Here is a 57,671-nt window from a genome sequence, read left to right as displayed (position 1 = left end):
ACTTTGCCCGTACCGCCGTCAATGGTGCTTTCATCTTCCTGATAAAGATCACCCGCCGTGGCGGTGATGGTTACATCACCCGAACCGGTCGAGGTGACATCCGCTTCAGCATTAAACAGCGCCACATTCTGTGCTGCCGTAATGCCGATATTGGCATTGCTGGTGGTGATGAAGTCTTTCGCCGTGACCGAACCGTTCTGCGCCGTGATGACGATATCTGCACCAGCGGTTTTAACCTGATCCAGCGTCTGGCTATCACCTGCTGTCAGTGTGACCTTGTCGCTGCCACCGTCGATGGTCGAGCCATCGGCCTGCGTGATATCACCCTTGGTGGCAATGATCGTTACCGCACCGGTGCCCGACGACGTGACGTCAGACAGGCCATTGGTGAAGGACACATCATTGTCGCCGGTAATCTCAATCGTAGCGTCGGAGGTTTTGAGGAAGTCATTGGCAACAACGTCGCCGCCCTGTGCTGTAACCTTGATCACTGAAGTCGTCGTCTGGACCTGATCAAGCGTAACCTTTTTGCCTGCCGTCAGGGTGACTTTACCCGTGCCACCATCAATGGTGCTGTCGTTCTCTTGATAGAGATCACCCGCCGTGGCAGTGATGGTTACATCACCCGAACCAGTCGAGGTCACATCCGCTTCATCATTAAACAGCGTCACATTCTGTGCTGCCGTAATGCCGATATTGGCATTGCTGGTCGTGATGAAGTCTTTCGCGGTGACAGAGCCGTTCTGCGCCGTGATGACGATATCTGCACCAGCGGTTTTAACCTGATCCAGCGTCTGGCTATCACCCGCCGTCAACGTGACCTTGTCGCTACCACCGTCGATGGTGGAGCCATTGGCCTGCGTGATGTTACCCGCCGTGGCGATGATTTCGACTTCACCACTTCCCGTCGAGACAACATCGGCTTCCTCATTATCAAAACCGACATTTTGGGCCGCAGTGATACCAATTTTGGCCGCACTGGTGGTGATGAAGTCTTTCGCCGTGACCGAACCAGTCTGTGCGGTAATTGCGATATCCGCTCCAGCGGTTTGAACCTGATCGAGTGTCAGGCTATCACCAGCTGTCAGCGTGACCTTATCGCTACCTCCGTCGATGGTTGAACCGTCGGCCTGGGTGATATTGCCCTTGGTGGCAATGATTTCGACTTCACCGCTTCCCGTCGAGACAACATCGGCTTCCTCATTGTCAAAACCAACACTTTGGGCCGCAGTAACACTAATCTTGGCGCCGCTGGTGGTGATAAAGTCTTTCGCTGTGACAGAACCAGTCTGTGCGGTAATCGCAATATCGGCACCAGTGGTTTTGACCTGATCCAGCGTCTGGCTAGCACCCGCCGTCAACATGACCTTGTCGCTACCACCGTCGATGGTCGAACCGTCGGCCTGCGTGATATCACCCTTGGTGGCAATGATCGTTACCGCACCGGTTCCCGACGACGTGACGTCAGAAAGGCCATTGGTGAAGGACACATCATTATCGCCGGTAATCTCAATCGCGGCGTCAGTGGTTTTGATGAAATCATTGGCAACAACGTCGCCACCTTGCGCCGTAATGGCAATGGCTGAAGTCGTCGTCAGAACCTGATCAAGCGTGACTTTGTTGCCTGCTGTCAGGGTAACCTTGCCCGTACCGCCATCAATGGTGCTGTCATTCTCTTGGAAGAGATCACCCGCTGTTGCCGTGATGCTCACATCACCCGAACCAGTCGAGGTCACATCTGCTTCGCCATTAAACAGCGTCACATTCTGTGCGCCCGTAATGTCGATATTGGCATTGCTGGTGGTGATGAAGTCTTTCGCGGTGACCGAGCCAGTTTGTGCGGTAATTGCGATATCCGCACCAGTGGATTGAACTTGATCGAGTGTCAGGCTATCACCCGCCGTCGACGTGACCTTGTCGCTACCACCGTCGATGGTCGAACCGTCGGCCTGGGTGATATTGCCCTTGGTCGCAATGATCGTTACCGCACCGGTGCCCGATGACGTGACGTCAGACAGCAGGTTGGTAAAGGAAACATCATTATCGCCGGTAATCTCAATCGCGGCATCGGAGGTTTTGATGAAATCATTGGCAACAACGTCGCCACCTTGCGCCGTAATGGCAATGGCTGAAGTCGTCGTCTGGACCTGATCAAGCGTAACCTTTTTGCCTGCCGTCAGGGTAACTTTGCCGGTGCCACCATCAATGGTGCTGGCATTCTCCTGATAGAGATCACCCGCCGTGGCGGTGATGCTCACATCACCCGAACCGGTCGATGCGACATCCGCTTCATCATTAAACAGCGTCACATTCTGTGCAGCCGTAATGCCGATATTGGCATTGCTGGTGGTGATGAAGTCTTTCGCGGTGACAGAGCCGTTCTGCGCCGTGATGACGATATCTGCACCAGCTGTTTGAACCTGATCGAGTGTCAGGCTATCTCCTGCCGTCAGTGTGACCTTGTCGCTGCCACCGTCGATGGTTGATCCATCGGCCTGAGTAATATCACCCTTGGTAGCAATAATGGTAACTACACCGGTGCCCGACGACGTAACGTCAGACAGGCCATTGGTAAAGGAAACATCATTGTCGCCGGTAATCTCAATCGCGGCATCCGACGTTTTAATGAAGTCATTGGCGACAACTTCGCTGCCTTGCGCCGTAACCTTGATCGCCGAGGTCGTCGTCTGGACCTGGTCAAGCGTGACCTTGTTGCCTGCCGTCAGGGTGACTTTGCCAGTGCCACCATCAATGGTGCTTTCATCTTCCTGATAAAGATCACCCGCCGTGGCGGTGATCGTTACATCACCCGAACCGGTCGAAGTTACATTCGCTTCACCATTAAACAGCGTCACGTTCTGTGCTGCCGTAATGCCGATATTGGCATTGCTGGTGGTGATGAAGTCTTTCGCCGTAACCGAGCCAGTCTGTGCGGTAATCGCAATATCGGCACCAGTGGTTTTGACCTGATCCAGCGTCTGGCTATCACCCGCCGTCAACGTAACCTTGTCGCTACCACCGTCGATGGTTGAACCATCGGCCTGCGTGATATCGCCCTTGGTCGCAATGATCGTTACCGCACCGGTGCCCGACGACGTAACGTCAGAGAGGCCATTGGTGAAGGACACATCATTGTCGCCGGTAATATCAATCGTGGCATCGGAGGTTTTGATGAAGTCATTGGCAACAACGTCACCGTCCTGTGCCGTAATGGCAATGGCCGAGGTCGTCGTCTGGACCTGATCGAGCGTAACCTTTTTGCCTGCGGTCAGGGTAACTTTGCCAGTGCCACCATCAATCGTGCTTTCATCTTCCTGATATAGATCACCCGCCGTTGCCGTGATGCTCACATCACCCGAACCAGTCGAGGTCACATCCGCTTCATCATTAAACAGCGTCACATTCTGTGCTGCTGTAATGCCGATATTAGCATTGCTGGTGGTGATGAAATCCTTCGCCGTGACAGAACCAGTCTGCGCGGTAATTACGATATCCGCACCAACGGTTTTGACCTGATCCAGCGTCTGGCTAGCACCCGCCGTCAACGTGACCTTGTCGCTACCACCATCGATGGTCGAGCCATCGGCCTGGGTAATATTGCCAGCCGTGGCGATGATTTCAATTTCACCGCTTCCCGTCGAGACAACATCGGCTTCCTCATTATCAAAACCGACATTTTGGGCCGCAGTGATACCAATCTTGGCAGCACTGGTGGTGATGAAATCCTTCGCCGTGACAGAGCCAGTCTGCGCGGTAATTGCGATATCCGCACCAGTGGTTTTGACCTGATCAAGCGTCTGGCTATCACCCGCCGTCAGTGTGACTTTGTCGCTGCCACCGTCGATGGTTGAACCATCGGCCTGGGTGATATTGCCAGCCGTGGCGATGATTTCGACTTCACCGCTGCCTGTCGAGACAACATCGGCTTCCTCATTATCAAAACCAATATTTTGGGCCGCCGTGATACCAATTTTGGCAGCACTGGTGGAGATGAAATCCTTCGCCGTGACCGAGCCAGTCTGTGCAGTGATCGCAATTTCCGCACCAGTGGTTTGAACCTGATCGAGTGTCAGGCTGTCACCCGCCGTCAATATGACATTGTCACTGCCACCGTCGATGGTTGAACCGTCGGCCTGCGTGATATTGCCCTTGGTGGCAATGATTTCGACTTCACCGCTACCCGTCGAGACAACATCGGCTTCCTCATTGTCAAAACCAACATTCTGTTCAGCCGAGATACCAACCCTGGCGTTGCTGGTGGTGATGAAATCCTTCGCGGTGACAGAACCGGTTTGGGCGACAAGCGTGATTGCAGCGCCGCTGGTTTTCACCTGATCAAGGATCAGGCTGGCTTGTGCGGTTAGACCGACCGTCCCCGAACCGCCATCGATGGTGGAACCATTTATCTGCGTGATATTGCCCGCAAGGGCCGAGAGCACCACACCGCCATTACCTGTCGCTGAAATATCAGCAGCGGCAGCAGCAAAATCGATGCTGGTCGCAGATGTGATGGAAATGGCAGCACCGCCGGAAATGGTATTATTGATAACAACTTTGCCATTTTCAGCCTTGGCAGTGATGTTACCTGCCGTACTGCTGAGCTGATCAATGGTCAGGTCCTGCCTGGCGGTAAGGTCCACCTTGCCCGCACCACCATCAACCAGGGTTTGCGACGCCATGAGGATGTCGCCATTCTGGGCGGTCAGCATGACATTACCGGCATTTTGCGAGGTCACACTGGTCAGCGCGCCATCAAGACGCAGATCATTGCTGGCGAGCAGATCGATATTACTGCCATCAGTTGAGATGCTGGCGGCAATTTTGATGTCGTGAGCGTTCTTGGCGTTCAGATAGATCGTGCCCGATGTCGCCGTAATCCCACCCTTGCCACTGGCAAGGGAAATATCGCCGTCATTGATGATGGAAATACCGGAATCTGCCACAAGCGCGGTGTTTTGGGCAATGCGATTAATGGTCAGATTGCCATTATTTTCGAGCTGTAATTTACCATTGCTGATTTTGACGTCATCAAGCGTCCCAACATTGGTATGCAACAGAACATTGCCACCGGCATCAAGATTAAGAGCCGCCGACATGATGCTATCAGCTGCCTGATCGGTAATGGTGCCACCGGTGGTTTTAAGCGTGACAGCGTCAAGACCGGTGATTCTGCCAATAGCAAGCGAATTCGCGGCTGCGACCTCGACCGCACCATTGGCCGCCTGTTGGCTGATGGTGCCAACCTTAAGCGATGCCGCATCCGAAAGCCGGATCGCCCCGGCCGTGGTGTTGGTGGCATCAACCGTATCAATACTGGTTTCAAGCGCATTTGCCGCACCGATACCATTCGCCGCAGACAAGGTAACAATCGCACCGTCAGCATTGGCTTCGATATCGATACCGCTGTCACCGCTATCGGTGATGGCACCATTGGCGCTGGTGATTTTGATCGCATCCGACGTGGCGTTTGTTGTGACAACACGGGCAATACCAATGTCGCCATCTGCCTGCAGGCTGATGGTACCATCAACAGCATCAATCACGGCGCCGTCAGCCTGGCTAATGAAACCGCCATTCTGCCCGGCCTTGGCTGCAAGCAGGGTGATCGCGCCTTCCGGGGCACCCAATGCCAGGCTGCCCGTTCCCGTCATGCTGATATTTTTATCAGCAATAAGCGAGATCAGGGTGCTTTCGCTGGTAACAGCGCCCTGTATCGCAATCGACCCGCCAGATTGTGCGGTAAGCGCGATGGTACCTTTCGAGGTGAAGGCACCTGAAACAGTCAGATCTCCCTGGCTGGTGATTTCGCTTGCCGTCGCACTTTCGATATTCCCGCCCGACAGAACAAGGGTGCCCTTGTCCTCGATCAGGATTTTGCCGCTTTCGCTGTTGGCAAGAGAGAGGCGACGGACATTGGTATCAAGTGCGTTGGCACGGCCAATGCCTTCATCCGAAATCAGGGTGACAAGGCCAGTACCGCTGGTGCTGGTGATATCATCGTCGGTGTCACCGCCATCAATGATATGGCCGTCAGCATCAATCGAAATTGCGTTGTCCGTGGCGTTGCTGGTGATCAATGACGCCAGGGTAACATCGCTGCCCGCCGTGATCGTGATGGTCCCTGCCCCGGCATTGATGGATGCACCATCCGTCTGGGTAAATTTGCTGCCGGTTGCGGTAACGGAAACATTGCCGCCGCCCGACGTAACGGAAGCATCAGCGAGCATGACGATATCGCCAGCCGAGCTGTAGCTTTGATTATTGCCGTTGCTGTTAACGGTGTCACGAAGCGTGATGCCGTTGTCAGCACTGACATCGAACACGCCTTTGACATTGACGATACCAAGCGCGATCGAGCGGCCTGGCCCGGAAATATAGGCCCCGCCATCATTTGTGGTCAGCGTCAAGCTGCCCGAAACGCTGCTGATACCCACATCAAGCGCACCGCCGGTCCCACTGCTGCCAATACCCTTGGAGGCCGAAAGCGTGACTGACTGGGCAACGATATCGGCGATATTGTCGCTGGCACCATCAAGGATGCTGCCATCATCGGCGGTCAGATTGACGTTGTGGCTGGAGAAAATGCCATCGACATAAATATTGCCGCTGCGTTCGTGAATGTAAATGTCATCTGCTGCGCGCGCGGTCAGCAGGCTGGTGCCGGTCTGGTCAATGACGATGGGCGCATCGGCGGTCCCGATATGGCCGTCACTGGCCTCAAAGATCATCCGGTCGCCTTCAAAGTTGGCGGCATCGCCAGCCCGGCCATCGGTGATGGAACCGGCAATTTTGACGCGGATTTCCTTGCCCGAAGCATTAAAGACGTTGATGTCACTTTCCGAGCCAAGGAAGATATCGCCACCGGCTTTGATGGTGGTGGTTCCCTTGGCGTCGATGTCGAAATCTTCGCGCTGAACGATTGTCAGGGTGTGGTTGGTATCATCACGGATGATATCGTCACGTTCAGCCGCGGCCATCGCCACCTTGACGTCATCGGTCAGTTCGTTGGACTTGGTCAGGTCAAGAACGATATCGCCCTTGTGGCTGCCCATGCTGCCCGACACATCAATCGAGACATTTCGCGCCGAAACGTTGGCGGTTTCAACCACGGTGGTGGTGTCCGTCGTTTCCTTGAAGGCAAAGGACGGCAGCAGGTTGGTCAGTTCATTTTGCGTCCATTTGTAACCATCGGTTACGGCTGCAATTTCATCGGACGTTGCGCTATAGGTGAAGCCTGCATCATAGGTGGCATCACCAAATTTCTTGAAAGCCGTCTGGTAACGTTCCGTTTGCCGGTCAGCATAGGCCTGGATTTTTTCATCATCAAGGCCGGCATCAATCAGGCTTGCACGTTCGGTATCGCTAACGGTGTAGGTAAAGTCAGCATTGGCGGCATCAGCAACATAATCGCCGTTACCGTCCTTTTTAAGATTCCGCATCGAGAAGTAATCGTCATAAAGCGATTCCTGCTCGGTCTCATAGGCTTTGACCTGCGCATCCTTTTTGGCGTCGGCATCCGCCCCCATCAGATCAAGGCTGTCAAACAGGTCAAGCAGCTGCTGGGTAGTGTCGGTGTCTTCGGTTTCGTCAATATTGCCGTCAATCAGGCTGCCAGTACTGACCTTGATCGAAACATCGCCGACCGTTTCGATCCGGTTGACGATCAGATCACCTGATGTTTCCTCGACATTGATATCACCACGTGCGGCCTTGGCCGTCAGTTTACCGCCATTGGCGGCATCGGTATCCACCCGAAGAACGCCATCACTGGTGCCGATACGCCCGTTTCGCGCCACGAGTTCGATATCGCGGCCTTTGATAACGCCATTGCCCGAGGTGATAATATCAAAATCTGCACGCAGGCCGATGGAGCCACTGCCCGCATTCAAACCGCTAAGAACAAGGCTGCCGCCCGGGGCATCAAGATAGATGTTTTTACCCGATGATACCGAAACAACGTCACCCTGTTTCTGGATGAGGTTAAGGTAGTTATCCGCCCGGCCGACAGAACCGCTTGTTGCCGACAGCGTCAGATTGCCCGACTGAACAGCACCACCATCGCTGTAAATATCACCCAGTTGCGAGGTCAGGGTTGTCGCACCACCGACATTGCTGAGATTGCCGCCAAGCGCAATGCTGCCCTTGGAGGTGACATCAACCTTGCCCTGGTCATAGCCGATGAAGTTGATGCTGATCGGCTTATCTGCCGCAACCGAGTGGTAATAATAGGTGTTGGTACCGGTTTCGGTAATGGTGGTACGGGTGAATTCATAAGTCCGCGAGAAACACACAAACCAGGCGCAGTCACTGCCCCAGCTGCGTTCAGAATCACCCTGATAGATCTGGCGGTTCGAGGTGGTTTCATCGGCGGAATTAAAGGTGTAGTCCGCAAGACCGGAATGCTGGGCGACATAATCGCCTGACGGCAGTTCTGCTTCGCTAAGCTGCTGTTCCTTTGGATAGCCCGAAACCAGGTTTGAATCCGTAAAGGAGCGTTCGGAAATCGGAATGAAGCCAAACAGGCTTTTCTGCTGCTTTTTATACTGCTTTTCTGTCTGGGTGGTGGTCGATTTACCCGCCATCCAGTAATAGCGCATATCTTCCTGCATGCTATAGGACGTCGAGCGGGAATTATCCGTCGTCGAAACAAGCGTGGTCGCCTGCGAGCTATCGAGGTTGATATTGCTATATTGGGTTATGTCATCGCCAAGGCGTTCATAACGGGTAACAAGTGCCAGGCCCTTGCCGTTATTCTTGCTTTTGTCGATCAGCGTGATCTGGCCTTCGATACCACCGGTATCGACATCATCCAGGCGCACGGTGCTGGTGGAATTATTGACGATGTTGATCTGGCCATAGCCATCAATCACGTTGATTTTGCCGTTCCCGGTTGAAACCAGACGGCCGCTCAGAAGAACCGTTCCGCCTTCAACCTTGGCATCAAGAATACGGATTTCACCCGTTACACGGTCCAGTTCGGCGCGGATACCCCCCACGCCAACGCGGCCCGAACCCATGGTGATGCCAACATTTTTAACCTCGACATAGCGCGCACCAGAATTAGCGCCCGCGATATAAGCGGCATCAACATCCGACTGGTTAATAACGATCTGCTTATCGGCAATGCCTGATTGGATCACACCATTGATATTGATGGTATCGGCATTGATGAAGACATTGTTCGCCGCAATGGTCGAGCTGGAATCATCAACCGCCTGGCTGACATTATTGGCGGAACCACTGGTAGCAGACCCGCTTTCATATTGGCTGACAAGCGACGAAAAACCGGCATCGGGATGGGCACCGATATTGAGCAGGGTATCAGGGGAATCAAAGACGAAATCACCACCCGTTGAGATTTCGACAGTCGCGCCGCGCATGCTGGCGACCGAATAGATCGAACCCTTGCTGCTGCTGACCTTGATCAGGCCGTTAATATTGTTGATCTGACCGGCAAGGATAACATCGGGTGCCGCGATATCGAGCTTGTTCCCCGGGTTATAGACGCCAGATGCCGGATCAAAGTTGTTTTCAATAATGATTTGCGGTTCATCAGAAGAAACGGAACTGACCATTTCCATCGATGCCGTACCAACCGCATCGGTATTGCGGGCATTGATATCCGTCGCCGTCAGCACCGACTGACCGTTAAACAGAATATTGCCACCCAGTTCATCGGGGATGGTCATTTCCGTAATACGGATCGGCATGGGCGAATTGTTGATGATCTTGATTTCGGCATCGCCCGGGCTGTTGATTTTGCCCGAACCAACAACGTAATCCGAAAACAGTTCGACATTGCCGGTTGCGGCTTCGGTCGGGTCAATCTGGATAACGTCGACATAGCTGTCAGATTTACGGCTGGCAATCGCCGCCCGCAGAATGGTCAGGCGGGCATTGATATCGCTTTTGATCTGCTGGCTGTTGGCATCAGACGAGCTGCCATACCGCAGAAGAACGTTTTCCAGGCGCGAAACTTCAGCCTGCAGGCTTTGTCCAAGATTCTGGTCGGCAAGGATGCTAAAGCCCATGCCTTCGCTGATTTCTTCCGGGGTGAAAACCTTGATGATTTTCGGAACCGAAGGGTTATCGGGGTCCTGAACCGCAAGAACCCACTGGTTATTTTCCGTATCGTAGCTGGGATAATAACGGACCATATTGCCGTTGGCATCGGCAACATAGGAACTGAAATCGGTGCCAAAGGTGATGTAGCGTTTATTGCGGATACCGGTCCGCAATTCGCCGTCCACAGTGATGCCGCCAACGCCTTCGTTCTTGCTGGTGCCGCCCACAACTTCAAGCGAACCTTCGGTATCACCACCAAAAACTTCGCCAATGGCTTCCAGTGCCTTTTTGGCAAGGTCGGTTGCCCGGCCCACGCCATTGGCAAACAGGTGGCCTTCGGTTGCCTGAACACGCAGATCCTTCGCCGATGCGACCAGCGCACCCGACGCAATGGTGACATTGCTGTTATGGGTGGCTTTGGCATCCGCCGTGGGCGGGGTGGGAATGGAAATGGCGGTTTTGTTAAACAGGCGCGTATCGGCCTTGCTTTCAATAATGCCAAGGCCGGTTGCATCGGCACCAGCATAAATTTCAACTTCACCAACACCGATCAGGTTGGTAGACGACCCAACAGTCACCGCATCATTGGCGGTAACTGTTGCCTTGGAAACACCCCCGGCAGCACCGGCAAAACCATAGGTAACGGAACGTGCACGCGCGCTCATCGTGGCGTCACTTCGTGCGGCAATAACCAGGTCACCGGCCTGGGTTTCAAAATTGGCATTACTGCCCATTGAAACATTGCTGCCGATATTCGCCGTTTGAATGGTAGTGGCAATTGGCGCGCTGATCAGACCACCGCTGTCAAAACTTGCTTCGTCATCGACGGTAACTTTGGTCAGGGCCTGAACCGAGGCACCGCCCTGATCGGCGGATGTGCCGTAAACGTAAATGTTGGAATTTGCGCCAATGCCAATATTTGTTGCCGCATTCATGGTGCCGCTGGAAACACCAACAGCCATGTTAAACCCGCCACCCTGGCTGGTTTTAAAGTTGGAATCCGATACCAGATCCTTGCTAAGCTGGTTTAGCGCCAGCAACGACAATTGATGGGTTTTAAGCCCAGTTTTCGCGCCAAAGCCCGCCCAGACATTGCTGGTGCCATCGACAATCAGCGCACCGGCAGCAGCCTGTGCCAAGGCCGCACCGGTGGTATCTATTTTGCCGTCATATTTGCCATTGGAGGTGGCGGTGATGGTTGTTGTGCCATCCGCCCGCAGGGTGGTCAGCGATGAGCTGTCAAGGGTGCCTGCCTGAACCGTGCTGTTCAGGTCAACATCGGTCAAACCGGCCTGGGCAACGCCAACGCCACCCGCACCCGAAACCGTATCGCCATAAACATGTTCTTCACCAAGCGAGGTGATCGAAAGGTCTGCCATGGTGGTGGCGGTTGTACCGGCACCAAGCAGGGCTTTGGAGGTAGTATCGGCATCGACAACAGCACTATGCGCGCCAAGGGCAATCGCCCCGGCGGTCACACCAATGGCGCGGCCTTCGGCGGCAGCTGCGTTGTGCGCGTAGACGGAAATGCCGTGGTCGGCAACGGCGGTGGTCACATTGTTTTCATCGGTCTGGGTGCGTTCAATACCCAGAAGCTTTGCATTGCTGCCCGTTGATGCCGAAACATCAACATTCATGGTGGTCACGGCCGAAGAACCCGCCGCACCAACCAGAAGCCCGCCGCTGCCCGCGATGGCCTTGGAATCCACGTTATTACCGGCAGATGCCTTAAGCATCTCCGCCTTCAGCGAAATGCTGTCTGCGGTGATGCTGGCATTGTTATCAACCAGCGTGATGATATTGCGATCCAGCAATGCCTGCGAAAGTGAAACACCCAGGCTGTAACCTGCACTAAGCGCGGCACCAACTGCCTCCGAGCTGACATCGGGCTGGTCAATCGCGGAAACAACAACGTCACCGTCACTATAAATAATCGCGCCAGAACCGACCTTGGCCGTTGTATCGCCATCCAGGTCCACCGTGGCACTGGCACCGGCACCCGTCCCAACAAGGCCAAGGGCCGCACCAACGGAATAGGCATCAAAGCTGCCGCCATTGGTGGCACTTAGGGTAATGTCGCTGGCAGGATCGGCCTTGGTACCAAGTTTGGCATTGGCACCGATTTCAGATTTTACATCATCATCGGATTTTGTAACCGCCACCGAAATACCCGCTGCGGCAAAGCCCGCCGCCCCGGCAATTGCGCGCGTTTGCCCACCCGAAGTATTTTTCGAGGTGATCAAAATCGCATCATCAGCCAGAAGACTGGCACCACTGCCAATCAGGGACTGGGTGGTGGTGGAACGATCCAGAACAGCAATGGTTGCACTGACACCAACAGCCCCGGCCGACGCGCCATAGGCTTCGGCAATCGAACGGTCGGTTTTGTCCTTCAGGTCAGACGAAATCGTAATCGTGTTACCGGCATCAAGATCGGCATTCTGGCCGACCAATGCCTGGGCCGTAGTACCCATGCTGGCAACCGCGACCCAGCCACCAACACCAACGGTGCCAACGGCGGCACCCCCGGCAAAGGCGCGAACGCGGCTGGCATCATTTGCCTTGATGTTAATATCGCCGCCCGCCTTGATGGTGGCATTGTTATCAACAACCGCTGAAACACCATCGTCATAGCTGACATTGTCAGAACTAAGCGGTGCCATGACATTCTGGGTTTTGGATTTGGCCGTGGTGCGGTCGCTATTGGCATCACCCGCCTTGGAATGTGCCAGTGCCCCCGCATCGGAAGTGGAAAGATCCGCACTGCGATCCTTCCCGGCCTCGGCATTTACCTGGCTGCTGATGCTGCCATTATCCGATGTCAGCTGGTCCGTACCGCGGCTGTCTGCATCGCCCCCAAGAACGGCAATGGCAACGGAACCGGCGACACCCGCACTTAGCCCGCCAGCAGCAGCGATGCCGGTTGCGGAAATGTCTTTTTCCGCGCTGGCAGTAACAGAAACATCATCCTTTGCCGTGACCTGCGTGTTTGCACCAATGCGTGCGGTGGTGGCGTTGCGCGCCACGGCAATGTCCATGCCAAAGCCAATACCGGCCACCCCGCCAATGGCACCAGCACCCGCTGCCCCACCGACGGTCAGGCTGTTTGTGGCCGACACATTAACGGCCTGGTCATCAGCACCTGTCACCGTCGTCTGGTTGATTTTTGCGCCATCGCCAATTTCGGCCAGGGTTTGCACCGTTGCGGTACGCACGCTGATTGCACCCTGAATGGCCAACCCGGCCGATGCCCCACCGGCAACGTTATATTGCATCAGGTTTTGAATGGAATTGGCACTGACATCAATAATACCGTCCGAATTGATAACGGCGTTTTTGCCAATACGGGCAGTGATTTCAGAAGACGAAACCGCCACACCAATCGAGCCACCCGCAGCCGTAACACCCGCGACAGACGCCGAACCAATGGTCTGGTTAAAGTCACTGGTTTCCTTGGCGCTGACCGTCAGATCATCGCCATTGGTAACCGTTGTGCCATCGGCAATTTCGGAAAGAACGGTGTTATCAACCACATCAACACCAACCGACAGGTTGGCACCGGCCACAGCACTTGCCGCGCCATTGGCCGTGATGCTGGAAAGGTCCTGATCCGATACCGCCGAAACAACGATATCGTCCTTCGCCGTTACCGTGCCGCCCATACGCGCGGTCAGGGTTTTGGAAATAACGTTGGTGGCTGCCGCCGCACTAACCGCCGGGCCAGAACCGGTAACCGCCGCCGTAACCGGCACGGTTGACAGGTCGGTGCTGTCATAGGCCGCGACCAAAACATCCTGCGCACTGGATGCACCGGTATTAATCGCGTTGATCGTTGCTGCGCCAATTTCAGCCTTGGTTGTACCGGCAATGACGTTAACCGATGCCACGCCCGAAAGCGCACCAGCCGCACTGGCCCCCGCACTGATCGGCAATGCCGTTACATCCTGATCCGAACGGGCCACCACGGCCAGGCCGCTAATGGTGGATGTGTTGCGTGTCAGTGTTGAACGGTCAACATCAACGGCAGAAACCTTAAGGGTGCTGTCGTCTTCGTTGGTCTGGGTGGTTTCGGCAAGGGCAACTTCGTTGGTTTCTGCACGTGTACCGCCGTCGGCCGCAATAGAAATCGCCGTGCCATTGCCCAAAACATTCAATATCGCATCATCGGCAATGGTGGCTTCGGTTGTCGCCGAAATGGTGTTAACCGAAACAACACCACCAAGGGCCGCCCCGCCCACGGCAACGGATGTTGAAATATCGTCCAGTTCAACGTCGTTCAGGGCCTGAACACGCATATTGCCGTTGGCATTGACACTGGCCCCTTCAAGCACGCGCGCCGCCGTGTCCGACACAACGGTATTAACCGCCGCCGTGCCACCGGCACCCACGGCACCGCCCTGCACACTGACCGTTACTGCAACGATATTATCATCCGAATTGGCATCAACCGTCACATTGCGGTTGGCATCAACCTTGGCGTCCTCGCCAATCCAGGCGTGGGTTTCCTTGGCAATGGTGGTGACGTTGGCCGCCGCACCAATACCCACAATCGCCCCGCCTGCAGCCCCGCTAACGGTAATGACATTGCTGTCGCTTTTGGCATCCAGAATAACATCCTGGCTATCGCCCGCCGTAAAGTCATCATCCTGGTTTACCAGGGCATCATCGCCGATATAGGCCGACGCATCGGACAGAAGGGTGGTAATCGCAACCGACCCGTTAATGGCAGTATAAAGCGCACCACCGCCTGCCGCAGCAGCGTTAATGACGTTATCGTGGCTGGCAGCCTTGATTGAAATGGCATTAACGGCATCAACCGCCGCCTGGCTGGCAATATAGGATTGTGCCGAACTATCAACCGTGGTGATGGTAATGCCACCGCCAACCGAAACACCACCACTACCGGCAACAGCGAGGGTTCCGGCAATAACCTTGGAGGTATCGGACGAATTGATATCAATGGTCGAACCGGAATAAACCGTTGCGCCCTGGCCAACAAATGCCTTGGTATCATTACGCGATGCTTCGGCCGTTGCGTCGAAATCATCAGTGATCTGGGTTTTGCTGCGTTGCGCAGCAGCGGCATCGTTTGCTGCCTTGGCTTCGTCGCGATCACCAAGGGCATTGCCGATCAGATTTTTATTGGTCGCATCGTCAGCGGCGGACCAGGTATTGCCTTCATTTTCGCTATCATTGCTGGAAAGGCGGGATTTGGCATCGTCATCAACAATGCCCCCCAGGAATGCAACCGTCAGCGCACCGGCAACACCAACCTGCCCGCCTGCGGCACCAGCGACGCCAAGCTGCAACAACTGTTTTTCCGATGTGGCATTCAGGGAAATGCTGTCATGGGCCGAAACCTGGCTTCCGGCACCGATAAAGGCATTGGCGTTATTACGCAAAATAACCACGTCTGCCGCCGCGCCAATACCGGCAACACCACCACCGCCAAGGCCCCCCGTTACGCTAACCAGTCGCACAAAGCTTTCGGCATCAATGTCGACATTCTGACCGGTAATGGAATAATCACTGTTCTGGTTTACCTTACCTGCTGCATAGGCCTGTGTGGTCGAGGTATGCACACCCACACGCACCGAACCGGCCACACCGGCACTGCCGCCACCGGCACCGGCGACAACGGCGGCATATTCTTCTTCATGGCCGCTGGCGGCAATTTTGGTTTTGCCTTTGGCATTGGTTTGGGCGTGGGTATCGGTATAGGCCTTGGTGGTATTATCCAGCACTGAAACACCCAGCGCGCCGCCGACACCGGCAGATCCACCCGCACTGATTTGCCCGGCAACCTGGATAAAGGTTGTGTCGGTATCGGCATCAATCGACAGATCACCGCCGGTATTTACCAGGCCATTAATATAGGCCAGCGTGGTATTGGATGCGACCAGCACCGAAAGCGATGCCCCCACACCTGCATTGCCGGCCGCGGCAATATTGGCGGCAACCGAAATGGCATGGGTCGCCTGATCGGCAGCAACCAATATATCATCAGCCGAGGTAACGACCGCACCCTGCCCGATATAGGCGCTGGTGGTTTTGCTGAGCGTCAAGCTGTCAATCGCACCGCCAATGGCGTTGCCGCCACCTACGGCAACACCACCCGCCACATCAAGTGACAGGGTATCGCCCTGGGCCTGCAGGGTAACGGTTTGTGCCGCCCCCGCTGTGCCGCTTGCCTGGTTGATTTTCGCACCGTCATCAATATAGGCCTTGGTAGTATCGGAAACGACACCAACAGCAACCGCACCGGCAACGGCATTACCGCCACCGGCGGCACCCGTTGCGGCGAAATTGGCAATATCCTGGTCAGAATAGGCCGTAACCGACAGCCCCTTACGGTTTTCCGTCGTCAGGGTTTTCTTGAAGGCACCGTCTTTAAGATCATCAATCGATGATGAATTCAGCGCCAGGGCACCATCGGACGTTGATTGCAGCTTGCTGCCCGCGCTATCGGTATCCAGATCGGAATAGCCGCCAAACAAAGCACTAGAAAGGGTGACACCACCCGTCATCACATCCAGGCCCGATGCGGAATTACCAAAGGCCGTGACATTGGCGTTACGGCCAATATAGGCGGTCGTTTCACCAATAAAGGTGGTTACGCCAAGCGATGCACCACCGGCGTTGCCACCGCCGCCCGCACCCGAGCCAGTAATAACAAGCGCATCGGTTTCATCGCTGGCATGAATGGCGATATTGCCGGTGCTGGTAACGGTTGCGCGCGAAACGCTATCACCATCATTTTCGTCACGTTCGCCGATAACAGCGGTGGTTGTATTATCAACCAGCGCCAGCGCGCCCGAGCCGGTAATGGCAGTACCACCGGTCAATGCAACACCCAGCGACAGGGCGGTGATATTCTGTTCGCTATTGGCGGTCACGACGATGTTGGTATCGGCCTTTGCCGTACCATTCAGGACCGCACGGGTGGTTTTGGCAATGGCGTTGCTGGCCAGCACACCGCCAACACCGGTGCCCGACCCAAAGGCCCCCGCCCCCATGATATTGCCAATATCGGTTTTATCCCTGGCGGTAACGGAAATGCTGCGCGTGCCTGCTGCATTTGCCGCATTTAGCGATGCATCATTGCCAATGGTGGCCGATGTATCGCTTTTAACCGTATTGGCACCCAGGGTAATGGCAACCGTTGTGCCCCCGGTGGATCCTGCCGCACTGACCGTGGCCGAGGAAATATCCTCGCTGGCATTGGCATCAACTTCAATGGCATTGGCCGCCGAAACATTGGCGGAATCCCCAATCGATGCAGCGGTTTTTGCCAAAATAAGGTTGGTTGCCAGCCCAGCCCCCACGCCCGTCTGGCCGCTAAAGGCAATACCACCAACAAAGGTACTGATGCCCGTAGCACTGGTGGCACCCACGCTGGCACCCTTGGCCGACGAAATGGTCGATTTTGCCGCAACATCGGCAATCGCTTCGGTCTGGATGACATTAATGCCAACCGCACCCCCAACAGCCGTGCCATTTACCCCGCCTGCACCGGCAACCACGATCGACCCAAGGTCCTGTTCGGCCTTGGCACTGATGGCCACATCCCCTGTCGAGGTCAGGCTGGCACCGGTGGTGGCACCCGACGTCCCCAACCGTGCCGTAACCGTATCGGACAGAACCATGGCATTAAGCGTAATGCCAACACCGGTCTGCTTGGAAACGGCAATGGCACCGCCCAGGGTGCGGGCATTCTGGCGGTTTTCGGCGGTCAGGGTAATATCATCGGCGCTGATCGTGGCCGATTTGGCAATTTCAGCCGACGTTTCGTTTTGCGTAACCGTAACCGAGAACGAACCGGAAAGGGCTGTATTACCTGTCGAGGCAGCACCGGCGAGTGCTTCGGTGTAATAGTTCGACGTCTGGAAAACCGAGGTCGGGTTAAGCAGGGAATAATCCCCGTCAAAACCAAAACTGCTTTCGGACTGACGCAGGTTTTTCGCCGAAACCATCACATCGCCGGTGGTGGTGATTTTGGCACCTTCATCAACCAGGGCCTTGTTGGTATTGCCCGCATTGATCAGCGCGAATGTCGCACCAACGGCGGTTCTGGCCTGTGCCCCGACACTGACGCTGGCGGCAAGCGCACGCGACACAATGTGGTTTTTCTCGCTTGACGTCACCTGGACCGCACCGGTTGACGTCACATCAACATTTTTGCCAAGGGTGGCACTGCTGTCATTGTCGGTGTTGATCACGCTAAGCGCGCCGGCAACACCCAATTTCTTGGCACCGGCACCGGCGATGGCCTCGGCCATCAGTTTATTGGCAAAATCATCGGCCTGATTTTGCGTGGATTGCGCGGTAACATTGACCCCGGTCGAGCCGGAAATTGTGGTGTAATCACCCAGCTTGGCCGTGGTTTCGTGGTTGGTTGCAGTTACGGCAACACCCACGGCAATACCGGTATCAGACAGAACGGCTGCACCCGTACCGCGCGTTTGCGCGTTAGCATCATTTTTCGAGGTAACATCAATCGTACTGTCGGAAGACAGGGTCTTTGTGCTGTCGGATGCACCATCATCGATGGTGGCAATGCTTTTGCGGCTATTGACGCCAACACCAACAGCTGCGGCAATGCTTACGGATTTCCCGCTTTTGGAACTATCGGACTTGCCGCTTTCATCGACCGAACTGGTCTTGTTATTGCCGGAATCCTTTTGATCAGCCAGGACCTGCGCGCTGCGGGGCTTTTTATCGCCACCTTCTTCATCGCCAAAGTCACCTGCCAGCAACATTTCATCTGTCGCATCGACGAATTTGTTTTTGTAGCCCTCCAGAATGGTCCCGCGCGCGGTTGCCAGCGCCAGGGTAATATCTTTTGAAAGGGCGGTCGAAGTAACGCTTAGCGCGCCTTTCGCAGTCACCGAACGGCCAAGCGATGCCTTGGTTGTGCTGCTGGTAATACCCAGCGCAAGCGATGCACCAGCAGCGGCTTTTTCACCGGCGGCTTCACCATCGGCCTGAACCAGCACTTCGGACGTGGAATCAGCACTGATGGTTACTTTGCCATCCGACGTCAACGCAACGTCGTCAGTGCCAACACGGCTTTCGGTCATTTCATTGGTAACGGCAATCGCCACCGCAGCATCAAGCGAATAGGCCGACGTTTCGCTTTTTTCTTCCAGATTAAGAAGGTCAGCCGATGGCGCACTCGCGGCCTCGGCATGGGTGGTGTGTTCCAGCCCCGACGTGGCCGAAACCGAAACGTCCCCCGCTGTCGTCGCGCTTAACGTTGCACCATTACTGATGCGCGCACGGGTCGTGGTGTTATCGACCGTGATGGCAAAAGATGCACCAACGCCAAGTTTGCCGCTGCTACCACCCGAACCGCTATCGCCCGAACCGGCATCCCCACTGCCAGAACCACTATCGCCTGACCCACTGCCGCTATCCGCCTTGCTTTCCTCGATCTTGTCGCCAACCGAGGTAAGCTTGCCGTTAATTCGGGCGGTCATACCGCCTAGCGTGGTGTAACGGTCAGCAAATTCATCAAGGGTCGGGGTCTTTTCACCCACCGAACCCGACGACATTGTTTCAATCACGCGGTTGGATTGCGCTGTGATGCTGGCCCCACTCGCCGTCACCGTAATCGTGGCATTTTCGCCGATATTCGCCGTGCTGGTCTGATCAATCAGGGCGATTGCAACTGCACCTGCGATCGACAGGTTGCCAACCCCGGCACCCGCAACTGCGGATGTGACATAGGTATTGGCATCATCGATAACGTCCTCGTCATCGTCGTCCTTGACCGGGTTTCCATCATCATCAAGCACGGTGAAGCTGTTGGTGATAGCAGACAGGGCAACACCCGTGCCCGAAACACTGGCTGAACTGCCAATGCTGGCCGTGTTGATAACATTGGCAATATTCAGGGCAACGGCCGCACCAATGTTGTTATCGGCCTCGGCGGCACTGCCATCGGCAGCAGCCTGGCTATCGGTATTATCCTTCGAGGCAATTGTGATATTGCCACCCGAAACCGTGCGTGATGCGGCAATACCGGCGCTGGTTTCAGTATTTGCAATCGTCAGGCCCAACGCCGCAGCAGCCGAAACCTTGCCGCCTTCATCGGCGTCATCGCCCTTATCGGCTGAAACATTTGCCTTGTTCGCAGTTGCTTCGCCGTCAACCTTATCCTTGCTCGATGAATACAGGTTCCCAAAGGCTGCCGCCTGCTGGATGGTGCCCAGAACATCGCTTTTGGCCTGATCGGCGGGTTCTTCCTCGCCCTCGGTGCCGGTATCGCCCGGGTCGGTATTGGTCCCTGCAGCGGCACCTGTGCGAATGTCGCGGGCCGACGTTGCTGCAATGGTGATGTCGCCTGCAGTATCACCGTCTTTCGTATCGAGGTCACGGTCCAGCAATGCCTTGGCATCGGCATTGACGGTGCTGATCCCCACCGTCAAACCAATGGCAACATTCGATGCATTATCCGCATCGCCACTGGCGGCCTTGCCAACCGACAGCACGGCAAGGTTCTGTTCCGCAGTGATCGAAACGTCACCTGCAAGCTGCAAGCCGCTAACGGCTGATTCAATACCGGATGTAACGTGGTCATTGGCAACCGACAGTGCCAGTACCGGCACAACGGCAACACCACCCGCCCCTGCCGAATTGGCCGATGTACTGACCGAGCCATTGGAAACGGCTGAAACATCAAGGCCGGTCGCATTGGTCAGGGTAACGCCGCCACGAACGGCAGCATCAACATTGCTATTGGAAATATTGATCGCGATGGCCGCACCAATGCCCACTTTGGGCTGTGCATTGGCGTCTTCTTCGGTTTCGGTATAGGTTTCATATGCTTCAAACAGCGCCCCGATAACGGATTCATCCTCGGGCGAGCCATCGGCAACCACACCGGCATCGGCACCACCGGTGGCACTTACGGTAACAGTGCCGGTTTTGGCATCAATCGCGACATTATTGCCAAGTTCGGCCAGCGACGAATTGCTGTTGATAATCAGAAGGCCAAGCGCACCGGCAATGCCAACATCTTCAGCTTCCTGCCCGGCAAAGGCTTCGACATTAAAGCCGTTATTTTCTTCATCGGTGATGTCTTCATCGATGCTTTTGGTTTCGGCGTTAACCGTCAGGTCCTTGGCTTGAATGGTAAGCGTATTTGAACCGGCTGCCGCAATGCTGGCCAGCAGTTTGTTATCGACCGTCTGGATGGAAACACCAGCACCACCGCCAGCTTTGCCACCTGCGGTGATGCCGCTTGCAAGGGTGTTGGTCTGGGCGATGGCTTCGGCATTAACCGTCAACGCGCCGGAAAGTGATATGGTTTTATCGGCATTGGCCGTAATCAGGGCTTCGGTATCAAAATTGCTGGACGCATAGGAAAGTGCCCCTGCAACCTGGACCCCGCCACTATCTTCTTCGCCGTCTTTCGGCTTTTCCTTCAGATTGTCACTGACATTTTTCAAAACCCCGTCAAACAGGGCCGAAAGCTCGCCTTTCGCGGTATCGCCAAGGCCGGTTTTATCCAGTGCATCACCAAACAGTGACGATGCCGTACCCGCACCATCGGCAACACCGGCACGCGAAGCGGTATTTTGCGTGGTTACGTTTTGGGCGCTTACATCAAGGCTGGCGGCGTTGGTTACCAGCGCACCTTCGCCAATTTCGGCAATCGCGGTGGCATCAACATCGGAAATGGCAACACCGATAGAGGCACCCGACCCACCATTATCCACCGTGGCGGCATCAGCAATGGTATCAACCTGGGTTTTGCCGGTGGCACGAACGGTAACCGCATCACCGTTGGAAATTTTGGCCGTGCCGTTGATCCGCGCAATCGCACTATTATCAATCACGGAAACAGCGGTAGTCACCCCCACCGCCGCAGAAACCGATTTGGCAATGGCTGTTGAATCCGTTACCGCATCAGCGGTGACGTCAACATCACCATCAGCCTGAAGATCGGCCGTGCCCGTAACCAGGGTGGTGGCCTTGCTGTCTGTGACTGCAACCGATGCATTGATCGGACTTGCCAGAAGGGCACCAATAACCTCACTGGTAATTTTGCTTGATGACGCAAGCGAGATATCGCCACCAGCAACAATGGAACCATTGGTCATGGTCAGCGATGCGGTCGCACTACGGGCGTCAAACAGACCGAGCGTTATGGTCGGCAGGCCTTGCTCGGCCTTTGCAATAACCGACACATTGCCGGTCGCATTGATCGTGGTGTTGGTCAGCGTAACCGTTGCCGATACGTCAGACAGCGGATTTAGAACAAGGTCGCCATCATTGGCGATAGCTGATGCCGTGATCGAAACATTTGCACCGCTAAGAGTAGCCCCTGTAATCGAAATTGAATGGCTGGTTGAACCTGCGGCTTCAAGGGTAATATCACCCGCGCCCATGTTGTTATCGCCATCCGATGCATCCAGCGAGGAACCGCTTTCAAAAACGATATTTTGACCCTTTAGGGTAATATTCCCGGATTTCTGCGACGCGGATTTGGTTGAGACCTCTACACCCGCTTTCAGCGTGATCGTATCACGCCCCTCAAAGATGTAGCTGGCACCGTCTGTTTGCGTGACATTGGCCGAAATCGTCAGGTCGTTCGGATCAATCAGAACCGTGCCAGCCGCCCCGTCTGTCGCCCCACCGGCAAAGGTACCGCCATTCAGGTAAACGGCATTTACAGCACTGAATTCGGCAAAGCCACCATCACCGGAAATTTCACCGCCGGAAATGTCGATATGCGCGCCTGCGGAAAAGGTGGCGTCCTGATCGGCGAAAATCGTAATTTTACCGCCTTTGGAATTCGCCCCGATACCACGGGCGGAAATACCCGCACCTGCACGCACCGAAATATCGCCCGTTGCACGGACATCAATGGTGCCGGCATTTTTGCCATCGGCACCATCGGCCGAAAGGATACCCGAAATATCAACGCCGGATGGCCCACCCTTGATTTCGATATAGCCATTATCATCAACAACAGCTTCCTGCCCGGCATCCAGGCCATCGACATTCACAACATCGGAAAAGGCAATCTGATTAAGGGCTTGCGCACCCACAACGATATCGCCTGCAACCTGCACACCATTGGCAATCAGCGCAGCCTTGCGGGTGGCGCGAATGGAACCGTCAATGGTGATCAGGCCATCTTTGGAAAGGGGTACATTGCCCGACAGCAATTGTTGCAGGGCACCTGCATTGGCCTGCCCCGGCGCATCGAAAAACGAGCCGGAGAATTCTTCGGTCGGCGCCATGATGGTCAGGCTGCCAACATTAAGCTGCCCCTGCGCGCCAATGGCAACACCGTTGGGGTTAAGCAGATAAACCTGCCCGCCGATCTGCCCGTTTTTGATGGAATTGAGGATACCGTCAATATGCGAGCGCGGCCCGTTGACCATATTGATCAAATGATCAGCCTGGTCTGGCACAAACAGGTTAACGGTGTTGCCCTGGTAAACATCAAACTTGCTAAACGAGTTTAGCGCGCTGTTTCCCTGAATGGTTGATGTCGTAACATCCGTAACATTGCCATGCACATTCAGGTTGGTTGCGGTGTTGCCATCGGTCACGATTTGCGGGTTCGCCATCGCCACGACAGGCACAAGGAATGTTGTCGTACTCAGCGCATAGGCAAATGCACGCCGGATCACACGACCTTTGTTTTCCCCGATAACCGCGACCATCTTTCAACTTCCCCCGTTTGGGCCACAAACATTTTGTGGCGACAAATCCGTAACCATTCATTTCCCGGCAGCAATTACCTATCGCTGCACTGTCTTTCGTCGGCACTTTGCGGGCATAACGCGCCAATGCGCGAAACACCCAACGCCTTGTCAAATGCAGCAAAGCCACCCTTGCGCCTGTGCCCGGCGGTGTGGTGATCCCTGCATTCCAGCTATTTTATTTTCACTGATGGCATCGCCCCAAACGAAGGCCCGGCACATCCAAAAATGTCCGGTTTTCGCAGCAAACGATATCATCCCCCTGTGCCACTGGCCCAAATTGCGTACCTGCGGCAATAAAACTAGCTTACTGTATAGATACCCCAGCATCTAGAGAAAGAAAAACAAATGGGACATCCTGTTAGAAAAATTCACCTTTTCCGCCATTTATCGCGACAAATGGCGCATATTTCGACACGTAAAGTTATTTCCTGACCAACCAGTCAGATCATTTTACGTGAAAATGATTTGCATTCTTCGCCATACGACTATCCACCTGTATATAAACGAATTACCCTTGAGCGTCGGCCCATTACGGCACATCGTAATCACTGTCCGGAATGCGACTTTCCAACGATGTCTCTGATCTCGGGAAAGTCGCCAATCTGGCGCAACCAGCTTTCATATTCCCGCCCGGCTTCGGTCGGTGATTTTTGCTGCCTTTCGTTATAGCGTGCCTGTGTTGCCCGCAATTCACGGGGTGTCAGGCCAAAACGGCGACGAAAGGCACGGCTGAAATCATTGGCGTGGGTGAAACCGTTACGTCTGGCAACCATTGAAATCTGCAGTTCGGGATAAAACAGCAAATCGCGCATGGCCTTGCTCAGGCGCTGTTCGCGCAGGAAATGACGCACGCCACCTTCTTCGCTAAACAGGCGATACAGCGCACTTCGTGAAATGCCACAGCCATCGCAAATCTGGTTTACATCCAGGTCGGCATTGTCCAGGTTTTCCTGGATAAAGGCGCGAATACGAAAATCCATGAAATGATAACCCGTCGATGCGCCGGAAACCCGCCCGATCGGACCGTGACTGTTTAAACAGGCGGCAACCATCGCCGCCACAGCCGGGCCAAATTTGTGCCCCTCGACATTGTCCATCAGAGGCAGGTTCCGGTTTAACGAAACAATATAATCGGCCAGCATGCGCACAACCGGCAAAGAACCCGACAAAACCTGCATATGATGATGATCGGGATAATCCAGCATGGGGCCAAGAAGCGAGCGCGGGATGATCAACGACAGATGCTCGAAATCGGTGGTGTGGGCCTGCATTTCACAGGCAAAATCGAACACGATGATGTCGCCAGGGCGAACAATCTGTTCACCATATCGGCTGTCCCAGTGGGCACTGCCGGACAAAAAAAGCTCGACCATATAATGGTCCAGGCCGTCGCGGGCGATTTCAAGCGGCCGCCGCTGCCAAAGCTGTGCGACCGAACGGGTTTCGGTCAACATCAGATTGCCCACCCGCAGCGCCTTGATCGTCGCATTAAAACGGCGTGGATCACGGTTTTCGCGCGTGGCATCGACATTAAACAGGCAGGATATGCTTTCGCGCCAGACATCATAGCGCATTCGCTCTTCGATACTTCCTGTATCGAAAATCGATTTTTCAATTTCATGTGTGGGCATTGGCCCCTTCCGTCGAAACTGTTTTACCTAAACAGATTGATCAGTCCGTACTGACTGGCCCATCTACCTGAGGGCAACTTTGAAATCAGTTTGATATTCGTATCATTTCGACACAAAAGGTGCCAGCCAAAGGTCCCCAAAAGACTAAAATCCATCCTCACAGGTTAATCCACCTATCCTTTGGGTTGGTTAATTTTCGCAAACGCCGCTATCTGGTCATGAGCAATACGCGCTGTGATGGCAGACGCCTGAACAGACCTGTCACCGCTTCCGCATGCGCAACACTGGTAACAGCAAAACATTGACCAATCCCGGCAATCCAAACGTCGGTAAAACCCGCTGACTGGCAACAGCCAGAATACAATGGAAACGGCACTCCACAAGCATGCCCATTCTTAAGAATGATATTCTTGAAGGTTGAAACAACCCTCAAGAATATCAGGTCAGATTTCGTCAGAATTTCTGACTTTTCATGACTTTCAACAATTTCGTACCCTATTGATCAGGAACGTTTTTTATTCTTTCCTGCAACCAGCCAGCCTGCCCGCGATCATGCATACGGGGTGTGCGTGATCCTTTTCGTGACAGGAAATTCACAAATGGTTTGGTTGCCAAATCTGACCAAACCGGGGGGACTGTTTTCCAATGTTGCGTATTCTGCCGCGTGAGTATCGGCGCCATCAATTGTTGCTCGGCGCATCCCTGCTTGCGCTTTCAACCACACCATTCATCACAACACATGCCGTTGCCCAACCAAATCCTTGCACAGCTATCACATCTGACACATCGCTCAGCAACAGTGATACATGCGTGAACTGGAACGGGGGCAATATCACAGTTGATATTAATACAACTGTTACCGGCTCCTCGACTGCATCAGTTATCAGCATAAGCAGCGGAAATAGCGGAAATACACTGACAAATAATGGTGAAATACTTAACCAGGATAATACGGTAATTTCAAATTCCGGCAATGTCACGAAAATCGATAACACCGGAATTATCAGCGCCAGCAGTAGTAACAATGCTATTTCAAACGCCGGAACAATAACCAACATTACTAATTCCGGAACAATCAAAGCTATCGACAGCGCATATGCAATTTACAATTCCGGGAATATTTCTACACTAACAAACTCTGGCGAGATTAGCTCTGGATCGTCGACGGCAATTTTCAACAACTCGACTATTTCCGCCATTACAAACACAGGTAAAATATCTGGCAATTACGCATTAATTAACAACAACACCGCTAGCATAACCTCCATCGACAATAAAGGAACAATGACAGCGAATGGTGATGCTGTAACAAATGGATCAAACAACAATATTGGCTCCATATTAAACTCAGGAACCATTCATTCCGACACCAAATATGCAATCACGAACAAAAATGGTGCGACTATAGAGAGCATCTCTAACAGCGGAACAATTAGTTCCGACGACAGAGACGCTATCAAAAACAATTTTAACGGTACAATCAATACCATATCGAATTCGGGAAGAATTATTGCTGATGACACCGGCATAAACAATGATGGCTCAATAGATTTTATTGAGAACACAGGAACAGGATATATTAGCGGAAACACTTACGGTATATCAGCTATAAATGGTTCAATTACAACTCTGACAAATTCAGGAACAATTACTGGTGGGAACGCTGCAATATTCGTTCAGGCATCAGGCGGTCAAGGCACAATCACCACCCTTAATAATAGCGGATTGATTTCGAGTAACGGTGATGCAATCCGTACTGAATCGATATCCGTGCAGTCCAGTATTGAAACAATCATCAATAGCGGCACCATCGCAGGCTCAATCAATAACGGATCTACTAATGGTCTCCTTATCAACGGCAGCACCATCCCCAACAGCTTCGGGACGCTAACCGGGTCTTCTGGCAGTATCAGTTCGGGTGCGATCGGCTCGATTACGCACAAACAGGCGGACCTGACATTTGCGGGCGGCAATCTGTTGCTAAACGACAATATCGATGTAACCGGACATAGCGTTAAAAATACTGGCGCGACGCTGAAGCTGGTCAATGCCATTTCCATCATCGGGGATTATACCCAGTCGGCCGGTGGTCTGATTTCGCAAGTGAACGGGTCCATCAACGGGCAGCTTGATGTCACCGGCAATGCGACCATCAACGGAACCACGACCCTGGTTATTTCAGGCAACAACCTTAAAGCGGGTGACAGCTACACCATTGTCGGAGCGAGTGGAACAGGCAGCTACAGCATTGCTTCGGCCTCTGTCACCGGGACCAACGGGCTGAATGCAACAACGTCAACTTCCAACAATGATCTGATCATTACCCTGGCTTCAGGCGGCCCCAAATATACCGCGCCCGCCAATATTGATGGCGGTACCGGCAAAGGATTTGGCAGCGTCCTTGATACCATCAATGGTGAAAGCTCGTCCGAAGCACAGGCCTTCCAGAACGATGTTCTGGCCGCAATTGACAGCCTACCATCCACCGCGCGCGGGTCGGCCATCCGGCAATTGGCCCCGGCCGATGCCGCGACCAACCAGCAGATTTCCAGCCAGTCCAACAATATCGTGTTCGGCGCCATTGAAACACGCCAGCAACTGGCCATGAATGAAGGCACGCCCTATGCCGGTGCCGGTAAAGCAGCCGGTGGTGGCACCCGCGACCAGGCGGTGTGGGGGCAAATCCTGGGCGGCTCCGCACATCGTGCAGGCGACAATGACAGTGATGGCTTCACCAGCAAAAGCTTCGGCCTGACGACTGGTCTTGATCATATGTTCACCCCGAACATGCTGGGCGGCGTTGCCCTGAGCTGGCTGCGATCCTGGACCGATGGCAGCAACAATTCCAGCGGCTCTACAACCCAGCTTGATAGCTATCAGCTGACTTTTTATAGCAGCTATCGCCAGAACCGCCTGAATATTGACGGGCAACTGGGTGCGGCATGGAACCGGTTTGATCAGGAACGGGCCATCAACTTCCTGGGTAATACCGCCAAGGCCGATTATGACGGCCAGCAATATAGCGCGGCAGGCCAGGTAGGATATGACTTTGCCCTGTCACAGGATGCGGTTGTTACGCCTTTTGCCGGTTTGCGCTGGTTGCATGCCAACAATGACAGCTATCAGGAAACCGGTGCCGGTGCGGCCAACAACACTGTCGATAGCCAAAGCAGCGACAGCGTCACCCATGAAATTGGCGCCAAGGCCGCATGGGAATATGACACAGATATGCGCACCCTTTCCCCGCAGGTATCATTGGCCTGGGTACATGATTACACCAGCAGCGCCCTTGAAACCACCGGCCAGATTGGCGGCACCGCATATCGGGTGGAAAGCGAACGCCTGCCTTCCGATGGGGCAAAGCTCTCCCTTGGTCTGGGCCTTACCACCAACGACAGCCTGAATTTCCGCTTGCAATATGATGGCGAATTGCGATCGGGCTATCAGGCGCAAAGCGCAACTTTCCGCGCGATCTGGAATTTCTAAAACCACAATTCAAAAAAAGGGCGATGGACGTTTGAATGTCCATCGCCCTTTTTTATACGCTTTACAGCACAGTGCGCGATGCCCGGTTTCGTGGCTTCGCCAAAACTGCTAGAAACCAAAATCATTATTTCATCGGCACTTGCCTGCCAGCCACCAGCATGGACATGACCGGAATGGCGAAGAAAGACACATCGGGATCCGACGAACAGCTTACCATCCCGCAGGCCATTGAACGGGCCTATGCCCACTGGAATGCCGGTCAGGCGCAGCAGGCCGAAATACTGGCCCGCCGGGTGCTGGACGTGTCACCAGCACAAATTGAATGTTTCCATCTGCTGGCCCTGATCGCCCATGCCTATCAAAAGCCCGACCTGGCGATTGAATATATGCGCAAGGCCTGCCAGCCCGAATATGCACCAGGTGTTTATTTCGCCAATTATGCCGAAATCTGCCGCCAGCAAGGCTTGTTGGCCGAGGCGGAAACCGCCGCACGCACTGCCGTAAAACGCCAGCCCGATTATGTTGGCGGCTGGAATAATCTGGGCATTATCCTGCAGGAAGAAGCCCAGCTTGATGAAGCCATTTCCTGCCTTGAAAAAGTGGTAAAGCTGGAGCCGGAAAACCCCGAAGCACGGAACAATCTGGCAAATACAATGTTGCTGTCTGGCCGCTATGGCGATGCGCAAAGCCAGTATGAAACAGCCCTGCAATTGCACCCCAATTATGCCGAAGCGCACAGCAATCTGGGCCATTTGCAAACCAAACAGGGCCTTTATGCCGAGGCCAGCGAGCATTTGCGCCTGGCAATCGAAATCAACCCGCAACTGATTGATGCCTATACCAATTTCGTCGAACTGGAACTGGCACAGAACAATAATGCCGCGGCAATGCGCCGGCTAGAAAGCCTGCTGCATTTCGCCCCCGAACATCCATCCGCCCTGATCGCCTATGCACGGCTGCTGCGCCGCCGTGGCGATCTGGAGGCTGCATTGAAATCAGTTCGTCGCGCCATCGAAATTGCGCCCCATATTGCCGCCGCCCACAATGTTCTGGGCGAAATCCTGCATGATCAGGACCAGATCGACGACGCCCTTGCATCCTACAGCAAGGCGGCAACCCTGCCCGGGCGCGAACAGGAACAGGCGCAGCTAAACGTTGCCCTGCTGCGCATGCATCGCGGCGAAAAACAAACGGCAATCGCGGTTCTACGCGACATTCTGGCGCGCAACCCCCGCTGCCTGCCCGCCTGGAATGGTCTTGCCGATATCAAACCCTTTGCGAAGGACGACGCGGATTACAAGGCGCTGCTGACGGTTAAAACCGAATATGAAAACGGCGATTTCAGCCTGTCGGTCGATAATGAAATGATCCTGCATTTCCTGCTGGGCAAGGTTTATCTCGATGCCGGGGATTCAGATGCCGCATTTGCGCATCTGGCGCATGGCAACGCCATGAAACGCAAAACATTTGAATTTGACGCCGAAAAAACACGAGGCTGGCTGCGTTCCATAAAGCAAACCCTGTCGCGCGACTGGCTGGCAAAACAGGCCGGTGCAGGCAATGCATCCCGAGTACCGGTTTTTGTAGTTGGCATGCCCCGTTCCGGCACCACCCTGACCGAGCAGATCTTGGGTGCCCACCCCGACATTTACGCCGCAGGCGAATTGCGCAAACTCCAACAGGTGGTTGATAACCTCGGCCCCTACCCTACGCTTGCGCAAAACATCACCCCCGAAACCCTGCAAACAATGGCGGATGATTATCTTTCCGTTATCAGCAGTGATGGTGTACCCCACAGCCGCCATGTTGATAAAATGCCTGCCAATTTCCTGTATGCCGGGTTAATCCACGCCATGTTCCCGAATGCCAAAATCATTCATTGCCGCCGCGACCCGGTTGATACCTGCCTGTCCTGCTACAGCAAGCTGTTTAGTGCCGAACAGCTATTTACCTATGACCTGAAAGAACTGGGTATTTTCCATTTGGGGTATCAGGAATTGATGGCGCATTGGCGCGACGTGCTGCCAGCCGAAAGCTTTATCGAAATCGACTACGAAGACACGGTCAATGACCTTGAAAGCCAGGCCCGCCGCCTGATTGATTTTGTCGGCCTGCCCTGGAATGATGCCTGCCTTGATTTCCACAAGGCCCCACGAAGCGTGCGCACCGCCAGCGTCAACCAGGTCCGTGAACCGGTTTATAAAACTGCCATGGGCCGCAGCAAAGCCCATGCGAAACATTTAACCCCGCTGACCGACATTCTGGCGACAGGAAAATAGGCGCCTATTTGCCGTGCCAATAGGGAATGCGGGAAAATTCCGGCCGTTGAGAAATCTTCTGCCAGTCCTGTGCCCAGCAGCATTGATGATCGTAATGGTCAAAAACCAGCATATTTGCCAGGCTTGATGCCGGTAATGCCTGCGTATAGGCACGCGTAACATCCGGCCCCACGGCATCATCCTGCCCACCAGCCAGGTGAAGCTGCGGCGTATCCCCCAGATCGGGCGCCATCGTTACCGGGTCCGTTGATGCCGAAAGCGGCGTCAACCCATCGCGCTTTGTCCAATAGGCCAGATCAAGATTGCCAACCACCGTGATGATACCTGCAATATCGGCCCTTTGCCCGGCCAGCAACACGGCCAATGCTCCACCCCCGGAATAACCCACCAGCACAATGTGGCGGGCACCGACACGCTGTTTGATCTGGTCAATGGCATTGCTGATGCTGTCGGTAATTTCGGGGGCATACCGCCCGATAGTCCAGTATTTGCGGTTACAGTTTGCCCCGTCATCTGGCAGCGTATATTGGCACGGGCGCGCCAGATACAAAACCGGCTGCGCCGATGCCCCCGTGGCGTGAATATCGTTAATCGCCATGCGCAATGCGACCGGGTCATCGGGCGTTGGGTCCTTGGCCGGGCGATAGGCATTAACATAGGCCAGGCCATCACCTTCCAGATAGACAAACAGGTTTTCACCCCTTTGCACCGGCGACCAGGAAGCCGCAATATCAAACCTACCAGCCTTGAGAATACCTGATTGCCAACCGGCCTTTTCCACCAGATTGGATCGCACATTATGGCGCGCGGCAACTCCCCCACATGCGCTCAGCGCCAGCATTACGGTCAGCGCACATAACGACCGCAGCACCATCATGCGAATTTTTCCAGAAGGGCAGTTCGGATATTGGCAATCACGCTGTGCCAATCGCCCGCCCGGGGCTGACGAAACAGCCGGACAGAAGGATACCAAGGTGTATCCTCACGATCGAGCAGCCAGCGCCAGTCTGGCACAAAGGGCAACATCACCCAAGCCGGGCGGCCAATGGCCCCGGCAAGATGCACCGGCGAACTATCAACTGAAATTAACAGATCAAGGATCTGGAAAATCGCGGCAGTATCCTCGAAATCCTCAATCTCGTCAGAAAGGCTGATCACATTCATGCCTGCGGGTGGTGTTTTGGCATCATCAGCGCGGTCACCCTTTTGCACGGCCACAAATGTTACACCGCTATCGCCCAGCGGGGCCAGTTCTGCAAATGCCAGCGAACGATTGGCATCATTTAAATGCGTTGGTCGCCCGGCCCAAACCAGCCCCACCAGCGGGCGCGGTAAATCCTTCAGGCGTTTTTTCCATTTCTTCAGGCGTTCCGGGCTGGTTTTCAAATAAGGAACTTCGCCGGGCAGATCCTGCATTTTCAGGCCTAACGCCATGGGCAGGGTCATCAAATGGCAATGCATGTCAAATTCAGGCGGCAAAGCACCCTGAATGATGACGTCGTCAATGCCTGTCATTCGCTTGGCAAAGCTTTGCTGTTCTTCGCGAATTTGCAAAATGATCCGGGCCTGGCTGCGTTCCTTGGCTGCACCAATCAGGCGCAGGAACTGAAAGGTATCACCAAAACCCTGTTCATCATGAACCAGCAGGGTCTTCCCGCGCAGAAGCCTGCCATCCCATAGGGGCTTTTGCACCTTGCGATCCATATGCGTAGTGTGGCCCAGGCTGTAGCGATATTTATATTCCCGCCAGCCCCGGCCAAACTCGCCCAGCAGCAATAACACCTCGGCCAGATCAAACCGCACATCCAGATTACCGGGCAATTGCTCCACCAGCATTTCAAGAATGGGCAGGGCTTCCTGTGCTTTGCTCTGCTGGCGTAACGCCAGCACCAGCCAGCGCCAGACATGCAACTGCCCCCCCTGCACCAGCATATCGCGACACAGGGCCTCGGCAACATCGTGCTGCTGCTTTTCCAGCGCAGTACGAATTTTCTGTTCCATTGCAGGAATGTCGGCAGGGGTCGGCGCAGGCGTCATTGCAGTTCCGTATGTCTTCAAGCTGCTGATCAAACAGAACAAACAAACATCACAACCAACCTGCCTTGCAAGCCGAAACTCAATCGATCAACGATATTTAAAATGCCGGATAGATATCAGAAATTGCCACTCTCTTTGACCTTTTCCAGCACTGCCGAAAGATACAATGCCCTGGCGGGCCATTTCTGTTCGGATTGACAGCGCTGAAAGGCGGCAAGATCAAAAAGATCGCACTGTTGCAAATAGGCGATCTGGCACAAATCAAGCAGTTCGTCATCCCGGATTGACGGAAGCATGAGGGCCGCCTCAAAGTTCCTGTCAAAAAACTGTGCGGGAGGAAAATCCTCGAAAGAGGCCGTGGCAATTTCGCCCAGAAAAATCGCCTTCAGTCTGAGTTTCCGGCTCGTCTCCGCTGAATTCTTAAGACTCTGAAGCTCTTGCGAATTTAACAACATAATGTCGTGCCTCAATACAACGTGCACTTGCCTAAAACAGCGACCATCGTATCTTTAACCCAGGTTTCAACAATGCCGGCCTTCAGGGCGGGCTCGTGCATATAGCCATTTTTGTGGCCCATCCGGCGCGACGCAGGCACACCCGAAACAAAACGTCCCGCACTCGCTGGCACAGTCATATCGCCTGCTCCGTCCGCTGGTGCGATCTTGAAATCTGTCCCGGTCAAGCCTCCGGAGATCTCCTTGTCTTCCTCGCTGCCAAAAATCACATCTTCACGGCGATAATCATCTGTACGGTCCGCCGACACGTCCTTCTCGTTCACATTCCGGCCCCATGACCCAAGAAGCTTTTCACTTTCCCAATCAATCCGATCATAGGTTTTAAGTCGCCGGTCATCGCTGTAGCAAAGATACGTCACCTCATGGAAATCGCCAGCGGCAGCAACCTTGTCATGAAATAATTCAGCAAATAAGTTAATTTTCTTAAAGTAATCGAAACCGGATTTATCTGACGGCAAATTCTCCATACCCTCCGGAAATAGCCATTCCGGATTTGCAGCCCGATACATCCGGTCCTCACGGCGGTAGATTTCGCTGTAGGGGTCACTTTTGGGTAATTCGACAAATGGTTTATCATCCGTCATCCATTTAACCGCCCAGTTACGTTCAGGATTCAGAACCTTTAACCATTGCGCCTTGCCATCATTATCCTTGTAACGTTTATTGGGTAACAATTCCTGCCCACCTGGCATATGGCCCAATATAGCCGTTACCAATTGGCCCTGGCGGCCCAACACCACGTATCCGGCACGTTCAAAAGCACCATCAACGGGTGAAAAAATACTAAATTCTGGGTGTTCAAATCCGAAATGAAACCGTTTATAGGCAGCTGCGGCACCATCCGTTGGCATAACCGTATGTAAAACAGCAAAAATATCACTTGCGGCACCATGCATCATCGCTGCAGACCGAGCCACCAACCCACCCATCGAATGGGTTAAAACAACGGCACCAGGACATTGCGCACCTATCTCGTTTGCACGCTGCTTGGCCTTCTCGACCCATTTTTTAATTTTGCCTGCAGCATATTTTCCAGAATCATCATTGGACGCCGACCAGTTGTAACCCAAGGCGAAAACCGGCATTTCCACCAGATTGAATTCAGGGTTAACCTGCTTCACGCCAAGGCTCAGCGTTTGTGGAAATTGCTGCTCCAGCTTTTGCAAGATAGGCCCATACGAACTCCACGAGACGGAGCCCCAATTTCGCTCTACTTGCGACCCCCAAAAACCGGATGAAACATCCGAAATATTCTCATTTTTCGAGTATTCCATTGGCTCAAGGTAATCTTTATTAAATAACGACCCACCAATAAGAAGTTTTTTCCGAGCAGCAGCCGATCTGCGAACACTATTTTTTTCAAAAATATTATCACCCGGCAAAGGAACACCCGCCGAACTTAACGCACCAAACATTGGCGCCATCACCAATGGATTTCGATAGAAACCACCATTCCCCCCATATGCTCCAATCATGAAATATTTGTCATCAGGATCCCATATAGTTTTTTCTTTATTACCTTTGACTTGCAAGCGTGAACCCATAATTCCTGGAATAAAAACAACCGGCACAACTACATCTTTTGGACAAGCAGCCATGTTCAACTCCTTAATTTGGATTTAGACTAGCAAGAATTCCTAAAAACTCTTTCTCACCATGCTTATACTCGGTCGACTGGATATCCCCAATCGTATCGAGGGCAACAACAGGCGTCTTCACATTTTTCTGCGGCCCAAGCAAAAGGGATTTAATTGAGTTCCGACCTTCATATTCTCCAACGCCCCATATATGGGTCATATAACCACGGTAAACATCACTCCGCACCAAACCGGTTTGTTCGGTCTGAAGAACATCCGGAAACATATCCAGTGTCGGACCGGAAGCCAGCGGACGATCATCATCCGGGACGGGCTTTATATCCTGCGTAAGACTAAGGCTATACCCAAAACGTCCACCTACAGATCCACTCAGGAAATCAACTGTAAAATCATATATATTTTCAGGTTGATAGCCGGAAAAAACATAACCATCATAACAAAACCCAGTCGATGTGTTTTGTTCAGCAACTGGCTCGACATCCAACTTTTCATAAAATTTTCTATATTTCGGATCAGAGACATCTGGAACCAAAGAAGTCGACGCATCTCTCTGAAATGAAATAAGGGTGCCATCCACCTTTTTTGCACCAAAAAAGACAAGCGCAAAATCCGCAACAACAGAACCATCAACCCTTTCAGTAGAAACGACAAAATCCCAACCATTTACCCGAGTTGTAAAGACGGCCTCACCAAAACGTTCATTCCCTTTGATATAATCAAGGGCGGAACCCTGAAAATTGCGTTCAATTTGGGGATATTGCCAATCGATATTCGTAGATGGATGAACCGACGGCTTCAGTCCCGGCGGGATTTTGAGCGACTGATAACCAATACAGTAATCAGTCCAATCACTTGTATCGATTTTCACATCATCGATATTGATCGTATCCACATCCGCCTCCTGTTTACAGGCTACGACCAGCGTACAAACTACAAGCATGAGAACGTTGCGGCTGTATAGAAACAGTTTTTCAAACACGTCTGATGATCCTGCCTGCGCTGGGGTTTGCCGTTAGCAATACAAAACTTAAATTTCTTGCAAAAAATTTTTTGCCATTTTCCGGACTGAATATCTCTGGCAATTGGTCGAGAACAGATGGCTCCCAAAACCTGAAATAAAACCATTTACCATTTTCGTCCTGAATACGAACAAATTTACGAAAGTGGCACCATACATCATCGAAACACATGCGTGACCGGATATAAATACCTGGCTCTTTATGCCATAAATGCGCTGTGGTCATGTTATCTGGCAATTTCGGATTATAGGTCAGCAGTCGACGGGTCATCTCCGAAGCTGCATCAATCTCTAGAAGATAGGGGGCAACGTCCCTAAGGTCTTGCGCAGCCTTTCCTTTAAAAAGGCAGCGATATGGCACCCCACACTCTTCAATCTCATCGAAACCGGATTGAAGCTTGGCAGCATCTATAATCGCAAAAGTTCGCATAACGGGCACATCGCCCTCATGACCATAATGCTCATCATCAGGCGTCGCGGGTTGAGGCTGCCCAAATAGCGGATGGATCAGCGCGTCCGGAGTGTTTTTTGCGGGCCATGCACCAAACTGATCATCAAGTGGCACCAGATCAGAAATGTCCTCGTATATCAGGTATTTATGCTCTGGGTCCGGCCCGGTTTCTACAGTTTGAAAATTCGTCTGTGCCAGTTCAACCAGATGCCCCTCGTGAACCGTGCGCGCCAAAATACCAATCTGACGCTGCTGATCGCTATGGCGCTGCAAATATCGAGTTGCGGGCAGCCCTTCCTCAACCCAAAGCAGGCATAGACCTTTCGCCTCAATATGCTCAATCAGGCGGGCATGAAAAACATCATATCCATCGGCCCAAACGGCAACCTGGCAGCGACATTCACGCTGCCCGTCAACCTCTTTTAAATGACAGTCACCAATCCAGGCTTCGTATACATTCATCGTCAAACCAACACCCCATCGAGAACAATCAGGAGCCGTTAAATCGACAAAACACCTTCACTTTTACTGATCCAATTTCCCGATCTATCTCAGGGCTTGACCTTCGCCGTTGGCGAGCCCGAGGTAATGGTACCGCCACAGCTTATCGCGCAGCCAAGATAGGCAATGGGTTTACCATTATCCATCGACTGGCTTGATCCCTGGGTGATGGTGCCGCCGCAACTGCATTTATCGCCAATACGCGCGACAGGTTTGCCATCCACCAGAGACTGACCACCTGATGAAATGGTGCCGCTGCCATGTTTGGAACAATCGACCTTGTCGCCTACCCGTGCAACCGGCTTCATCGTTTATTCCTCCGCGGCCTTTTTGGCGCATTCTTCACAAATCGGCAGGCCTTCATTGGCGGCCATCGACAGGGTGGGCACCTGTGCGGAGCCAGAGCCCCCCATCGAAACCGCCCCTTTCAGGTTGATTTTCGGGGCTTCAAGTGTGATGCCTGATGAATCCAGCACGATCTTGCCTCCCGGCCCCTTGATGACAAATTTCTCAAATGCCATCAGCGTGTGGGTGCCGGTATTCGTCGTGATGGTTTTACCCACATCAAGCTTGTAGGTGCCCGCAACCGAGCCTTCGTAATTGCGACCGGTTTCATAAAGATGGTCGGCATAGATCGATTGTTTGTGAATATTGCCCACTGTATGGACATGATCCTTGCCATATTTTTCCTGCTGGTTGCGGCCAACGGAATAGGTCATGTCGTTACCGATATTCTCGGTATGGTCGTTTTTCACATTGATGGTTTTGTCGTTACCAATGCTTTCGCTCTGGTCATGGGCAACGGTTTTGGCGCGGTCATTGCCAATCTGGTGGGTTTCGTTGTTTTCAATGATGGTGTTGTGGTCTTTTTGCGCATGCATAAAGACCTCTTCCCGCCCGGCTTCGTCTTCAAACCGGAATTCGTTATAACCCTCGCCCTTATGGGTTTGGGATTTGATCGTCATCCGCGTTTTGTTTTCCGGCAGGCCATAAGGCGGGCGGTTGGTAGCATGATAGGTCCGGCCCGTTACGATGGGCTGGTCCGGGTCACCTTCCAGATAATCAACAATCACTTCATGGCCAATACGCGGGATCGCCATATGCCCCCAGGCCCCACCGGCCCAGTTCTGGCTTACGCGGATCCAGCAGGATGAATTTTCGTTCTTTTCACCGTACCGGTCCCACGGGAACCACACCTTGATACGGCCAAATTCATCACAGTAAATTTCTTCGCCTTCCGGGCCGGTCACATGGGCAATTTGCGGACCATCCACCAGCGGCTTTTGCGCCAGTGGCGCACGATAGGGCAAATGGCCGGGCATGGTCGTAAAGCTGGCTTTATAGGTTGTAGCACCTTCGCCGGCATCTTCCTCCAGCGCCGCGGATTGCGTGCCGCTATGCTGAACAGAAAGGATACGATGGCGGCCGTTGGCGCTGGCATCGTCATGGCCGGTCAGCTCAAAATGGTAACCCGGGCAAAGCTGAATATTGCTGGTTTGGCCGTGGCCGGTTGTGGCGTCAACCCGTACACTTTCAATCCGGTGTTTGGTGAAGTCACCACCAACGCGCGGGTCCTTATAACGGCCAGGATAATCATAAAGGGCATAGTCACCCTGCAGGCCGTTATTTTCCTGCGCAGCCTGATTACGGCGCTGGTTGGCCGGCGGGTTTTTAAAGGTGTAGTCGTTCATCTCATAGGTGGAAGAACGCAGTTTTTCACGCTGGGAAAAGGCGCTGATCCAGCTACCTCGATTTTGGCCACCCGGTCGCGAATTATACTGAATCTGGCCCGCATTTGGCAGCATCGGCGTTGCCAGCGGCGCATCCGTCAGGATCAGCTTATGGCTGCTTTCGGAATGCTCGAAATAATAAAAAATACCTTCTTCCGACAGCAGACGCTCCACAAAGCCCCGATGCGTTTCACGGTACTGGGTGCAATATTCCCGCGGGGCGTGCTGCCCGTTCAGGCGCCATTCAACATCGGTGATGCTGTATTCCTTGAACACCTCGGAAACAATCTCGGGCACGGTTTTGGTCTGCCAGATGCGGCTGTCAGATCCGTGGTCAAGGCGGCTCAGGCTCGGGCGCAGCGTAACGGAATAAAAGGTGCGGCGAATACCGCTATCACCCCGTTCGACCTCGGTAACAATGCCGTGCAGGAACCGCACTTCATCATATTTGTTGTAAATGCCAAGGCAGGCGGGTGCATCGATCAGGGAATGAAGGTCTATCGCCGGGTCTGACGATGCCAGATTGATCGAAATTTCAAACGGGGCGTTTATGGTTTCGCGTGCCTCGAACCCGACCACGGAAAAATCCCCGGCAGCACCGGTAAAAGCGAATGCCAGATCCTGGTCCTGCGATAAAAACCGTTTTGCCAGTCCCGAAAGGGTTTCTTCCGAAATGATATGATTCATGGTGCGCCTCTTGCTGCGAACGCGGTAACACTAAAACAACCCGGATGGGCTCCCAAAAACCGGCAAACCGGCTTTACCCTTTGCCTGCAACCGTGACGTGCGGAAGTGGCGAAAACGTGGCCGTATCAGCAAAAAATATGGCCAGCCCCACGCACCCCCGCACAAACACAGGAAGCCGGACCCGATAAACAGGTCCGGCAGGTCTGGTTGGGAGAGACAGACCTTAAGCCTGGACAGGAGCGCGCCAGTCGTCGGAACCCGAGGTACCGGCAACAACGTGTTCCCACATGATTTTACGGTAGGTCATTTTGACATCAACAAGCTGGGTGAAGTCTTTGGTTGCCGGGTCTTTTGCATGCGGCATGGCGCAGTTGATATCAACGATCAGGGCTTCTTCAAACGACGTGGTGAAGAAGTGAACCTGCTCGGACGCCTGGGTGCGGTACCATTTCAGTTCAACCTTCGGCAGCAGCTCGCCGGTGACGAGGGCATTGTACATCAGCGGCACGGCTTTGTTCAGCGTGCAGGTGAAGGTTACCGGCTGATGGATACGGGTGCCGGTCGGGTTGCCCGACTGCGGGTCACGTGGGGTGATCACGGAATGATCAAAAGCCTGGACCATGATTTCGTCTTCATGGCCAGCCTGCCATTCGTTGGTGATGCTGTCAAAAGTGGTTGCGCCCTGGGTGATCAGGCCCTGGGTTTCACCTTCAATGGTCAAATATGCTGGCATCGGCATTGGAAAATCTCCATTAAACAGATTGGAAAAATTGGTTCACCGCTTTCGGTGTGAAAGAACCATGCCCCAACCCATTGAGCAGCGTCCGCCTGAAATTTTGCCTTTTTCACTTTTTTTGAAATTTTTGATAAATCATTGTTTTCAATATATAAACCCTATCCACCGGCCGCCCCCAGCCCAAAACCCCAGGCGACTTTCCGCCCACCCGGGCGAAACCCCACCCACCAGCACAGGTTGTTGCACCATCAAATCATCACCCGGAAAAGTTTTCCTCAAATCTGATTCGCCCACCACCACCCCAAACAAAATCCCGCTTCGCAAAACGAAGCGGGATCAGAAAACCTGCCAACACCCAAAAACGTAATCTTAACTCGCCTTCTCACCATATTTCCGCATCCTGGCAGCCGCTTGGTCATGAATGTCATCCGGCAGCTTTTTTCGTCCCAAAATGGAACGTTCCCACCAGCGATAGGAGGTCGCCGGAGGGATATAGGATGTGTCTTGATCAGTGGTCCGTAAATAAACTTCTAAGGCCTCAGCCAAACGCACGCCATATTTTTCACATGGATATGGATAAGTACCTATTTTGAAATTTTTTCTCTTATGTAACCTTTCTGATGATCGTAATTTCATCTGCATTGGTCCATTACCCCATCTACCTGACAGAAAATTTGCACCTTCTTGATAACGATAGGAAAATTCTGATGCAGGCAATATCCAGAGACGCCCCCTATACCAGGTATATATTGCAGCCAAGTGCCGATTAAATACGATCGGGCATGGCTTCCGCATCAATGGGTAACTGCAAGACATCCAAAACATAAATAAAAATAAAATTAAATCCCTAACATATTCGCCCGTATCATCTTTCAACTGTATCAAAACAAACTGAAAAGGAGTTGTATCTTTTGTGCAGCCCCAATTCTCTTCTGCAACACAACCCTCATGATATGTACGCCCCCAGGTAGAGTGAGATCCCCAAAGATATCCATACCCATATTTTCCAAGAGGATCAGAAATTTTCTCCCACGCGGTTAATTTCGATCCTGAATAGAAGCCAGACCCATCATCGTAGAGTCCGGCATTTAAAAGAAGAAAAAAACCAAGAAACCCAAGAAATACCAAAGCCATAACCATCTTGGCCCCAGACCAAAACCGATCAACAAAAACAGTATCCCGCTCTTTATTCACAACTTTACTCATTTTTGTCGACAAACCCTGCGACACTCTTCAAACAAGGCTTCAAACCAAATTCTTCCAACCCACTATAGAAATAAAACACTCCTTAGTCCGCCCATCCTTACATATGGCTCATGCAATTAGAACAAGACCCAAAAGAATTTGTTTTTTTCACCAGAAAATTCAGATAAAAATCAAGACACACAGAATGAAAATAATATTTACCTCCCATATTTAAAAAATAAATTATTAAAAAACATTTATTGACAGACATCATGCTCCAAACATAGACCAATACCCCGTCCAATGACCGCACTGATGAAATGAACTACGAAACTATTAATTCATCCGCTAAAAATTCTGAAATAACCGTGAGCAATCTCTCTCCGGATCGATCGCCATCATGCCAAAAATACCCAATGTCAAAATATTTAGAATAACGATTAATACCCAAAGGATGTCCGATGCACCACCGGCGATTATAAAGATAATCGTCCGTTCGTTTTCTTTTGCTAACATCAGCAATGAAAGAGATGTTCCCGTTCAGGCCTTTACAAAGCCCTGAAATTTGCCGCGCGCGGCCAGCCAGTCGATGGCTTGGGCATCAATATTTTCAGGAAGGCGCGCCGCGCCAAACAGGGAAGCCTGCCACCATTTAAGCGGCGTATGGCTGGGGGCATTGGCAATAATTTCACCAGTGCCCGAGCGTGCCAGAAAGTTTTTCAAAGCATCTCCCAATATTTGGCCATATGCATCCTGGCCCGTCGGGTAAGCGCCAAGATAGAAAGTGCGTTTCCGCGATGGTGTGTTGGCGTTATAAAGGCTGATCTGCGTGGGGCCGCTGCTAAAAAACCGACCAGAGAGCGGATCCCATTCACCATGATAGGCATAATCAAATTCCGAGGCTGGCAGGATCCAGAATTTGCCATCGTGAACGCCATAAACAGCACCAATATCCCGATTAAAACGCACTGGTGCGGGCTTTCGCATGAAAAACCAGGCAAATGCGCAAATCGCCACAATCCCAAGACCGATGAGAGGAACAATATAGGATTTGGGGTCAGCATGAAATTGAAGGGCGATAAACTCAAACGGGGTCGTATCTGCCGAGCAGCCGTAGTAATTTTTGGCCAAACATTCCCGCATATAGGACTGCGCCCAGGCAGGGTCCTCTCCCCACAAATAACCCCGTCCGAGTTTCCCCAGAAAATGATCAATTGGTGAGGGCTGGCCCGACATAACCGGCAAAAACACCCACAGGAATGTTGCAACCCAACTTCCCAACGCAGCCAGCCCGGCCACCATTTTGCGGTGCCCGAAACGGTATTGAGCAACATCAACCACATCCTTGCGCGGATGGGTAATGCCTTCCAATCGGGATGCGGAAAGGCCGGGCCGCTGCGCCATTACAGATTTCCTTTCCCGCTGAGATGGGCAGAGAAGGTCTGGCCGGTTTCACCGCGGGTATATTCGGCGCTAACATAATCACCCGTATCAACAGGCATATAATAATAGCCCGTCATCGGTGTTAAGCGCTGCTGGCCGCGTTCCTTTGCCGGGTCGATTTTCACAACAATGGTTGATGACCCCGCCATGGCATTAACATGGACCTGCCCGCTATCATCCCCGCTGATCTGCCCGGTCGAAAGATCATAACTAAGGTCCCATGAACGCCCATAAAGCTCGGTAATGCGTAAATCAAGCTTGCCTGGTGTGTCTTCGGTAAAGGCAGGGCTTTCAATTACAAACATGCCATCATCGGCAGTTTTGTTTTCAATCGTCATGGTCCAGAGCAAGTCTTCAAACCAGTGGATTTCTTCTTCGAGATGTTTCTTCCACTGACCCGGAAGATTACGGGTTTCCTCGATCAGCTCAGTCGGGGACGGACGAACCTGCAGATCCCAATAGGGCGATTGACTACCCCAGAAACATTTCCGCACCACATCTTCGGTGTCGGAATAACTCAGGAAGGTAATACCCAGCCCCACCAGCAAAATAACCGCGCCAACCCACGCAGTTGCCGGGAACAGCATCATCACCGTACCAATCAAAAGCGCCGCATTGCCGATGATCTCAGCCGGATCATCCCGTTCAACACCGCGATAAATACCACCTGCCGACATCACAAGCCCCAGGAAGATCGACACACGTGGCAACCACGTCGTCACCACGCGGCCCACACCAGAGGCCGAAGCCAGCTTTGGCGCATAAATCAGCTCGTCAGCCCCCTGCGGAATGGCCTTTTTATACAGAACCTCCAAAGCATCCTGGGTAATCTGCTCGGCTGGGGCGAACATTTTCATCGTTTTCGTACCAAGGCTGAGCGACGCATCAGCAACACCAATTGCCGTTGCCGTCAGGGTAAATTCCTTGCTGGTCAAAAACCCGGTAACAGCCCCCTTTTCAAAAAGCTCGTTCGCCTTTTTATGCGCCGTCGCCGTTTCAACCAGAGCCCAGGCGCCCAGCAGAACCCCAATACCCGCCGTCCCCGTTTCGATGGAACGAATGGTGCGGTCGGCACGAAGGCCGCCCATCAGTTCAAGCTTGCCATTCATTTCAACAGCCGGGATATCAACCGTCGGCATCCGGCTATCAAGGGCAGACATGTGCATTTCACCCGTCGGGCTGATACCGGCAATCAGGTCTTCGACCTGGGCATCATTAAAGGCACCCTGCAGGAATTTGATCGCATCAACATAGGACACAGTGCGTTTGGTCAGCATCAAGGTGCCGGTTGCCGAACGGCGATAGCCATTTGAAATGGCATTGCGCAATTCCGCGCCGTCTATCACCGCCCGTTCCGCAGCAATCTCAAGGGCGATAGCCTCAAGCGTAATATCAAATGAAAACTGCCAACGGCGAATACGGTCAAACACACCGGGGCTAAAGCCGCTCCAGGCTTTCATGAACAGACGCAGCGGCTTGTTAAGCGATGATCCCTTGTTCTGATCAGCATTGGGAATATCAGCAGCACCGCCAAGGCCCTTGCGGATGGCAATATGCCCCTTCGCCGTAGCCCCCAGCCCGGCAAGCGCACGCCCCAAAAGCAGGGATGCATAGCCCACGGCATCCGGATCGTTCTGTTGGCCAAAACCCAGGGCAAGATGTTTGCCAAGATGATGGTCACTTTCATTGCCGATATGAAGATTGATCGCCGTGATCAATTCATCAAGGCTGTTATCAATGCTATCAATAATGGATTTAAGGTTGTCATAGCTGACCTCCCAATCATCTGCGAAGGCAGGATCCTGCATCTGATACCATTCGTCACGCTTTGGCACCTGATCTTTAACAGCTTCGCAGAACCGGCCAATTGTCAGCGGATACACATTGGCATTCGAAAAATTCTGCTTGTGTTCAATTTTCGCTGCATAGCGAAACTGCATTTCCAGAATATCACCAAGCGGATCATGCAGAGCCGCAACAACCGCACATTCATCGGCAATTTGTGGCGGTACGGCTGGTGCAAACTTGGTTTGCGACAGGCTCAAGCGCCCCGCAAGCGTCGAATTGGTTCGCAATGGGGTCGGTTTGAATTCTTCGACAAAATCCTCTGCCTTGCCGATATAGGCCGCCCACTGGTTACTACCCCGCAGATTAACCGGCTGCATGATCTGCTTGCGGAAGCTTTCCTGGTGGCCCTGACGGAAAAATGATGGCGGCCAGCGATATTCGCTATAGGCCAGCCAGACCTTGCTGGCCCATTTCGGCACCCAGATGGTTTTGCTGGCCGGGGTCGAACTGTCATATTTCCAAGTATCGTTACCGTAATTATCCGTCCACTCATATTTGGTGAAGCTGTAATCGGCGCGATGGTAGCTGTCTGTTCCACTGGGAACAAAGTCCCCGTTAATATCCTGCCCCTTGGTATCATAGCGAAACACATACCAGGATCCCGGCCCCTGACGGTCGCTGGCATCATCGGTTTCCTGCGGGTTTTCAACATAAACATATACAAACCCGCGCCGCAACGTGCGGATAATGCGCGATCCGGGGCTGCCAATTGACGAAGGCGGCTGCGCACTTTCCAGATCATAGGGCAATTGCGAAAACCGCACCGGCAGAATGGGAATGCTACTGCGCTGGCAGGGGAAAAATGTTTCTTCTGAATCTGCGTTGGCAGAAAAATCGCCGTATTCCATGTCAGTCGCTCGCCATATTGGTTGCCTGTTCCAGCAGGGCGTCGGCCCGGTGGACATCGCTCATATTGTCAAAATCGGGGATTGCATCGGTATCAAGTGCATCGGCAGATTTACCGGCACGGTGCAGTAAAAACTGGGCTTCCATGGTTTTTAAAACGGCCAGTTCGGAAACCATGGTTAATTGCCGGGCCCGCTGATACTGGCTGATCAGAACATCATTTTCGGGCTTTTCTTCGTATTTCGCGGCGAAAAACGCCGCCACCCGGTCGATGAAGCCATTACGTTTGTTACCGGCAACAAAGGCACTGAAGGTTTCAAAAAACGGTTCGCTGGCAGTGGCATCATGGCCGGTTTTACCAACAATGCGCACGGCCCCTTCTTTATGCGGGGCGATAACCACGTCTATTTCGCGAAAGAAACCATCAGGAAACGGGCCCTTGGGATGTTCATGAAGGTAATGCACAAACATGCGGTCCCAAAAGCGCAGGAAAAACCATTTGTCACCGGCATCGCGAATTTTGGTGAATTTGCGCATATGGCGCCAGATATCGTCAAACCCGGCAGCGCTGCGCACAAACAGGGCGGCCTCGCTATCCCAATGCTGCCAGGGACGATCGCCCTTGGACAGAAGATCACTGCTAAAGCGGTTCTCGCGATCAAGCTTCACCAGATAGGGCGCAACATCACCCAGGTTTTCGCCCGCTTCGCCGGTAAACAGGCAGCGATATTCCAGCCCGGAGGACGCAAGATTTTCGGCCAGATGCCGCATTTTCGAAGCATCAATCACCGCATAGGTGGCAAGGCCGGTTTTGCCGGTTTTATCAATGTCGCCAAAAAGGATATCGGCCAGATCATCGGGCACATTTTTGCGCGGCCAGACACCAAACTGGTCATCAAGTGGCGTGATGTTTTCTTTAAGATCTGCCCAGATGGCATCGGCATGTTCGCCCTGAATACCGCCATCCGCTGTGCTAAGCGGGCCAATTTCAACCGGGCGGTAATCGTGCACCATGCGCGCCAGTTCAACGGCGAATTTATCCTTGGGATAGCGCATCATCCAGCGTGTGGCGGGCATGATATCTTCGCACCACAGCAATTTTAATGGCTGATCACCTAAAAATTTTTCCAGCGCGGCTTCAAAATCTTCGCGGCCCCCGGTCAGAACCGCCACAAGGCCTTTGCAGTGATCATTGGTTTCAGCGGCAAAGGCAAACGGGTCGTCATCCTGTATTGCAGTGTCAGGCGCACCGTTGCTGCCCGCCGGTTTATCCCCATTGCCACCATCCGCGCCTGTTTCAGGGACGCGCACAAAATGGCACTGGGCCAGCCAGGGTTCGGTCGTTGCGACGGCATCACTAATCAGATCAACTGACATGAAGTTTCAGGTTCCGCTTTCTGTTCACGCAAGGGTCCGGCACAGCCAGGACCATTTCAAAAACAACTGACGTCGCACATCGGTGCAGCGTCACCATGCCCAAAAACACCGGGCAGAATCTGCAAAAATTCCAACAAGCAACCAAAGCTGCCACTGTGACCCAACCTATTGTCAGATAACAGTTTTCCAATTTTACACCCGCCCCGAACAGCCCCATTTCAGGCGGTTTTCCGCCCATCCGGGCGACAATTCGCCAAACGGGCAAACAACAACGCCTTTACAATCAGGCAGTGTTTATTGGCCGCCGTCGCATTGGGGCCTAGCCAACGCGGCTTCGTTCCTGCTGCACCTCGCGCAGCAGGGCCTTGTCCCATTCGCCCAGTTTGGCGACACCAAATTCGTGCAGAATTTCATCAAAAATCAGGCGGGCATGGCTTTTAAGGCCATGGGTCGCCATTTCCTTTGCCAGCGCAAATTTCGCCAGAACGGTTTCCCGTCCCGATGCGCTTTTGGCTACCGCATCATCGGCCACGCGCAGGGCATCTTCCAGGCTGGGCTTTTTACTGCCGGCATCATCCATGTCATCGTCATCGGGGATATCATCAACAGCCCCTTTACCCGCACCGCCAGCCTTCCCTTTACCCTTCGCCAGTGCAGAGCCAACATTTGCCAGCCATTGCGCAATTTCGGGCGAAACATAGGGTTTGTTATTGGCATATTGCAGCTTATCAAGCCCCGGCAGGGACAAAACCCGTTCCGCTGATCGCTGGGCAATGGCATTGGCCACCGCCTCATGGCCAAGCTTGCGGGCCATGCGTTCAGCAATTTTCTGGCCTTCAAACCAGTCGGGGCTCATATAAAGGCGGTCTTCCAGCTTGGCGAGTTTTGCCGCATCCGGGTCGCTGGCGGCGGCCTTGTGTTCATCAAGGATAAAGGCCGGCATGGCCTGCTGTTGGGTCACGCCATCGGTGTTTTCAGGCAGGGATTTATGTTCAAGCCAGGCGGCATAACCGCGCATCAGATAGGCGACAGGCGCATCCGGGTCAAACTGGGTAATCCGATCCGCAACCGATCGAATATCCTTGCGCAAAACGGCACGGTCGCGGGCATTAAGCTCGCGCGAGACAAATTCGCCCCCACCCCCGCCAGACTGTTTTTCGCTCTGTGGTGGCGGCGGTGTTTTGGCAGCCTGCAAAGCATCGCTTAGCGCGCTGACATCAATGCCATGCGGCGATGCCAGTTCGACCAGTGCCAGGGCCTTGGCGCGGCTTTCATCGGGCAGGGTGCGTTCGGCCTTGCAGACATATTCGACCCCCGATGCCAGATTGCCGATAATATCGCCAATCCAGACATCGCGCAGGCGCCCGGCCCGCTTGGATTTGGGGTGCATTTCCTGCCAGGCTTGGGCAAACAGATAGGTCGAAAGCGCAAAGGCCTTTGCCAGGTCGGCCGATGCCGGCTGGTTTGTCAGTGCCAGAACCGCCGCATGAAACCCCTTCAGATGGGCACAGCGGGCAAGGACCGCCGCGGCCTGTTCGGCAACGGCATCCCAGTCCAGGCTTTCGGCATTCAGAGTGCCGCGCTTCATCAGTTCATTATCGATCTGATCAAGCGCTTCCTGAATGTCGTCATCAATTTCGCCAAATTCCCGGTCCGGGCCGGGAATACTGGCAAGGATTTGTTCAACCGGAAACTTCATGTCAGTCAAACATGAAAGTTTGTGCCGGCTGGTCCGCCATCACGCGCCAGCGGGCAAGCTGCCCATCGGCCTGTGCAACAACGGCACGCGTGCCATCGGGGCTGATTTCAACACCCACCAGCGGCGTATCGGTGTGGAAAGCTGTGCGAATATAACGGCCGGTTTCCAGGTCCCAATATTCAACATTGCCTTCGGTCGTTGCCACTGCAATCAGACCCAGGGCATCGGACACATCATAGCCGACAATACCGCCACCCTGCTCCGGGGCAATTTTGGCAACCAGACTGTTGCGTTCCGTGCTCCAGATACGGATCACATCATTATCTTCGCGTGCCAGAAGCAGGCTGCCATTTTTGGCAAAGCGACCCTGCGTCACATGCGCGCCCGAACCTACATAAAGACGGCGGGATTCCATGGCATCAAAGTCGATATAATAGGGCGATCCGAATGTCTGGAAAATCGCGGCATAGCGGTTGTCAGGCGATACTTCGATGTTATAAACAACGGTATCAAATTCCAGGGTATGGACGATTTCGCCTTTCTTGCGATCATAGATCGTAACCGTGCCATCCTTGGCCGATGATACGATCAGATCACGCCCGCCAACACTGGCGATATCAAGAACAGGACCCGCATGGGCATAAAGACGGGTGGTATCGACCGATGGTTTCCATTCTTCGATCTCGCCGCGATTGGTGCCATAAATGACATCATCATAGGCGCTGCCATCCATCACCTGGCGGGGCTGGGAAACCTTGTTTTCGGTGAATTCAACCATCTCACCTGCCGCAAGATCCCACAATTCAACCCGGCCACCTTCAACCGCCATCGCCAGATAGGGTGAATCCGCAATGGCCCCCACATCATAAACATTGGTCAGGCCAAAGGTGCTGTTTTGCGGGCGTAAAACCACCTGCTGGGACAGATCGGCGGTGTTCCACGACATCATGGTGCCGCGCGGGCTTTCGCCAACAATGCGTTCCATATCCTTGCCCGCCAGCATCACCCCGTTCAGGCGCGGCGCAACCTGTTCAAGTTCGGTATCTGTACCTTCGGGGGTAAAGGTAACGGCCTTGCCATTGCGATAAACCGCATAGGGCATATTTTCCGCCCCGACAAACCCGAAACCGGCAAACGGGCTTTCAACCGGCTGGCCCAGTTTCTGGAAATCAAACGTGGCGGCAAGGCGGTCCCGGTCAATCTGTTTGAGCTTGTCGCGTTCGGCATCCGACATGCCATAGCCCTTGGCGCGCAATTTGGCCTCGGCCTCGGCGCTAAGCGGGCCGGTATAGGTTTTACCCGCCTGGGGGATGGATGATCCCGGGCTGGCGCAGCCCGAAAGCATCATTACCGTTGCAACAGCCGTTAAAGTACAAATACCGGTTCTGGTCATGAAGATAGTCCCCCATGGAGATTTCTGGGCAATGAGAAGCCGCTGAGCGGACTGTTGAAAAACGCATTCACACGGGCTTCCGGGCGAACACGGAATGTCGCAGTCTGGCCGTTGGCATTGGCAAAGGTGATGTCAACTGAATTATTACCGAGGTTCGATTTTTTGGCCGCGTCATAAAGATGCAGGAACGACCAGGGCCCATCGAACTGTTTGGCCATTGACCGCCCCGAACCCGAAAGTGCTGACATATCAACACGGGACGATGCCGGACCATCGATAATGTTGGGCCAGAAAACCGTGATCGGCCGGCTGGGGCCGTGGCTGCTGACAACAAGCTGGCCCTCGAAATTCAGAACCGCACGGCTGATATTGGCATTCATGCCAGCCGGGGCGACGCTGAATTCAACCGACAGATCACCTGTCTGGTTAAAGAAGCTTTTGGTGATGTTCATTGCGGCACGCAACTGGGTCGTAAAGTTGCGATCGACCGTAATGGACTGACCATCAATCACTTTTGGTTTTCCGCTGTTTTCATCTACAAAGGTAAGCAATTCCTGTTTGTAGAACGCATCAAGGATGCCACCGGGACGGAAAAATTCTTCAAAATCTTTCAGGGGCAAATCATTGCCGGATTTACGGTTAAACGGATACTTGCCCGCGATAAGCCGCTGATAGGCCCCATAAACCTGATCGTGCCATTTGCGACCCAGCGCAACCGACGCCCCACGCATGATCACACCCCAGGACTGATTGGCAACCGACTGCAAATGTTCGCCAAAGGGCGCAGGTGTCCGTTCCGCCACCCGTTCAAGGACAAAGATGGGGTCATCACCGGCAAGCTTGGCCCGTTCAATGGCCAGTTCAAGCGATCTTGTATTGGGGTCGGATGCATCGCGTACGGCCTTCATATACTGGTAGACAGACCCCAGCGCGTCTTCGATTTCATCCATGTTGGACGGGCCGCCATCGGGGCGATCGGCCAGCATTTCGCGGATATCGGCGAACTCGCGTTTGATATCGCGTGCGGCAACCCGGTTAGGATCTTCGGGCGTATCAAAATCAACCTGATCGGCAAGGTTTTCGCCATCTTCACCGCTGGCGGCTTCTTTGGGTTCATACAGAACCGAATTATCACGCACCAGTTCGGCAACCCGGCGGATCGGGTTATTGCCATCGGCCAGCGTATGAAGGATTTCGGTGGCCTGTTTGATATCGACAAACGGGCGAACCTGCATCGAATTCAGGCCGTGTTTCCATGAACCGATATAATCATTCACATAGCTTTCGCGGACACGGTTGCGAATGTCATCGTAATCGGCCTCGGTGATGGTGCTGGTTTCAAGCTTGCCCAGAACCCACAAATCATCACCGGCAACCTTTGCCACCTGTTCAAGCTGCGGCACGAACATGGCGTGATACTGCTTTTTGGTGAAAAACCGCGGAATTTCAAACGGTCCCTGATCCGGGTCGCTGACACTTTGTACGCTGCAATCGCGTGCTGCGGCCAGGCCATTGCCTTCGGTTTCAACGGCCGCTTGGTCCTGTTCAAGGTCAACCGGCTGATAAACAACGTTAAAAGGTGCCCCGGCCGCAATCGGCAGTTCCAGCGGTTTGGAAAGCTGTTGTGTCGTGCGCGATCGTATCGTGCGATAAACACGGCGGAACGGTGTTTGTTGGCTAAGGTCACGCTGCGCCTGGGCGACCAGGTTGGCATCAACCTCGTAAGCCTGGGGATTGCGGTCCAGCATGTAATCCAGGTGGGCGGCCAGCTGTTCGCGGATTTGCGGTTCGCGTTTCAGGCGCGTATCCCAAAGCTGGTTGAAATAGCCATCGACAATGGCGTTATCACGCCCGTCCATCTCGGCCATCATGCGATAGACCCGCAGATAATCGAGTTCCTTGTCCCCACCCTTGGGGCAGACAGAACGAAGGTTACGGGCCAGCCCGGCCACCAGAGCCGGTGCAAATTCGCGGTGCAGTTCGTAATTATAGGCGCGGTCAATGATCGGGCCAATATCGCGGCCCTGATACAGGGTCAATTGTGCCTGCACCGGCCCGACATCGCGGTAATCACCAAATTCGTCAATGGCGGCGCGCAGTTCATTTAACGGCTGCAAATATTGCTTGCCGGTCGGATCAAGGCTGGCGCGGGCAGCAGCCTTGCTGAATGCTTCAGTCTTTGCCAACACATCCTGCGCGCGTTCCATATTGATCTGGTAGCGGTCATTCCAATAAAACGCGCCAACAATGCAGGCTGCCGCGCCAATACCAAACGACATAAGAATACGTTTGCGATAGCGTTCCTCTACACGGAAATTGTTACCGGCAAGGCCTGCTTCGGGGAAGACCACCTTTTTAAGGAACGACGTCACAAAATAAGGATAGGACGTGTTCTGGCTGGTGCCATAAAGCGGGGCTGGCAGGGCGTAACGCTGGCCAACGGCTTCGAGGAACACGTTGCGCGGTGCATTTTCCTGACGGTTACTGAAGAAATACAATCCCCGCACCAGCGGCGGCGTTGTAAATTTATCGGGCGATAATGCCCCCTCAAGGAAGGACCGCAAAGGTGCTTCCAGACCCAGGAAGGTTCGATAGAACGAAAAGGCTTCCTGACGGCTATTGGCGGATTTAAGTTCCAGCACCCGTTTTTTCAGGCGCAGATGCAAACGATCCAGATATTCGCTGTATTGTTTGTCGAACTGATCCAGCCATTCCGGGGTATGGCGGCCTTCATAAAGGAAATGGAAGCCATACAGCATTTCGCGATCAGCAGCGCTAAGCGTTGCGAAATAATCGGCAAAGCCTGCAACCTGGTCGAGCTTGGTGAAAGCAAGATGAATGGTCATGCGGGTGCCAAGGCGGTCCACAGCATCATTGATGATACGACGGATTTCCAAGGCATAGTTTTCGCGCTGGTTAAAGGACATGCCCATAAATTCGGACAAATCAATTGCCAGCACGATACCATTGATCGGGCGGCGCGGACGCACCCGTTGCAAGTTGCTTAAAAACGCATCCCACAGGGCATTTTCAACCGATGAGCGGCGCTGTTGCGGGCGGAAATAATCGCCATTCAAATCCAGCAGCACAGCCTCGTTACCGGCAACGCGCCAGGAAAAGAAATGGTTGGCCTGACGCGGCGGCAATTCGCGCAAATCAAGTTCGATTTCATGGTCAATCGGAAAGCGCAAATCGCCATTTTCGATCAGGCTGGTTTTGCCGCTGCCTGACTGGCCCAGCACCAGATACCAGGGCAGGCTGTAAACCCCACGCCCCTCGCCTGACCAGCGATTGCGGATCACCGTCATCGCCCGGTCAAAGACCGCCGCCATGGCGGTTTTTTCCATTTCTTCCTCGGACGGCTGGCGCGAGCTGGCATTGCGACGTGCCAGCCACCAGCGCACAACCGCACGAATGGCCATAAAAAGAAACAGGCAAATGGACAGAATAAGCAACCCGGCCGATACCACAAACCGGATGCCTTCATCCTTGAAGGGATAAACGCCATGGGTGCCGATACGCTCGCCGAAGAAATAAATGACCGGCGCCATAATCAGGCTGAACACTGCAACCAGTACCAGCGGACGCAGCAGTTTTTTGAGAATATTGAATAATCGCCTAACCATTTTCCTGCCCTGCCTACCTGCTATCCATTTTCCATGCGCAATGGCGGCCCATCATCGGAAGCGCGCTGCGCAATGCATCAGCATCGAAAAACAGCGAACGCTGTTCGTTTCCGGCATCAACCGACACCTGAATTCTGCTGCCATCGGTAATCGTCTTTAAAAGGCGGATGCTTTCCAGCCCGCGCGGGGTTTCGAGGATGTGCCCCTGGCCGTTCACCCGCAAAAGCGTGCCGGTGGCGTTTTCCTGCGAAATGCTACCGCCATAAAGAAAGCGGGCATTCACGGTGCGGCCGGAAAAACCATCCATCCACATCAGGCGCATCCGCGTGATGTTGTTTTCACAACTGACCAGCATTGCACCCTTTTCCCCGGCATCGGCCAAAGCTGGTAATGCAAGGTAAAGGTCGGCCTGACGGCGAAGCTGGTCAAAATCGGCCATATCGCGGGGCGGGTTGATACGGTCCAGCAAATCACCATTCGGCCCGGTAATTTTGGCCCCGCTTTTATGGTCCAGAAGCGTCACAGCCACACCTTCCGGCGTGACATTGGCCGACCGCAAAAAGCCGTTCACATAGCTTACGGCCAGTGGCGTTTTTTCATCATCGGTTTCAACGGGTTGCGCGATGGCAACACCTTCGTCACCCATGCCCGGCCGACCCAGCAGGCTGTCATAACAGCCCAGCCGGTCCAGGCGGTTGGCCGTTGTGAAGCAGGCCGCCAGGGCATCATCATCAATCACAGTTTGGGCATTGGCATTTATGCTGGCGCCACACACCACCATCATGGCCATAACACCTACAGTCCGTATTTTTTGCATTTATCAGCCAGTGTTCTTTTGGGGACACCCAGCATCTGCGCCGCCGTGGTACGGTTGCCATCGGTTTGCGCCAATGCACGTGTAATCAGGTCCTGTTCAAACATCGCCATTGCCTCGGGCAGGGGTAAAACCCCCGGCGATGATGCGTTTTCGGGCATTGCTGCCGCGTCCACCGCCTGGAAATGCGCCACGGTCAGCATGGTGCCGTCTTCGGCATCGCTGGCAGCAAGGCGGGTCAAGCCTTCCAGTTCGCGGCGATCCCCGGCAAAGGGGCGCTGCGAAAGAAAGGCAAAGGCGGTGGGGTGAAGTTTCAAATGGCGTTTTTCTTCACGTTCGATCCCGGCAAGAACGGCATGGACGATATCGCCGATATCCTCGCGGCATTCGCCAAGGGAAGGTACGGTAACGGTGGTTTCACGCAGGCGGTAATAAAGGCCGGGTAAAAACGCGCCTTCCTGCGCGCGTACCGAAAGATCGGACCGTGCCGAAACAATGATACGGGCAGACAGTTCCATATCGCGTTCGCTGCCCAGCGGGCGATATTGCCGTGTTTCCAGCAAACGCAGCAGCATTTCCTGGCTGGGACCACACAGGCGGTCGATGCCATCAAGATAAAGCACACCATTGCCCGCCTTGCGCAAAAGGCCCTTGCGCGCACTGGCAACACCCTTGATCGCGCCGCGTTTATGCCCGAACAGTTCGGGGGCGAAAATATCGGCCGACAGGCTGGCGCAGTTTACATAAACAAACGGTGCCGAAGACTGGATCGAATGTTCGTGCATGGCGCGGGCGACTTTTTCCTTACCCACACCATCGTCACCCAAAATCATGACCGGCCCGGTTTTACCGGCCAGATGGGCAACTTTTTCACGCAAAATCTGCATCGGGCGCGACCGGCCGATCAGGCGTTTGGAAAGCCGCCCTGTGACCCGCCGCCGCAGGGACATGCGGTCCCCTTCGGCGCGGGCCAGTGATTTTTCCAGCATCGCCTTTTCGTTTTCCTGCCCGGCAACGACCTGGCGGGTTTCGATGGATGACGACACTGCACGCAGGATTTGGCGGGTCACACTGCGGTCCAGCCAGGGGGCAATCGCCCCGTCGGCCAGAACCACAGCAACCCCAAGAAAATCGGCATTGGCACGTGCAAGTGGCAAAACCGCCATATGGGTCGGCAGGCTTAACCCGTCGATCGCTTTGGTCACGGGGGAAATGTCATAGCCTGCCATGCCGTTATCGAGGCACAGGGTTTTGCCGGTAAAGGCAACCTGGGTTAACGGGCATACGGGCGAACCACCGCCGCCCTGCAAGGGATGCACAAGCGAGCCCGGTGCCCAGGTTGAAAACCCGTGGGCATAACCACCTGAAAGCACCAGGTTGCGCCCGGTTGCATCAAGCAGATAGATCAGCGCAATGCGACCGCCGGTCATATTGGCGATCAATTCGCCACTTTGGACCAGCACGCCATCCAGCCGTGTCTGGTTCACCAGATTGCACAGCGAGACAAAATGATCGCGCATATTGAACTGATCGATCATGTTCATCCTGCCCGGGCCTCTTTCTCGGCGAAGTCCGCATCATCGGTTTGCGAACCATCGGCATTTTCGGCGTCACCGGCCCCTTCCCCATCATCGACCGCCGTTTCATTTGCCGTTTCCGGCAGGAAGGTCATGACAAAGCCACCATCGGCGGCATCAAGTTCCAGCGCATCAAGGCTGGCATGATCGGAAATGCGTTGCAGGGCTTCTTCGGCGATGCTGGGCAAAATCCAGCGGTCAATCACCTGCTCAACCATGCGGGCGCCATTATCGGCATGGGCACACAAATCTTCGATCAGGGCCAAAACCGCATCATTCCAGCGCAGGTCCATGCCACGTACCTTTTTAAGGCGGGCAGCAAGGCCATTAAGTTTCAGATCAATGATCTGCTGGATGCTTTCGCTGGAAAGCGGTTTGAAACACAGGATGCGCATACGGGCCAGAAGGGCCGGTTTGAAATGTTCCTGCAGATGCGGGCGAAGGGCCTTTTCCAAGGCCTCCATCGATGCATTTTCAACCGTCTCACGGTTTTGCATCAGGGCATCCGACCCCAGGTTCGAGGTCATGAAAAACACCACATTGCGGCAATCAATTTCACGGCCTTCGCCGTCATTGATCACGCCTTTATCGAACCCCTGATAGAAAATATTCATCACATCAGGATGGGCCTTTTCGACCTCGTCAAGCAGCACGACCGAATAGGGCATCTTGCGGATGGCCTCGGTCAGGATGCCGCCTTCGCCATAACCGACATAGCCAGGGGGTGACCCAATCAGGCGCGAAACAGTGTGTTTTTCCTGATATTCGGACATGTTGATCACACTGAGGAACTGGCGACCGCCAAACAGGTTAAGGGCCACCTGTTCTGCCGTTTCGGTTTTACCAACCCCGGACGGCCCCACCAGCAAGAACACCCCGCGCGGTGCACTGTCACGCACCAGGTCAAGGCGGGCAGCCTTCATGCGGTCGTGGATAACCTCAATCGCCAGGTCCTGGCCTTTGATCACGCTGCGCAATGCATCGCCAAGGCCAAGGATACGATCCGCATCATCATCGGACATGGCAGCGGCGGGAACGCCGGTCCAATCTGAAATGACATCGGCAATAACGCCTTCGCCCACTTCAAATTCAACCAGTGCCGTTTCATTACGCCGTGCGTCGCGCAGTTCAGCCAGCAGGGCAACAATTTCGGCACGCAGTGCTTCGGGGTCGTACTGTTCGGATGCACTGGTTGCGTCCGCTTCATTTTCGGCGGTCGTTGCCAGCGCGGTATCTGCATCGTCATCAATATTGGCAGCATGGCCGGTTTCGTCATTGGCTGCATCGTGGCCCTTGGCAATCAGGGTGCGCAGTTCAATAACGCGGTTGACCTTCTGTTTTTCGACCTGCCAGCGATGCTGCAATTTTTCGGCCTGGGCATGAAGGCGGGCTATCGTTTCTTCGA

General features: G+C 53.7%; 24 protein-coding genes and 1 pseudogene (2 of these 25 running past the window's edge). 2 read left to right on the top strand and 23 right to left on the bottom strand.

Annotated features, from left to right (window positions below):
* The 4 genes and pseudogenes from CSC3H3_RS21705 to CSC3H3_RS24750 form a co-directional block, all read right to left on the bottom strand.
* Positions 1-18,344 carry the 5' portion of a hypothetical protein gene (locus tag CSC3H3_RS21705; protein WP_425444989.1) on the bottom strand. The gene continues 2,551 nt to the left of window position 1, outside the view, so 18,344 of the gene's 20,895 nt are visible here — the first part of the coding sequence; its start codon is at positions 18,342-18,344; its stop codon lies beyond the left edge, outside the window.
* A gap of 4,983 nt (positions 18,345-23,327) precedes the next feature.
* A pseudogene (locus CSC3H3_RS25190) lies at positions 23,328-23,651 on the bottom strand (leukotoxin LktA family filamentous adhesin); the annotation flags it as partial.
* A 683-nt stretch (positions 23,652-24,334) separates the two neighbouring features.
* Positions 24,335-25,420, bottom strand: a complete 1,086-nt coding sequence (locus CSC3H3_RS21695; protein WP_101286504.1) for a helix-turn-helix domain-containing protein — start codon at positions 25,418-25,420, stop codon at positions 24,335-24,337.
* Between the two features lie 680 nt (positions 25,421-26,100).
* The gene (locus tag CSC3H3_RS24750) at positions 26,101-26,478 is read right to left on the bottom strand and encodes a hypothetical protein (RefSeq protein ID WP_157831988.1); all 378 of its coding nucleotides are present in this window, start codon (positions 26,476-26,478) and stop codon (positions 26,101-26,103) included.
* Between the two features lie 712 nt (positions 26,479-27,190).
* On the opposite strand from CSC3H3_RS24750, the gene CSC3H3_RS24745 reads away from it, so the two are divergent.
* Positions 27,191-28,906, top strand: coding sequence for an autotransporter family protein (locus CSC3H3_RS24745; RefSeq protein WP_157831987.1), 1,716 nt, complete (start codon positions 27,191-27,193; stop codon positions 28,904-28,906).
* A gap of 35 nt (positions 28,907-28,941) precedes the next feature.
* Complete coding sequence (locus CSC3H3_RS21685; RefSeq protein WP_245881433.1) at positions 28,942-31,185, top strand: tetratricopeptide repeat-containing sulfotransferase family protein; 2,244 nt, start codon at positions 28,942-28,944, stop codon at positions 31,183-31,185.
* A 4-nt stretch (positions 31,186-31,189) separates the two neighbouring features.
* Here the strand turns inward: CSC3H3_RS21685 and CSC3H3_RS21680 are convergent, their stop codons facing one another.
* The 19 genes from CSC3H3_RS21680 to tssH form a co-directional block, all read right to left on the bottom strand.
* Positions 31,190-32,062 (bottom strand): alpha/beta hydrolase family protein, encoded by an 873-nt coding sequence (locus CSC3H3_RS21680; RefSeq protein ID WP_101286502.1) that lies wholly within the window; start codon positions 32,060-32,062, stop codon positions 31,190-31,192.
* A complete protein-coding gene (locus CSC3H3_RS21675; protein WP_101286501.1) occupies positions 32,059-33,222 on the bottom strand; it encodes a tetratricopeptide repeat protein in 1,164 nt (387 codons plus the stop codon). The genes CSC3H3_RS21680 and CSC3H3_RS21675 overlap by 4 nt, the downstream gene beginning before the upstream one ends.
* 116 nt (positions 33,223-33,338) lie before the next feature.
* A complete protein-coding gene (locus CSC3H3_RS21670; RefSeq protein WP_101286500.1) occupies positions 33,339-33,677 on the bottom strand; it encodes a hypothetical protein in 339 nt (112 codons plus the stop codon).
* An 11-nt stretch (positions 33,678-33,688) separates the two neighbouring features.
* Entirely contained in the window at positions 33,689-35,335 is a 1,647-nt protein-coding gene (locus CSC3H3_RS21665; protein WP_157831986.1) for a lipase family protein, read from the bottom strand.
* A 10-nt stretch (positions 35,336-35,345) separates the two neighbouring features.
* Entirely contained in the window at positions 35,346-36,314 is a 969-nt protein-coding gene (locus CSC3H3_RS21660) for a hypothetical protein (protein ID WP_101286498.1), read from the bottom strand.
* Positions 36,307-37,266 (bottom strand): DUF4123 domain-containing protein, encoded by a 960-nt coding sequence (locus CSC3H3_RS21655; protein ID WP_101286497.1) that lies wholly within the window; start codon positions 37,264-37,266, stop codon positions 36,307-36,309. Before CSC3H3_RS21655 ends, CSC3H3_RS21660 begins: the two co-directional genes overlap by 8 nt.
* An 89-nt stretch (positions 37,267-37,355) precedes the next feature.
* A complete protein-coding gene (locus CSC3H3_RS21650) occupies positions 37,356-37,613 on the bottom strand; it encodes a PAAR domain-containing protein (RefSeq protein ID WP_101269294.1) in 258 nt (85 codons plus the stop codon).
* Between the two features lie 3 nt (positions 37,614-37,616).
* On the bottom strand, positions 37,617-39,722 hold the full coding sequence (locus CSC3H3_RS21645) for a type VI secretion system Vgr family protein (RefSeq protein WP_101269292.1): 2,106 nt from the start codon (positions 39,720-39,722) through the stop codon (positions 37,617-37,619).
* A 223-nt stretch (positions 39,723-39,945) separates the two neighbouring features.
* Positions 39,946-40,461 (bottom strand): Hcp family type VI secretion system effector, encoded by a 516-nt coding sequence (locus tag CSC3H3_RS21640; RefSeq protein WP_101269290.1) that lies wholly within the window; start codon positions 40,459-40,461, stop codon positions 39,946-39,948.
* Positions 40,462-40,827: 366 nt separating this feature from the next.
* Entirely contained in the window at positions 40,828-41,664 is an 837-nt protein-coding gene (locus CSC3H3_RS21635) for a hypothetical protein (protein WP_101286496.1), read from the bottom strand.
* A 519-nt stretch (positions 41,665-42,183) separates the two neighbouring features.
* A complete protein-coding gene (locus CSC3H3_RS21630; RefSeq protein ID WP_101286495.1) occupies positions 42,184-43,047 on the bottom strand; it encodes a hypothetical protein in 864 nt (287 codons plus the stop codon).
* Complete coding sequence (locus CSC3H3_RS21625) at positions 43,047-45,782, bottom strand: toxin VasX (RefSeq protein WP_101286494.1); 2,736 nt, start codon at positions 45,780-45,782, stop codon at positions 43,047-43,049. Before CSC3H3_RS21625 ends, CSC3H3_RS21630 begins: the two co-directional genes overlap by 1 nt.
* A gap of 1 nt (position 45,783) precedes the next feature.
* Complete coding sequence (locus CSC3H3_RS21620) at positions 45,784-47,157, bottom strand: DUF4123 domain-containing protein (RefSeq protein WP_101286493.1); 1,374 nt, start codon at positions 47,155-47,157, stop codon at positions 45,784-45,786.
* A 319-nt stretch (positions 47,158-47,476) separates the two neighbouring features.
* Positions 47,477-48,856 (bottom strand): type VI secretion system domain-containing protein, encoded by a 1,380-nt coding sequence (locus CSC3H3_RS21615; RefSeq protein ID WP_101286492.1) that lies wholly within the window; start codon positions 48,854-48,856, stop codon positions 47,477-47,479.
* Position 48,857: 1 nt separating this feature from the next.
* Positions 48,858-50,249 carry a WD40 repeat domain-containing protein gene (locus tag CSC3H3_RS21610; RefSeq protein WP_157831984.1) on the bottom strand — a complete coding sequence of 464 codons (1,392 nt, stop codon included), beginning with the start codon at positions 50,247-50,249 and terminating at the stop codon, positions 48,858-48,860.
* Positions 50,246-53,875, bottom strand: a complete 3,630-nt coding sequence (gene tssM, locus CSC3H3_RS21605) for a type VI secretion system membrane subunit TssM (RefSeq protein WP_101286490.1) — start codon at positions 53,873-53,875, stop codon at positions 50,246-50,248. The genes CSC3H3_RS21610 and tssM overlap by 4 nt, the downstream gene beginning before the upstream one ends.
* Before the next feature lie 13 nt (positions 53,876-53,888).
* Positions 53,889-54,692 carry a type VI secretion system-associated protein TagO gene (locus CSC3H3_RS21600; RefSeq protein WP_101286489.1) on the bottom strand — a complete coding sequence of 268 codons (804 nt, stop codon included), beginning with the start codon at positions 54,690-54,692 and terminating at the stop codon, positions 53,889-53,891.
* Complete coding sequence (locus CSC3H3_RS21595; protein ID WP_165791896.1) at positions 54,671-56,227, bottom strand: sigma-54-dependent transcriptional regulator; 1,557 nt, start codon at positions 56,225-56,227, stop codon at positions 54,671-54,673. Before CSC3H3_RS21595 ends, CSC3H3_RS21600 begins: the two co-directional genes overlap by 22 nt.
* 2 nt (positions 56,228-56,229) lie before the next feature.
* Positions 56,230-57,671: the 3' portion of a type VI secretion system ATPase TssH gene (gene tssH / locus CSC3H3_RS21590; RefSeq protein ID WP_101286488.1), read on the bottom strand. The gene runs 1,414 nt beyond the window's last position; the window shows 1,442 of its 2,856 coding nt (coding positions 1,415-2,856); its start codon lies beyond the right edge, outside the window — the gene reads right to left on this strand; the stop codon is at positions 56,230-56,232.

Source organism: Thalassospira marina (genome assembly GCF_002844375.1).
In the GTDB taxonomy this organism is placed as follows: domain Bacteria; phylum Pseudomonadota; class Alphaproteobacteria; order Rhodospirillales; family Thalassospiraceae; genus Thalassospira; species Thalassospira marina.
This window is presented reverse-complemented; position numbering and strand designations above follow the sequence as displayed.

Excerpts from the sequence above, each read along its gene's own strand:
- CSC3H3_RS21695 (WP_101286504.1), bottom strand. The coding sequence starts at position 25,420 with ATGCCCACACATGAAATTGAAAAATCGATTTTCGATACAGGAAGTATC.
- CSC3H3_RS24750 (WP_157831988.1), bottom strand. The coding sequence starts at position 26,478 with ATGTTGGTTATTGTTCCGGCGTTTGAAATAGCATTGTTACTACTGCTG.
- CSC3H3_RS21685 (WP_245881433.1), top strand. The coding sequence starts at position 28,942 with ATGTCCATCGCCCTTTTTTATACGCTTTACAGCACAGTGCGCGATGCC.
- CSC3H3_RS21680 (WP_101286502.1), bottom strand. The coding sequence starts at position 32,062 with ATGATGGTGCTGCGGTCGTTATGTGCGCTGACCGTAATGCTGGCGCTG.
- CSC3H3_RS21675 (WP_101286501.1), bottom strand. The coding sequence starts at position 33,222 with ATGACGCCTGCGCCGACCCCTGCCGACATTCCTGCAATGGAACAGAAA.
- CSC3H3_RS21670 (WP_101286500.1), bottom strand. The coding sequence starts at position 33,677 with ATGTTGTTAAATTCGCAAGAGCTTCAGAGTCTTAAGAATTCAGCGGAG.
- CSC3H3_RS21665 (WP_157831986.1), bottom strand. The coding sequence starts at position 35,335 with ATGGCTGCTTGTCCAAAAGATGTAGTTGTGCCGGTTGTTTTTATTCCA.
- CSC3H3_RS21655 (WP_101286497.1), bottom strand. The coding sequence starts at position 37,266 with ATGAATGTATACGAAGCCTGGATTGGTGACTGTCATTTAAAAGAGGTT.
- CSC3H3_RS21650 (WP_101269294.1), bottom strand. The coding sequence starts at position 37,613 with ATGAAGCCGGTTGCACGGGTAGGCGACAAGGTCGATTGTTCCAAACAT.
- CSC3H3_RS21645 (WP_101269292.1), bottom strand. The coding sequence starts at position 39,722 with ATGAATCATATCATTTCGGAAGAAACCCTTTCGGGACTGGCAAAACGG.
- CSC3H3_RS21640 (WP_101269290.1), bottom strand. The coding sequence starts at position 40,461 with ATGCCGATGCCAGCATATTTGACCATTGAAGGTGAAACCCAGGGCCTG.
- CSC3H3_RS21635 (WP_101286496.1), bottom strand. The coding sequence starts at position 41,664 with ATGAGTAAAGTTGTGAATAAAGAGCGGGATACTGTTTTTGTTGATCGG.
- CSC3H3_RS21630 (WP_101286495.1), bottom strand. The coding sequence starts at position 43,047 with ATGGCGCAGCGGCCCGGCCTTTCCGCATCCCGATTGGAAGGCATTACC.
- CSC3H3_RS21625 (WP_101286494.1), bottom strand. The coding sequence starts at position 45,782 with ATGGAATACGGCGATTTTTCTGCCAACGCAGATTCAGAAGAAACATTT.
- CSC3H3_RS21620 (WP_101286493.1), bottom strand. The coding sequence starts at position 47,157 with ATGTCAGTTGATCTGATTAGTGATGCCGTCGCAACGACCGAACCCTGG.
- CSC3H3_RS21615 (WP_101286492.1), bottom strand. The coding sequence starts at position 48,856 with ATGAAGTTTCCGGTTGAACAAATCCTTGCCAGTATTCCCGGCCCGGAC.
- CSC3H3_RS21610 (WP_157831984.1), bottom strand. The coding sequence starts at position 50,249 with ATGACCAGAACCGGTATTTGTACTTTAACGGCTGTTGCAACGGTAATG.
- tssM (WP_101286490.1), bottom strand. The coding sequence starts at position 53,875 with ATGGTTAGGCGATTATTCAATATTCTCAAAAAACTGCTGCGTCCGCTG.
- CSC3H3_RS21600 (WP_101286489.1), bottom strand. The coding sequence starts at position 54,692 with ATGCAAAAAATACGGACTGTAGGTGTTATGGCCATGATGGTGGTGTGT.
- CSC3H3_RS21595 (WP_165791896.1), bottom strand. The coding sequence starts at position 56,227 with ATGATCGATCAGTTCAATATGCGCGATCATTTTGTCTCGCTGTGCAAT.